Genomic DNA, 57,671 nt, shown 5'->3' with positions numbered 1-57,671 from the left:
TTCACCAACTGGCGATCGAGGGCAACATCAGCGTAAGCCCCTTTGCGATCGACATCTTTTAACGCAAGAAATGCAACTTGACGAGGATTTGAAAGAATCAATTTTTTAAGATTGAGACAAGAGAGACAAGGAAAACAAGATAAGGAGTCGGTGCGTGACGAGTTTGCCGGTTTCGCGCCAAATTTTTCGTGTCTTTAGGTCACGCACCCTACAACTGTTCGTGGCTGACTGTTCGCGGTTCGCGTTCTAAAGGTGCGTGACGCGGGAAATCCCATCGGGCTTTCAATAAAAGACATTTTATGCCCACGTCACACACCCTACGACTATCAAATATCAATTGTCAATTATAATAGTCCGACTTCTTGCAACATTTCTGACATTTTGGAAGGACTGACTAACGTATTTGCACACATAATTCCCGAGGCAGCAACGGCAGGAACGCCAATGCCGGGAAGCGTAGAGTCACCCACCCGATACAGTCCTTTAACTGGCGTGTGAATCGTCGGATAAATCCCTCGAATTGGAGGAATCGCCGGACCGTAAGTCCCTTGATAGCGTCGCAAAAATCGCGCGTGCGTGACGGGAGTTCCTATCATCTCGAATTCGATGCGATCGCGCAAGTCAGGAATAATTTTTTCGACTGCCCGATAAAGCGATCGCGATCGCTCTTGTTTTCGCCGTTCGTAATCGGCATCGAGTTTCCAATCGCGATAGGGTTCGAGGGTGTAAGCGTGGAGTGCGTGATATCCCTCCGGGGCGAGGGTTTTATCCCATACTGTAGGAATCGAAATCATGCAGGTATTCCCCGGAACGGTAATATCGGCCAGTTCGTCCAACACGACGACGTGATGTCCCGTCAACCCGTCTAAACCATCGCTGCGGATACCCAGATTCAGGTGCATGAAACTATCGATGGCGGGAAGCGACAGGTTTTCTTGACGGTAAGTCGGCGGTAAATCGGCCGCATCGAGGAGTTTGAGATACGTATCCCAAACTGTGGCGTTAGAAATGACGACAGGGGCAGAAATCGTTTCACCTCCGCGCAACCGAACGCCCCGCACTTCTCCCGATTCGACTAAAATTTTCTCGACGTGGGTTTTCAGGCGTAACTCGCCCCCCCATTTTTTCAATCCCCTCACCAACGCGTCCACGATCGCCGCACTTCCCCCGAGGGGATAGTCTACCGTCGATCGCGCCCGTTCCCCGAACATGAACGCCACTTCTGGGGCGATAGTACCGTAGGCTTTCAATCCCGATAGCAGGAAACATTCGAGATCGATCGTGCGTTTGACCCAAGGATTGCGAACGCACTCGTCCATCAACTCCCCAACAGTTCGCTGCATTAACCCCATTGCGGGCAGTAATTTAAACAACCGAAAGGGATAATGTCGGACGAGAAAGGGAATTGCTTCCCAATCGAGGCGCAATGCCAGCGGTGGAATGCCTCGCAGCGCTTCGTAGATCGTCGCTAACCGCCGTTCTAAGCGGCTGAATTCTCGGGCGCCATCGGGGGTAATTTCGGCGATCGCCTGTCGGTAGCGATCGATATCGCTACAAACTTCGAGAGTTCCATCAGGAAAATGATAGTGACCGAGGGGATCGTAAGGAATGGTTTCGATCGCTTCATCCAACACCGACAGCACTTGGCGTAGCGGGTTGAGACTGCTGGGATCGGTCAATCCGCAAAAAAACGACGGTCCGGCATCGAAATGAAATCCCTGGCGCGAGAAGCCGTGTGCCGAACCGCCGGGAATCGTATGACTCTCGCACAGCAGTACCGAGAACCCGTATCGTGCCAGCATAGAGGCGGTGACAAGCCCGCCAATGCCGCTACCGATAACAACGACTTCTACATCAGACATGGGTTAGGAAAGAGATGGATGCCACCTTTCCATGTAAACCGAAAAGTGGGTGAAACTCAATGTAGAAATCTAAGGAATTTTCCACATCAGAACCTTAGAAAGAACGTTCGAGGCGATCTCAGTTGCGATCGCCCCCGTACCCCTCAAACGCCTCACGACCAAAAATCCGTCGGATCGTAGCCCAATTCACCTAACATTCGTCGGAATAACGGCATACTCAAACCGATGACGTTGCTGTGACAGCCTTCGAGTTTCTCCACGAATAAACTTCCGCGTCCGTCGATGGCAAAACATCCCGCACAGTTAAGGGGTTCCCCGGTGGCCACGTAGGCTTCAATTTGGCGATCGCTCAATTGGGCAAAGTGAACTCGCGTCGTCTCGCAGTTGACAATTGTTATATTTTGTGCTATGTCAACGATCGCGTGTCCAGTATAGAGTTCGCCTACCTGTCCTCGCATTTCTTTCCAACGTTCGACGGCGGCTTCAGGATTTTCAGGTTTTCCATAAATGCGTTCCTCGAGGAGCAGCACCGAATCGCAAGCGAGGATCAGCACCGACTCGGGATTTCGCACCGTCGTCGTTCGCGGCGGGGTGTTTCCGTGACGAACCTGCGTCGCGATACTTTCAGCCTTAAGTTGCGCTAACGTTTGCACCAACGCCACAGGATTCGTCAGTTGAACTTGCGATTCGTCGAAATGGCTCGGACAAACGATCGGTTCGATTCCCGCGTTGTGTAGCAATTGACGGCGAGCGGGAGAGGCAGAAGCCAGAATCAGAATCGGTTGACTCATGGTGGGGAGAGGGGGAGAGGGGGAGCAAGGGAGAGGGGGAGCAACTGTCAACTCTCAACTGTCCTCACTGTTTCGCGGCTGACTGTTCGCTGCTCGCTGTAAAAAGGGAGAGATCGCATCATCTCGTTATCCGGTCGTCTCGATCGCCCCGAGCGTGCGAGGTTTAGTAAACAAAGAAAGACTTTGCCACGAAACGGAGTTTATCTTGAATTTCCTTCCAGCGTCGATCGGTCGTCGAGACGTTGAGCGTAAAGAGTTTGTTGCGGGAAATCGCAATACTCGCGATGTTGTGTCGTAGGCGATCGGGTAACTGAACGGCGTATTCAAAAATATAGTAAGTTTTTCCGTCCTCGTCTTGTCGCGATTCGGCGTCGATCAGTTCGGCGACGCGATCGGATCCTTCCGGAGCGATCGCACGTTTAGATAGCTCGTATCCGACCTCTGTAGGCGTTCCGAGATCGGCGAGAGTTTGACCTTCCGGAACCGGATTAATAATCACGCTGACGTTCTCGCTGCGTTCGATGAGGTCGTGGAAAATTGCATCTGGCGTCAGGTTCGTTGCGTCCATCTCGATCCATTCGTTCGGATAGAGAAAGCGATAGCCATCGTAACTATCCACATACGAGGTTAACCCGCTCGTAGGAGAAGTCGAGCAACTCGTCAGCGTGACTGTCACTGCAACCAGCAAGATCGCCGCAATTCGTTTGAGCATGACTGTTCGAGAGTGAATGAGGTGCGGAAGTCGGGGCGCACACCGCCCCATTCACCATCCGATGAATTTGCCATCACGTCAAGTCGGAGGGGGAGAGGGGGAGCTGATAAGGCTATGACTTTTACTTAGGAGGTATCGAAAGCCAAAGAAGCCCCAGGATAGGGAGAAGTACGGTGGCGTCCCCAACTCAAGGGAAGTCCTTGAAAGAGGCGGACGACAAAAGAGATACAGCCAAGGCGCCAACAAGAAAGAGTTCTCGGTCTGAGGGTCGCGGCGGCCAGACCGGTCGAGTCAGAGTCAGTCCGAGGGGAAGTCGAAGGCTTTTGGGAGTCTTCCCGACAAGCCCCTTCGGTGATGAGCCAAAGTAAAGCCACAGACATGGCCAGCCAAAGACACTCAGCCCGGTGAGGATGAGTCAAACGGGTGCGTTGCCAATTAAAGCCATCGCTCTTGAGATCGCGATAAGCCGCTTCAGTCCAAGAGCGAAAGCCATAAAAGGCAGCCGAAGCCGATTGAGGTGAGGCGTCACTCAGCAACAGCCAAGGGTCTTTGTAATCCTCGTCCCATCGGGCTAACAGGGTACAATCGAGAGGATTTTGGCGAAAGCAGCGTACCGGTTGACTAAAACTCTCACCAACTCGAACCACTTGCTCGAGAGGTTGCCAGTCGGCGAGAGTTTCCCCCGAGCGCACTTGGTAATAGCCTTGTGAGTTAATACGTAACAAAGGATGCCATCCCAGAGCCACAATTTCCTCATACAGCCAACAAGCATAGAGTCCTCGATCGGCCAAAACCCAAACCCTGACCGACTCGGGAACCACTCCGCTCAAGCGACGGAGCAAGTCTTGCCACAGGGGCTTCCAGGGGTGTTTCTGGGAAGCTTTCACGATTTTCCAGGCCACGGGAATGCCACTGCCGCGATAGAGTACGTTGAGTGACAAGACGATAAATTTTTGACCGATATGGGTCGCATCTAAGGCCAGGAACAGGTCGTCGCTCTCTCCTAATAGCTCTAAGACCCACTTCAGCAGCGGCGCGAAACAACTGGCTACATCTAGCTCAGCATATTTACGACCGTAAGCTTGGCGTTTTTCTTTGTACCACTGTTGTAGTCTTTGACGTACGTTGGTGAATTTTTCCCCGTTGACTTGGGCAATACACTCTGACACTTGAGTCAGACTTGAAGAGCGACTCATCATCATGCCAAAGCTCCAGGTGGCTAGCCCTGATACTTGTGGCAAGGAAAGATTCGGAAAATGACGACTGACTTCTTGCGACCACTGTTTGAGGTAAGCTGAGTTGTATTTCATGGCTTCTCCTAAACGAGTCTACGGCTTTCTCTTTGTCGGCTCTTTCTCTCTCTCTTACAATCATAGCCTTGTCAGGAGAGGGGGAGAGGGGGAGAAGGGGAGAGGGGGAGAAGGGGAGAGGGGGAGAAGGGGAGAGGGGGAGAAGGGGAGAGGGGGAGAAGGGGGAGACAAGGGGAGAGGGGGAGAAGGGGGAGACAAGGGGACAAGGAAGAAACTGTCAACTGTCTCCACTGCTTCGCGGCTCACGGTAAAAGGCTGGTGACTGAAGTGCTGCTGACTGTTCACTGCTCACTGTTCGCTGCAAAAGTGTAGAGTGTAGAGTACTGATTCAGTTCGGAGTGTCTTAACTCTTCACTCTTAACTCTTCCCTCTTCACTGAAAAACGCGCACCGTTTTAGGACGATGAACGCAGCGAACCAACCTTCCGTCAGTGCTTTCGATCGCGCCATGATACAGCGTTGTCTGACCCTTGCGCGTCAGGCGTTGGGGCGGACTGCGCCGAATCCCATGGTGGGGGCGGTCGTCGTCAGCAACGGTCAAATTGTCGGAGAAGGGTTTCATCCCAAAGCCGGAGACCCTCACGCGGAAGTGTTCGCATTGCGCGAAGCGGGCGATCGCGCCAAAGGTGCCACAGTATACGTCAGCTTAGAACCTTGCAACCATCACGGACGAACGCCTCCCTGTTCGGATGCGTTGGTAGATGCTGGAGTGGCGAAAGTCGTCGTGGGAACCGTCGATCCCAACCCGAAAGTCGGCGGGGGCGGCGTCAAGCGTTTGCAGGATGCGGGAATTGAAGTCGTCGTCGGCGTCGAAGAAGAAGACTGTCGCCGTCTCAACGAAGCCTTTTTCCACCGAATTCTCTGTCACCGTCCGTTTGGGATTTTGAAGTACGCCATGACCCTCGATGGGAAAATCGCCAGTACCACCGGACATAGTGCGTGGGTGACGGGAACCGAAGCCAGAAGCGAAGTGCATCATCTTCGCAGTGTCTGCGATGCAGTGATTGTTGGGGGAAATACCGTCCGCTGCGATAACCCGCGTTTGACGAGTCACGATACAGAGTCGCGCAATCCCCTGCGCGTCGTGATGACGAGAACTCTCGATTTACCGACTCAGGCGAGGTTGTGGGACGTATCGGAAGCCCCGACGTTGGTGGTGACGGAGAAAGGCGTCAAGCCAGAGGTTCAACGCCAGTTACGCGATCGCGGTGTGGAAGTCGTCGAAGCGATCGACGTGACGCCGGATAAAGTTTTACAACTGTTGTTCGATCGCGACGCCACGTCGGTATTGTGGGAATGTGGCGGAACCTTAGCGGCTCGTGCGATCGCCGATGGTGCAGTTCAAAAAGTCTTGGCGTTTGTCGCTCCGAAAATCGTTGGTGGAACCGATGCACCCACTCCCGTGGGCAATTTGGGGATCGAAAAGATGAGCGAAGCGTTAACCCTCGAACGTACCCGCTGGTATTCTGTCGGTCGAGATTTTGTCATGGAAGGGTATTTACCCAAACCCTCGTTTTCTTCATAAATCACGAGTTTCGATGGATTGCAAAACACTAATTTACAACCCTCGCCGACAAGAGGTCATTACACCATTTTATCCCACTTTCCGCACCACAAGCATACTACAACAGGATTTTTAACGAAGAAAGTACATTACAGCCTTCGTTGTTGAAAATAAATTTCAATAACTTGTGTAGTATGTATTTTTACTTGCGATCTTGATAAAGCTTTCTGCATAAAGTTTTGACAGATCGGACAAACATACTACGTTTTGAAGTGCGGAATGTGGGTTACAATGATGGAATTGCTATCGATCGAAACCGATGATTTTTAGTAGTTAATGTGACAGATATGGATGAAGTTGTTCGTGTATTTCGCATTGAAAATTTTCCAAAAGATGAGTTAACCTACTTGGGAGAATTGAGTGGTGGAATGGGTGCATCTAACTTTTGCAAAAACATCAGTTTGGGGTGGCAAAATTCCCGATTAGCACTTCCGGTATAAGATCCCCGGCATCTTGGAGATGCCGGGGATCTGGAAATTGAGTGCGCCCAATTCGATGAATTTACATTTTTGAGATGCACCCGGTGGAATTCGCTGTCACCGAGGAGCTTTGAGGTTTAGGCCTGACGGTCAGAAGCTAGTATACACGAGATATTGGAAAGGGATTGAATTAATAAGTTTACCGGTCGATCGCGCTGTATTAGCCACGTTACCGGACGCCACCAAACACTACAGTTCGATGGGAGAAATTTGGAATAATCCTCCTCTTCGTCCAGAATGGAAACTATTTCGAGCGTTAAGTCACGAGCATGATGCTTGGAATCGCTGGCAAAGTGATGTCGCTTGGCTCGATCGCGATCGGTTAGTCTATGGTGTAAACCGCTCGTTATTAGTTATTTGTGCGAATGACGGTCGAATTGCAATGGAGTATCGTTTAGATGCTATCGTTCGTGCGATCGCCCTCGATTTAGAAAATCAACGCATTATTGCCGCTACAACTGACGGCATCAAAGTCGTTGAAATGGAGTGTATCTCAAAACCGTGAATTCATACAAAAAAATAAAACATAAGAGTTGCAGTCTCTAAGTTTGATATTTTTGCGCCCCTGATACCAAATCCTGTTCCCAAACCTGCTAAACTTTTAAGCCGCAAATTCCAGCCAATGATAGTTCGTTAAATCCCGAATCTCTTCTTGCATCTATTCTTGAAGGACACAGCACCCTTAGTGGTGCAGAAAAGTCCTGAAACCCTTGTTAGAAAAGATATCGCCGTATTAAAGGGTTGTCCGTAAAATCCCAGATCGGTAAATAGCTGCCGGAGATCTGGCGCGAATCTTAATACATATTTTATGTATTTTGTCAATCCCCCGATCTTGAAAAGTTTTCTGCTCCACACCGATCGCAGGTGTTTTTCAAACCCTCCGGTCGCACTCACCATGTAATATAGAATCCGAATCTCAACGCTGAGCGGAGTCGAAGCGTTGAGTCCGAGCGGAGTCGAGGACTAAAACACTACTGGTTTTACCCAGTCAGACAAGCCTCTCTCTGTGTCCTCTGTGTCTCTGTGGTGAAGAGACTTCTTAAAACCCAGCTTATCGGAAACAGATTCCCTATAACTTAAATTCGCGAAACTCAACAGACTTAAAATACCAAAAATTAGCAGTTGGTTTGAATCGGATTAAAAAGTCGTACTAAAAACCAACTGCTTCTTAAAGCTACCTGTTTTTCAAAGTTTTTTACACTTAAGGGGCATTTACCGACAATGAAAAATATCACGATCGCCTCCGGTATACTCACCAAACATGAAGCGGGTCATTGCGAAAAACTTCCTTATAAAATTTGCCGTCTCTCGATCCAAAATTTAGACGATGTTGTTAACATTCGAGCGTTCGCGAATCGAAGTATCGGAAATTTATTTCTCGATCGTCGTCCTCCCTCACAAATCGAACAAATTCTCGCACAAAATCTCAGCTTGGGATTATTCTGCCAAGACGAACTCGTGGGAATTCGTCTAACCGCCTATCCCTCTGTTGACACGCCTTATCTACTCGACGCTCTACCGATTCCACCCCAAGAAATTCATCGACACGCGAGATTGACTGGGGTGGTGATTTTGCCTCCCTATCGCGGGCAAAACTTTGGCTCTCACTTAACTCAAATTAGCCTTCAAGAACTCAAGACACTCGGAAAAGAGGTCGTTTGGGCGACCGTATCGCCCTCGAACTATCCCAGTTTACGCCTTTTCCTCAATCTGAATTTTCGGATTTACCGTTTGGTCAAACTTCACGAGAACTGCGATCGCTTCGTCCTGAAAACCGACGCTCAAATGAAACCTCTCGCCCTTTCACCACCGAAATTTATCGAACATTCCGATTTCGTCGCTCAAACCGAACTGCTCGATCGCGGTTGGGTGGGATACGCGATCGAGCGTCACGCTCTCGGCTACCGCATCGCATACAACCGCGAACTCGACGTACCGTCAACGATCCCTCTCCTCACAGAAGAAGGATCGGTGACAGAAACCGTCGAACTCGACTAACTCCGCAGTTCTACATCGAACTTCTTGGCGATCGAATTGCGGACTTTTTGATGGGCGTCGTCCACTTCCTTATCTTTCAAAGTGCGATCGCCGGCCCGATACACTAACCGGAACGCTAGACTCCGCTGTCCGTCCGGTACGTTTTCGCCGCGATACTCGTCGAACAGTTCCACCGATTCGAGGAGTTTACCCCCCGCCTTACCCATCACTTTTTCCAAATCGAACACCGACACCGAAACCGGGGCGAAGAACGCCAAATCGCGATCGCTGGCTGGGAACGTCGAAAACGCTGTGAACTTAGGAACCTGCGTCGAAGGTAACGCTTCGAGTAACAAACTCAGTTCCAACTCGAAAACGTATACCTCATCAGGTAACTCTCGTTCCTGACGCAGTTGCGGGTGAAGCTGTCCGAAGCGTCCCAACTGACGCCCCCGCAACCACAGCGACGCCGTGCGTCCGGGGTGTAACCGTTCGTCGCTGCTGTCGGGGCGATACTGCACCTCGAGGCTGAGGCGATCGAACGCACTCTGCAAAACCCCTTTCGCCTCGAACCAATCCATCGGATCTTCTTTCCCCGAAGTCGTCCAGCGTCCCATCGTGGGGTCGCCGCCGAGAATCCCCGCCACCAGGTCTTTTTCCCGATACTCCTCGCCCTCTTTCCAGAAGACGCGGCCGATTTCAAAGCCGTTGAGGGCACCGTTTCCCTGTTTCAAGTTGTACTCGAAGGCGTCGATTAACGCCGGAAGCAGTTCGGTTCGCAGGGCGGAATATTCCGCAAACAGGGGATTTCCCAGCTTGATTTGACGGTCTTGACTGGGTTTGACGAGGGAGTAGTGGATTAACTCCGTCAATCCCGCCGCCCGGAACGCTTCCCGCAGTTGTCCCGTCAGGGCGAATTCCGGGGACAGTTGCCCTAACGCCCCTTGTTTGGGCAGAGTTTCGCAGAAGTTATCGTAACCGTAGAGACGGGCGATTTCTTCGATGAGGTCGATTTCCCGTTCGATGTCCCGAGAACGGTAGGGCGGAACTTTCACGTTCCAAACGCCTTCGGTGTCCGTTTCCGTCACCTCGAAACTCAAATCTTCGAGAATGCGTTTCATATCGGTTTCGGGGAGGTCGCCGATACTGTCGCCGAGTCGAACGTCTCCGAGAACCTGACGGACGCGATCGCACCTCAGTTGAATCGTACTCGACAACTCCGGTCGCGTATCGGCGATCGCCTGCGTCACCGGGGTTCCCCCCGCCAGTTCGCAAATTAAGGAAATCGCCCGCTGACAGGCCACTTCCAACTCGGCGAAATTGACGCCCCGTTCGTACCGAGACGAAGATTCGCTGCGGAGAGATTGACTGCGGGACGATCGACGGACAACCACAGGATCGAACAACGCCGCTTCGAGGACGAGGTTGGTGGTTCCCTCGTGGACTTCGCTTTCCTCGCCCCCCATGACGCCGCCGAGGGCGATGGGTTTGTCATTGGCGGTAATCACTAACGCCTGTTGGCTGAGTTTGCGTTCCTGTCCGTCGAGGGTGGTGAGGGGTTCGTCAGCTTTGGCGAAACGCACGCCGATGCTGAGGTCGTCACTTCCCGTGAGGCGTTGCAGGCGATCGCGATCGAAAGCGTGTAGCGGTTGACCCCACTCCAACATCACGTAATTGGTGATATCCACCACGTTATTAATCGGACGCACGCCAGCCGCTTCTAAGCGTTGTTTCAACCAAGCCGGAGACGGCGCAATCTTTACCCCTTCGATCGCCGTTCCGATATACGTGGGGCAAGCGTTGCTGTCGGCGACATCCAATTTCAGCGTATCGTTGCGGGGAACCTCGCCCGCTTCGGAGTGAGGTAACTTCAACTGAGCCCCAGTCAAAGCGGCCACTTCTCGGGCAACTCCCACCATACTCAGGGCGTCGGCCCGGTTCGCCGTTGCGGTAAGGTCGAGAACGGTATCGTCGAGTCCCAGAAAAGGACGGGCATCGTTTCCGATTTTCGCGTCGAGTTCGGCGACTTCGCCTTCGCCAAAAACGTGAATTCCTTCCGATTCCTTCGACAGTCCCACTTCTTCGAGAGAGCAAATCATCCCGTTAGAGGGAACGCCCCGCAGTTTGGCGGGTTTGATTTTCAAGTCCACTTGCGGGAGAACCGTTCCGACGGTAGCCACGGGGACGTAGAGATCGGCTTTCGCGTTGGGCGCACCGCAGACGATTTGTTGAGGTTCGTCGGTGCCGATGTTGACTTGGCACACGCGCAGTTTGTCGGCGTTGGGGTGAGGTTCGATGCCGACGATTTTTCCGAGAACCACGCCCTCAGCCCAAGTTCGGCGATCTTCGATGTCTTCGACTTCAAAGCCGGCCATGGTGAGACGGTGGGCCAGGTCTTCGGCGGACAGATCGATGTTTACGAGTTCCCGCAACCAGTTGAGTGAGATACGCACGGTTGATGCCTTGTTCGACGGATGTGTTTAGCCTGACTATTTTACCCTGTGGGTCGGGTTTCGGGAGGGGGGCGATCGCGTGAGGTTCGCCGTTGCAGTGGTATGCGACTCAGTGAGGCAGCGTGGGTTAAAACTAAAGATATGGGTCGCGCAGTCATCCCGCCAGCAAGTGTTTTGCAGTAAGTCAGAACGATTCGAGAGAGATTGAGATAATGGTTAAAACAGTTTGGGCAACGGTTCGAGATGGCAAACTCGAACTTCTAGAATCTATAGAACTCGAAGAAGGAAGCCAGGTGCTTGTTACCGTACTTTCCAGTGACGAGAAAGAGTTTTGGCAACAGGCTAGTCAGAGTTCTTTAAACAAGATTTGGGACAATTCAGAGGACGATGTCTACAACGAACTACTCTAAGTATGAACTCCTCTTAGTTCGGTATCCTTTTTCAGACTTATCGCGTTCAAAAATCAGACCTGCGGTTGTTGTCAGCGAGCCGCACATTTCGCAAGACATTATCGTTGTTCCACTAACAAGCCGGACGAGTTCTCTTCTTCCAGGTGAGTTTGTTCTTACTAGGTGGTCAGAAGCCGGTCTCAATGTTGAAACAGCGGTCAAACGAGGACTATACACGGTCGATCGAAGCTTAGCTATCAAAAAAATCGGACAGTTAGCTAAGGTCGATATCGATCGATTAGAGCAGTCTTTACAAGTTTGGTTGGGTGCATCCCAGTTTTGCAAGTGTTAGGCGTAAAAGTCTCCATTGAGATAAGCACAGCGTTGCTTGAGGACTTGTGGAACGTTCTGACGTTCCCACTGAGCGCCGGAAATCTTGAGACGCCGACCAATCTGCTTGACCGTCGATTCAATGGCTCCAGAGCCGATAGAAATCCCTTCACACTGGTAATAGCTGTAGTTGACGATGCGGTGTCGATGTTTTTGCACGTAAGCCACCAACTTGGTGACGCGCGGGTGTGACCAATCCTCGAACTGAGCCAGCGACCCCTCCACATCACCTCGCCACAAACAAGCTTCAACGGCATCGAGACGCTGCTGTGACCCACCCACTTTCCCTAAATTCTCCGTCAAATGATACCAATCGAGAACTTCTTGCCGCTGAGTGGTATCACCTATGTCGGCAAAGAGATTCCAGATCCCATCGTGTCCATCTCCGAGGCAGATTAGAGGCGTGGCCAAGGGTTGTTGATTGACCCAATTCACCAAGCCCTCGTTATCTTCAAAGAAAGCTCCTACACTCGCCCCATGGAGATTGACGGCTTTGTAATCTCGCCAGATACAGGGGTCTCCGACGGCGGTACGCAGACGGACTTTACCTCCATCGAGGCTCATTTCAGCGACGGTCTCTTCGAGTTGGGGCAGTTCAAACTTTTGACGATGTACCAAGCGTTGCTGGCTACTTGCAGAAACGGTCATGCCCGTTAAGACCTCAAGATCTTGAGCCGCCCGCTCGTAGGAGGAGTTGGCGCTCAGGAGTAAACAGCATTTCTCCAGCTCGGGACTCCATCGACTGTGTGCTTTGACCTCTAGCTTCTGGGCTTGTGGCTCGCTCAGACTCAAGCGACCGAGAAGACTTTTTACCGTCCGTTTTCTTCCGCCTTGGCTGCCGCTGCTGTTTTGGATAAAAAATTTCCCACTTCTGGGCTAACGTGTTCTAATAGCTGATGACGGACGGTTTTTTCGATGCCAGATAGGGTTTGAATCTCTTCTGGGTCACTTCCTTCGTAGAGTAGAGCGGCAATCGCTCGAGCGTGAGCTTGAATTTGGCGACGTTTTTCAGCATCCATGAGCTAGGCTTGACTCCGACTTGGGCAACTCCTTTTAGCTTAACTCCCTTCTCTCAAACCGCTCTAAGTACTCTTACTCATTGCAAAACTGGGATGCACCCGTTTGGTTAGGACTCTAAGAGAGATTTTTAGAAAAGCCAGAGTCCCAGAATCTTCAAGATTCCGGAACTCTGGTCTGGCGAGATTGCGGTAAGTGTAGAAATCTACCCAGCTCGATCGCACCGCATTTTCCCCAGACAATCCCCCTTAGCTGTAGACGCACTCGGAAATCCGAACCGAAGCCGATCGCTCGCTCCTCAACCGTCAATGTCAAAATAAACAAAGAGATAGGAATCGCGGCGAGAAGCCGAAATTGCCCATGAACACGGTCACCCGAACCCTGACGACTTGGTATCGCAACGTCTTGAGAAACCCCAAATATCGCTGGTGGGTCATCCTGGGAACCCTGGTGTACTTATTCAGTCCCCTCGATATTTCCCCCGATGTGATTCCCATCATCGGACAAATCGACGACGTGGCGATCGCGTTCTTGCTCGTGTCGGAAGTCGTGCAGATGGTGACAGAACGGTTGCAATCGTCGCCAGTGTCCGAAGCGGAAACCGAGGTGGCGTCTGTTCCCAACGATGCCGACACCACTGTCGATGTAGACGCCGTATCCGTCGATTAACTCCCGAGACTTGGCGCGATCGCAAAGCACAATACAAGCCAAGGCGCTTGCTGTTTTTCGTCGTTCTCAGTCAAAATTGAACCGCGACGGATTCCTTGGGAGTTGAGATGTCATGTTGAAACAGTCTCCGAAACAGTGGTTGAGCCTCAGTTCTGCTCTCAGCCTGTTGTGGTTTGGAAGCGGAGCGATCGCGATCGCCGCTCCAAACGCCACTCCAGCCAACACTGAGAAAACCCCGCAACTGGCTCAAATCCTCCCTAACGCCAACACCATGCGTCCGACGCTGCGGGTTGGGAGCGAGGGAGCAGCGGCGATCGAACTGCAAGGGGTTCTCAAACTCATGGGATACTATCCTGGCGTCGTCGATGGCGTGTACGACGACGAAACGGCCGCCGCCGTCACCCAATTCCAACAGTCGGTGGGACTGTCTGCCGATGGCGTCGTCGGTCTCGACACCTGGAACCGCCTGTTTCCTCCCATGCAAGTCGGCGGTATCGCCACCCCGGTTTACACCAACACGGGTTCGACCACCTGCGTCTGTCCCACCCCCACAACGGCAGCCGCTCCCATGCCGACGCCAATGCCGTACTCCACAACTGCCGTCAGTACCCCGAACCGAGTTTCATCGACCGTCGCCACGAACGACCTCCCCGTCCTGCGAGAAGGAGCGGAAGGCTCGGCGGTGGTCGAACTGCAAATTCTCCTACAGGATTTGGGATTTTACCGAGGCGATATCGACGGAATTTTCGGGTCGGGAACTGCTGACGCCGTCGAAGCCATGCAAGCCGCTTACGGACTCGATATCGATGGTGTCGTCGGTTCGGCCACCTGGGGAGCCTTACTCGGTTATTAAAAGTCCTCCCTCCCGTTTTCCGCTCGCGTTCGTGTCGAGATTTGCCTGTGGTTTTACGCTTGTCTCCCCAACACCGCCAACACATCGAATTCCACGCCGAACGCTGTTATCCCCGTGAATGCTGCGGGTTAATTTTGGGATATGCTGAGGCTGGAGAGAAGCGGGTCGCCGAAGTCTGGGAAACGGAAAACGCCTGGGACGACGAGACGGCGACGACCTTCGACGAGACGGCAGAATTCAACACCCAGGAACGTCGCTATACCATCGCCGCAGAGGTGATGTTAGAAGCTCAGAAAACCAGTCGCGATCGCGGTTGGCAAATTCTCGGTATCTACCACTCTCACCCCAACCACCCCGCGATTCCCTCAGAAGTCGATCGCAGTTGGGCTTGGCCGCAGTATTCTTATGTCATCGTGTCGGTACGAGAAGGACTGGCGATCGATCTGCGATCGTGGCAACTCGACGAAAACCACCAGTTCCGAGCGGAAACGGTGCGATCGTAGAAATCGATCTCGAGATCGGCCGGGCTTGCCCAAGGTCGAAGGTCTTTCGCTAGGATAATAGTCTGAGGAATCTTCACGAGATCGAAGCCTGCCTACGCAACCTGAAACGCTTACAGGCGTCGGCAGTTTTTCGTTTGTTTCTCTCTTCGTACCGTTCGGTTTTGCGATCGAAACCGATCGGTCTCCACTCATCCTAACTCTGCCCTACCTCGACTGCTATGCTCGATCCCAATCTGGAGCAAATCCAGCTTACCAAAGACGAATACGAACGGTATTCGCGTCACTTGATTCTTCCCGAGGTCAGTCTCGAAGGACAAAAGCGACTCAAAGCGGCAAAAGTGCTGTGTGTGGGAACTGGAGGTCTCGGTTCTCCACTCTTGCTGTATCTAGCCGCCGCCGGAGTCGGAACCCTCGGAATTGTCGATTTCGACGTAGTCGATCGCTCGAACTTACAGCGTCAAGTCATTCACGGGACGTCTTGGGTGGGGAAACCCAAAATTGAATCGGCCAAACACCGCATTCAAGAAATCAATCCCACCTGCGAAGTACATCTGTACGAAACGCGGCTCTCTTCAGAAAACGCGATCGAGATTATCGAACCTTACGATATCGTCGTGGACGGAACCGACAACTTCCCCACGCGATATCTCGTCAACGACGCCTGCGTTCTGCTGGACAAACCCAACGTCTACGGCTCGATTTTCCGCTTTGAAGGTCAGGCGACGGTCTTCAACTACGAAGGCGGTCCGAATTACCGCGATTTGTATCCCGAACCGCCACCGCCGGGAATGGTTCCCTCCTGTGCTGAAGGTGGGGTTTTAGGCATTCTTCCCGGCATCATCGGCGTCATTCAAGCCACCGAAACCGTCAAAATTATCTTGGGACGCGGCCGAACGCTAAGCGGGCGTCTATTACTATATAATTCATTAGACATGACTTTTCGGGAATTGAAGCTGCGGCCCAATCCCGAACGTCCCACGATCGAGAAATTGATCGATTACGAACAGTTCTGTGGTATCCCCCAAGCTAAAGCGGAGGAAGAAAAGCGGAAAATGAGTATGCCAGAAATGACGGTTTCCGAACTCAAAGCGTTAATGGACAGCGGTGCAGACGATTTTATGTTGTTAGACGTCCGCAACCCCAACGAGTACGAAATCGCCAAGATTGACGGCTCGGTATTCGTTCCGCTCTCAGAAATCGAACGCGGCGAAGGTATCGATAAGGTCAAAGACAAGCTGAACGGACGGCGTCTGATCGCTCACTGCAAGCTCGGCGGTCGTTCTGCAAAAGCCTTATCGATTTTGAAAGAAGCGGGGATCGAAGGAACGAACTTGAAAGGTGGTATCGACGCTTGGAGCAAAGAAATCGATCCGTCTGTCCCAACTTACTAGACCGTAAGGTGGTTTGTTGCTTGCGTACCGACCTTTGACGCGAGCGTTTGAGTTTCAAAACCGGCTTCTACCAAAGAGGCCGGTTTCTTCGTAGGTGTTTAGCCTGAACCGCGAGAATCCTACGTTTCTAATCTCCGATTGAAGCGTAGATGAATCGCGGCGGTAAGGTGGCGGGCAAGCCGTTCGATCTGTTATGCTGCCCTTAGTGCAAAGCTAGCTGCCTCTAATGAAAGTCGTCAAGCTGAGAATTTATCCCACGAAAGAGCAGGAAGTCGCCCTGGAAAAAGCCTTTGGCTGCTGCCGTTTCGTGTGGAATCGTTCTCTGCAACTGACAACCGAAGCGTACCGCCAAACGGGGAAAGGCATCTCTGGGATGGAACTCAAGAAAATGCTTCCGCAATGGAAGCGAGAGCTTGAGTGGCTTGGAGAAACCTATTCTCAATGTCTACAAAGTTCGGTACTCAACCTCTCGAGAGCCTTCGTTAACTTCTTTGAAGGACGCGCTCGATATCCAAGATTTAAAAGTAAGCACAAACGGCAATCCCTTCAATACCCACAAAACGTCAAACTCGAAGGCGATAAGTTGCACCTTCCCAAGATTGGAGAAGTGTACTGTCGCGTTCATCGTTGGTTTGAAGGGCAAATCAAAACCGTAACCGTCAGTCGCCATCCTGACGGTCGTTATCATGTTTCAATCCTTATCGACGACGGTTCGGAAAAACCCGAACCCAATGCCGACGGCAAAGCCATTGGCATCGATATGGGATTGAAGCATTTTGCGGTGACTTCTGATGGTGAAAAATACAACAATCCCCGTCACCTCAAAAAGCACGAGCGCAACCTAAAACGTAAACAGCGCAAGCTTTCGAGGAAACAGAAGGGGTCGAATTCCCGTCAAAAAGCCAGACGGTTGGTGGCGCGAGTTCACAATAAAATTGCTAACTCCAGAGCGGATTTTCTCCACAAGCTATCCCGCAAGATAGTTAACGAAAACCAAGTGATTGTGGTAGAGAATCTCGCGGTGAAGAACATGATCGAGAACCACAGCCTTGCCAAAGCGATTAGCGATGTGGGCTGGGGAATGTTTTCGACCCGGCTCAAATACAAGGCAGAGGGGGAAGGGAAGGTTTATCTAGAAGTGGATCGATTCTTCCCCAGTACTCACCTTTGCTCTGAAACGCTGTTGCCGCTCCCCAAGATGGGACTCGACGTGCGATCATTTGAATGCCCCCATTGTGGGCGAGTCCACGACCGGGACATCAATGCGGCAATCAACATCAAGAATGAAGGCTTGCGGATATGGGCCTCGGGAACCGGGGCTTCTGCCAGTGGAGGGAATGTAAGGCCAAAGGGAGGTCGGATTCGTTCGATGCTTCCCGAGGCAATTCCCAGTGAATCTGGAAGCCACTCATCAATCGCCTCGCGATGATGAGTGGTAGTTCACGGAGATTTGGGGGTGAAGGTTGGGGAACTCTCCTCAGATTTCAAGCGATCGCGCACGATCTCTAAAATTTGTCCGAGGCGATTTTTTCCCGTTCCGTCTTTTCCACATCCCCAGTAGGCATCGATAGGAGAATTTTCAACGATCGCCTCGTCGCCAGTCTCGAGTAAAATGTTTCGGATGTCTGCGTGTGTTTTAAATTTTTGAAACACCGCACGTTCCATTATATTCTCTTTAACCTCTTCCCAATCTTTCCGTAACGGATGTTGGCGGCTTCGTCCCAAGCGAGCCGCTTCTTTTGGGGTTTTACTGTCTCGAATGCGATCGCTCCACTGAGGATCGCTCGTCACAAATTTCTGAGCTTGGAAGTAATGTTCGCTGGTTTTCCACCAGTAACCGTCAAGCTCGAATCCGTGGGATGAAAAATTAGAAAAGCAGCCGTAAGGTTGTTTGCGCGTGCTGTAAAAATATATCGTCATACTTCTCTGGCAACTCTTTTGAACAAAAATCCTCAACTTGGGAAAGTTTCCGTCAAAATATTCGAGCCGTTAAAATAGGGTTCGAGCGTGAATTTTATCCATCGCCCTTAACAATAGCAAATTGTAACAAAACTGACAGCGATCGCCACCACTTCTCTGAAATATTTTGCATCACAAATCACACCGATTTTAATTACTCAAATCTCTGACGAAAATCACTTTAGAAGGGGTTGCGAGATTATAGGTTTAATTGAGGGAGATCGTAGAGATAAGTTGGGTGGAGCTAAGCCGAAACCCAAAAGCAGCTCGATCGAGGACTCAAGCTTGCCTCCGAGCGATTTACATTTTTGAAATGAGTGCTAGACGTTTTTTTTGTGTTTTTCTAAAGCCATGCTAACACGATCTTATTGAAAAAATATGGTTCACGATAGGGTGCATCTCAAAAATGTAAATTCATCAAATCGGAGTCTCGGCTCTGAATCGATCTGTTTTTGGGTTTCGCGATCGCTCCACATAACCTACTTCTAACACGATCTTATCAAAGACATATGTTTTACAATAAATTTATAAATCAGAGGAGTAACTTCAATTCAATCCTAAAATGTTTAAGACGTACGACAATATTCTTGAAAACGTATATCCCAATCCTCGATATAGATCGTTCAATTGAATATTTGTATGAGGCACTCTCACAAAGAATAACGTATAAAATAACCCGATCGAATATACACTATATATTTTTTGAACAAACTGCGCTCTAAATAAAAATATAAATGCCCTGGAGTACGGCAAGTAAAGTGGAGACAGCCATCTTAATATCCATCGATTTTGAGAATAACTAAATGTTTCAAGCTGAATTAAGGCAGGACTTACGCAGCAGATAATATACGATATAAAAATAACAAAAAACCATCGACCCCAATCGAGCGCAACTATATAAAGCACGATCGAGCATAAAAAAGGAATAAACGCATATTTAAAGCTAAAACTTGCTAAAATATGCATTGCAGAATCCGAACGAGAAAATCTATCGTCTTCTGGATTTTTAGATTGAATATTTTCGATCGCTTCGATCGATATTTGTGATGAAGCACGCATTAAAATAATTATGTTAGCGCCAAAAACAGTCGTCCAAAGAATAAAGGCAAGTCCTCGATCTCTCATGACATTTTTAGACAAATTTTCCAAAAGCAGTTTTTTAAATGAAATATCAAAAAATCTCAAAATCTCTGGAAGTTTTTCAGTGCAGTTTGCTGCCAAATTTGGATGAATATGACTATAGCTTTGCCAAGACTGGCAAATTGCTAAAGCTGTTGCATAATTTCCTTTAAAAAATAAGCACAAAAAAGCAATGGAAACTGTCGGAAAATAAATCAAAAAAGTCCGCTTCAGGACTTCTTTTTTAGAAAAATAAGCACCAATCCAAGTTGCAGTTATAATTGTATTTAAAGGAATTGAAAGAAATAGAATTGCTTCATGGGATAAAGCTGTTGGAATTGAAAGTAAATTATAAGCAAAAAAGAGATGGTGACAATATCGATCGATCGACGCTTTTAAGTTTGAATTCAACTGAATGCAAGTGGATGTTTTTTGCAAAAAATACAAATTAATTAGCAATCCAAACAAAAATAAAAAATCTTTTCTACCAATTACATTCACATCGTTAAGAGGAAACAAAACCAGGGAGGGCAAAAACAAGACTGCCATCAAAGATTCGCAGTTCATTATTTTTTTGCATTTTTTTATCTTTAAAATATACCATCCAGAAAATACTAAATAAGTCAAATGTGCGAATTTTTGAGCGATCCTGTAAACATCTAAGCCGTAGTGTTCTTGAAGATACAGAAAAATCTCTCCAGTCAATCCTCGTCTGACAAAGCCACCCTTATAGTTAACCATCCATTCCATAAAAACATAGCCTGAAAAATATTTATGTATTCCAAAAGCTCGAACAATCAAAATTGCAAATAAAAACAAGAAACAATAAAATATAATTTTTTTTGCAAATTGACGCGGATTTTGGCAAAAGAAAAAGTTAGACTGAAATCTCCACATTTTTAAAAATCTCTCAATCGAACTGAGCAACAAACGAGCGATCGTAGGATTTATGTTTCGAGAAAATTTCAAATTTATTTTTTAAAAAATTGTTCGATCGTAGCAGTCCTAAATGAGTTGTCAAAAATCAAAATACCAAAAAAATCGATTCCCCGTTTCCCGTTCTCTATTCCCCATTGCCCGTTCCCTATTCCCTTTTTGTTTCAATTTTTTTACACAACTGATTTAGGTTTTTTCTATAGGGAACCTCGATTAATTAAAACTTACTAAAAAAAGGCTCTTCTATCAAGAATAGAGAACAAAATCCCAAAGGTTTCAGCCGTTGAATTTTGAGCTAGAATCAATTTTTCGAGGTTCCCTATATTTTGTCTCTTGGTGAGCGATCGCCCTGTATAAAAGAGACGATTTTAGTGGAGAGCGTACGAGGAACAGAGCGATCGGTAAACCGACAAGCGGGTTTAACAAGTTTGTGTTTTTGGGTTCTTATTTAGATGGTATGACATCAAAATCCGAGAAGTTGTGGAGAAAAACTTCACCCCATTAAACGAGTATTATCAAAAAAATACTAAAACAGCAGCGATCGCGATCGCACAAACAGCATAGATCGAATCACCAACCCCAGAGATCTCAATTACCCCAGCCTTTGACGCGAATCACCCTAAAAGAGTTCCGAGATTACAGGTTGAGTTGAACGAGATCGCAGAAACTCAAACTCAAAAGTGTAAAGATTTAACTGTAGAGTTCCCGTACCTCTAAATGTCATCCTCGTTTTTACCCTCGCGCCCCGCACTATCAGATTTCTTTTTTGAAGTTTGGCAATCTGGAACCCTTACCCAAACCCATCGCTATCAATTAAAAGAATTTTTGCTTTATGAAGACCTCAACGAAGCGGACTATGCCGGGTCTTCGCAAAACAAGGTGATAAGAAAAACTTATTAAGTAAAGCAAGACAGAAAGCGCATTCGCATATTTTCAAAATTTATAAAGCCATAAGCTTGACGCTTTATCAGTTTAAGACGATTATTAATACCCTCCATAACACCATTGGTTGTTCGGCTCAAGAAATAATTACATATTGTGTTAAGATGATTGCGAATTGTCTTGACAGCATCACCATAAATACTCTGTGCTTTACACAGCCATTCTTTAAATTTATTTTTCCGCTCTCTGGGTCTTGAGTTGTTTCATAAATTTCTCTAAAATCCTCTTTAAGCTGATAAGCTTTTCGTAAACGTTTTTGACTGTTTTAAAAACGGCCTCTAATTTTTCCAATTCCTCTTCTTTTAAGTCTTTTTGGTTTTCAGCAATAACCATTTTGCTCCTTTGATTTTGATTTTAAACTTCACCTGCTTTCGGATTTTATTTAGATTGTCATTCACCGCTTTCATAACGTGAAATCTATCGACGACAATTTGGGCATTGGGAAACACTTTTTCGATAAGCTTTGGAAATCCTCCCCACATATCTACACTGACTTCTTCGACTGCCTCTCTGACCTCTAACGGTTGCTGTAGAAGAACTTCAGCGATTTCTTCTTGTTGGTGAGAGTCGATGACTTCTATCAATTCTCCTTTCTCTAAATCGCTCACTACCGTCACAAATTTTTTGTGACCTTTATGTTTTGCTATCTCGTCCAAACCCAACCTTTTTACTTGTCCCCAATTTACTTTTTTTTGCGTTCGTATACCTGTTGATGAATTCCATTTACCTGATGCCAAGACAAGTCTTCTTCTCTTTTAACTTGCTCGACGCTACTAGCGATTACTCGCTCGTAAATATATTCTTCGTACCGCCTAGTAAACCTTCGACCAGTTTCAATAAAGTCTAGTTCTTCTGTAAAGTATTGTTGGCATTTTTTACAGTAAAACTGACGCCGTGGTATTTGCAAATATACGAGTTGACCCGAAATGGGCAAGTCTCGAACTCTAACGGTTCGTGTTTGGTTAAGTTCGCCCGTCTTTTTGCCACAATGAGGACAGGCAACTTCCTCTTCTCTAAAGCCTAGCTGCAAAAATATTGCTTCGCGTTCCCTGACCACGCTTCTCACTCTTACTTTGGGTAAGTTGATTAAGTCTTCTACAAAAAAGTTCATCTTTAGATCCGCCTGCATTTGTTTTCTATTATACTATTATCACCTCAAACTCCGAAGACCCCTATGCCCTCCTCGATCGCCTGCTACACGCAATCAAGAGGGGGTGGGTGTCTTGGACGGGCGATCGAAACGGATCTTAAGTTGTACGATCGAGAGAAACAGAACTGTACTCGTCGCGTCTGACTCACGACGAACGAGACTCGAGAACGCCAAGGGAGGAAGGCTGGCGATGTTTAATGCCACTCAGTTACTCATCGACCATTTCGTACCCAAACTCCAAGAGAACTACCACCGAACCTATGGCGGTATGAAAGCGGACTACGCCGAAATTATCGGCTGGGCGGGTGCGATGGCGCTCGAAAACATTGCCAACAGCGACGCTCTCTATCACAACGTCGAACATACCATCTTCGTAACCCTGGTCGGACAGGAGATCCTACGGGGGCGACACATTCGCGACGGGGGAATTTCCTGCGAAGACTGGCTTCACGTGACGATCGCCTTACTGTGTCACGATATCGGCTACGTGAAAGGTGTCTGTCGAAAAGACGATGCAGTGCGGCGACTCTACTCGACGGGCATCGACGATACGATGGTATACCTGCCTCCCGGTACCACGGACGCTGCCTTGACCCCCTACCACGTCGATCGCGGCAAACTCTTTATCGACGAACGTTTCGGCGGCCACCGCCTCATCGACGCTCACATAATTCGCAGCAGCATCGAACTGACGCGGTTTCCCGTTCCCGCTGGCAAAGATCACAAAGACACCATTAATTTACCGGGGTTAATTCGCGCGGCGGATTTGATCGGACAACTAAGCGATCCCCGTTACCTACAAAAAATCAGCGCCCTCTTCTACGAATTCGAGGAAACGGGAACCAACAAAGCCCTCGGCTACAAAACACCGGGAGACTTGCGAAACGGATATCCTAAGTTCTACTGGAACGGGGTGTATCCCTTTATCAAAAATGCCCTGAAATACCTCGAAGTGACCCAAGAAGGCAAGCAAATCGTCGCGAACCTTTTCAGTAACGTTTTTCGCGTCGAACACGCTACGATTTGATTTTCGTCCCCTAAAGACCCCACCGATCGCCGAATTTCAACCCCAAATCCTCAGAATCGCGATCGCCGATCTTGTCACCGCCCTCGCCCTCCTGTCACACTAGACATGGTAGAGAAAGTAGGCGAGGCAGTTGCGGACTGACGATCGCGGTGGCGACCCTCAAAGATCGCCCTGACAGAACGTCCGTTCGAGGAAAGTCCGGGCTCCCCAAAGATCGAACCTGCTGGGTAACGCCCAGTGCGTGCGAGCGTGAGGACAGTGCCACAGAAACATACCGCCTTTTACAGCAGGCAGTCATCACTGTTCACTGTTCACTGATGACTGCTCACTGTAAAAGGTAAGGGTGCAAAGGTGCGGTAAGAGCGCACCAGCAGCATCGAGAGGTGCTGGCTCGGTAAACCCCAGGTGGGTGCAAGGTCGAAGAGACGACGGTTGGTCTTTTACCGGTCTCGCTTTTGGAGAACCGCTCGAGGCGTCTGGTAACAGGCGTCCCAGATAGATAACTGCCCTCGATGCCCTTGGTGGCGTCGAGAACAGAACCCGGCTTATGACTGCTTTCTCTACCTCTAATTCTCGACCTTTGAAGCGATCGCCCGTTGGGATCGGTTTGAATTTTCGAGTGTTCGGCTTCCGTCCCGTCACCTTTCCAAGTCTGTTCGCCAATTTCAATGTCCTCAATTTATCCCCGTCGCTTACAAGCGTTACGTCAGCTAGTTCTTAAGTTCGGCATCGACGATCGCCCCACGTTAAACTGGGACTGTTTGGATATCGCTCTGACCCATCCCACCGCATCCGCCGAACGGAACTACGAACAGTTAGAATTTATCGGCGACGCGGCGATTCGCTTGGCGGCGGCGGAATTCCTCTGGGAAACCTATCCCGAGGTGAAAGTGGGAGATTACGCAGCCGTGCGATCGGTGTTGGTCAGCGATCGCGTTCTGGCCGATATTGCCGAAACCTACGGACTCGATCGCTATTTGGTGATGGCAGGAAGTGCCGCCGCCGACAAATCGGGTTACCGATCGCGCTTGGCCGATGCCTTAGAAGCCGTCTCAGCCGCGTTGTATCTGAGTACGCACACGACAGAACTGATTCGCCCCTGGCTCGACTCCCACTTTAAACCCTTGGCCGAAAAGGTGTTGCGCGATCCGGCACGACACAACTACAAAGCCGCGCTGCAAGAATGGACTCAGGGACATCACCGGTTGCTTCCGGAGTACCGGGTCGAAGAGGTGCAACGAGAACATAACAGCGACGATCGGTTTTGCGCTCGAGTGTGGTTGAAAGACCAATGCTTGGGACGGGGAACTGGGCGATCGATCAAAGCGGCCGAACAAGCCGCCGCACGAGAAGCGTTTTTCGCGCTGTCTCGGGGGAACGTGGAAGTCAGCGGCACGGCTGAGACCTCTTAAAGCTCAATATTCCTCTACTTATCGAGAGTTTTCATGGTTGGTATCGTGGTTATCGGCGCGGGACGCTGGGGCAATCATCTGATTCGCAACGTCCTCGAACATCCCGACGCGGAATTGGTGGCGGTGGTCGATCGCGACCCAGAACGCCTCGCAGCCGTGGCGGACAAATATCAGTTAGACGGACGCGTGATTTTGACGACGGGATGGGCCAGTGTCAAGCCTCTCCCACAAGTCCAGGCGGCGATCGTGGCGACTCCCGCTACCGATCACTACGAGACGATTTCGCAAATTCTCGATCGCGGCTGTCACGTCCTGGCCGAAAAACCCCTCACCCTCGACCCCCAAGAGGCGATCGCTCTCTGTCACCTGGCCGAATCGAAAAATCTGATCCTCTCCGTCGATCATACCTATCTCTTCAATCCCGCCGTCGAACGGGGAGCAGAAGTCGTCAACAGCGGCGCGTTGGGACAACTGCGCTACGGATACGCCGCGCGAACCCATTTAGGACCGGTGCGTCGAGACGTGGATGTTTTATGGGACTTGGTGATTCACGACATCGCCATTTTCAACCGTTGGTTGGGAGAGTCGCCGACCCAAGTAAGCGCCACCGGCGAGGTTTGGTTGCAACCGACCGCAGAAGCTGCCCCTAGAGATTTGTTTCCCGAAGGATTGGCCGATGTCGCTTGGGCGACGTTGACCTATCCCAGCGGGTTTCGCGCCCAAATTCACCTCTGCTGGTGCAACCCCGACAAACAGCGACGGTTGGCGGTGACCGGAAGCCAAGGAACTTTGGTATTTGACGAACTCAGCCCATCACCGCTGACCCTGTATCGCGGATATCTCGATCGCACGGAAGCCGGGGATTGGAACCCGTCGGCCGTCGAACCCGAAGCGATCGCAACTCCCGCAGCCGAACCGTTGCGTCGCGTGTTTGAAGGCTTTCTCAAAAGCGTGCGATCGCAACAACCCTGCGATCGCTCCTCCGGTTGGGTCGGTGTCGAACTGGTGAAAGTGTTGCGAGGACTGACTGAATCGAGCAGTCAGGGAGGTGTTCCCGTGTCGATCGAGTAGGGCGATCGACTCAGACTTTGCGGGATTTACGGAGAACTCGGTGTAAAATTCAAAACAATTCCCCCCGCAGACGCGTTCAGCCCTAAAAAAACCATGAAATTTCGTCTTTCTCTGACCGCGATCGCCCTCTCAGCGGTTCTGTCCCCCCACAGTGCGATCGCGCAATCGGTTCCCGAGAGTGCCGCCGTTTGCACCGACGGCTATCGCCTCAACTTGCGCCAAACCCCTAACGGTCAGATCCTCACCGTTCTCAACGATGGAGATGTCGTCGAACGAGTCGCCCCTCCGGCCGGCCCGTGGCAACCCGTGGCCGCCAACGGCTATCGCGGCTACGTCTGGGGCGATTATCTCTGCGATCGCTCCGCCCCGACCCCGCGTCCTCCCGTCGTCGGGTTTCAACCGGCCATGTGTGCCAACGTCGATAACGCCCGTAACATCCGACATACCGGCGGCTTAAACGTCTATCGCAACTCCAACCCCAACAGCGAAATTATCGGCCGTCTCAACAACGGTTCGGCCGTCTTACTCAGCGGAAACGCGATCGTGGATGCCTCTGGAACCATCTGGCAACCCATCGACGCCCCGTTTGGCGGCTTTATTCGTGCCGGAGAAAACGAGCGGGTGACGAATCTTATCGAGTGTACGCGCTACTATCCTTAAAGTAGACGCAACCCTCAAAATTAACGGTGTCAGAACAGCATCGACAGCACTTTCGAGCGCAATTTCCAGCACTCGCTAACAAAACCTATTTCAACTACGGCGGCGAAGGGCCGCTTTCGCAAACTGCCCGCGACGCCATTTTGCAGAGTTACGATCGCCTGCAACAGATGGGGCCGTTTTCTATGAAAGCCAACGTCTGGGTTCAGGAATGCGCCCAGACCTTGCGAGGGGCGATCGCGACCGAGTTAGGGGTCGCCCCGGAAACGGTGGCCGTCACCGAAGATGTCACCGCCGGGTGCAACGTCGCCCTCTGGGGCATCGACTGGAAGCCGGGAGACGCCCTGTTAATGACGGACTGCGAACATCCCGGCGTTATCGCAACGGTGCGAGAACTCCAACACCGCTTTAACATCGAGGTGTCGGTCTGTCCGATTCTGGACACCCTCAACGAAGGCGACCCGGTCGAAGTCATTTCCCGGTATTTGACGCCGAAAACCCGGTTAGTCGTCTTGAGTCACATTTTATGGAACACCGGCCAGGTGTTACCCCTAGCAGACATCGTGACGGCTTGTCGCGGCGTTTCCACCGAAAGCGGACAGCCGATTCGCGTGTTAGCCGACGCCGCCCAGTCGGTGGGGGTGCTTCCGTTGAAGTTGGCAGAGTCGGGGGTCGATTTTTACGCCTTTACGGGGCATAAGTGGCTGTGCGGTCCAGAGGGTGTCGGCGGCTTGTACGTGAGTCCCGAGGCGATGGAATCGTTGCGGCCGACGTTTATCGGCTGGCGAGGCGTCGAGGTGGACGGGACGGGACAACCCACGGGATGGAAGCCAGACGCGCGACGCTATGAAATCGCAACTTCGGCGTATCCGTTGTACGCGGGATTGACGGCGGCGATCGAGCTGCACCGTCAATGGGGAACTGCGGAAGAGCGGTATCGCCAAATTTGTCGGTCTAGTGCGCGATTGTGGGAAAAACTCAGGGAAATTTCCGGCGTCACCTGTTTGCGGACGAGTCCGCCAGAATCGGGGTTAGTCTCGTTTACCCTGGACTCTGGTACTCATAAAAATTTGGTGGTGTTTTTGGAAGGTCGCAGCATCATGACGCGCACGATTCTCGATCCGAGTTGCGTTCGCGCCTGCGTTCACTATTTGACGTCGGAGGAGGAGAGCGATCGCCTCGTCGAAAGCGTGCGGGAATTTACCGCGCAATCCGGCAATTCGTAATTTCGGGCATCTCAAACAGCGGTTTCTCCAAACCCTGCTAGAACCTCTCTGTGTCCTCTGTGTCTCTGTGGTGAAGCCTTTCTGAAACCCAACTTATCAAAAAAGGATAAAGTCCGATCGGGTTGGCTCTCAAAACAAATTAGCATCCAACGATTTTCGGGGACTTTTTTTAACAAAAAACACCTCGGCTGGAAACTCAACCGAGGTGTTTTGAATTCATCAGAATTCTTAACCCAAAATCGTTTTTGCCTTAACCGAACGTCCTACAGAATTGCAGCGTACTGTTCTTTTTCAGGAACGTCCGTGTATTCAGCGACGATTTGACGGAATTCTTCGCCGTCGATGGTTTCTTTTTCCACCAACAAATCGACGAGGCGATCGATAACGGCTCGGTTGTCGCGCATAATCCGACACGCATCGTCATAACACTGTTCGACAATGGTGCGAACCTGAGCGTCGATGCGAGCGGCGATATCTTCAGAGTATTCCGATCGCGTCATCAGATCGCGACCCAGGAACACTTCACCCGATTGGCTTTCGAGAGACATCGGACCGAGATCGGACATTCCGAAGCGCGTCACCATCTGACGAGCCATGTTCGTAACTTGTTGCAGGTCGTTCCCCGCACCCGTGGTCACTTCCGCATCGCCGAAAATGACTTCTTCGGCAGCGCGTCCGCCCAAAGCCCCCGTAATGCGAGCGCGAATCTGAGAGCGAGAAATCAGGGTTTGGTCTTCCGAAGGAACGAACCAGGTCAGACCTCGAGCTTGACCGCGCGGCACCAGCGTCACTTTCTGAACCGGGTCGTGGTCTTTCAGCAGAGTCCCAACGATGGCGTGACCGACTTCGTGATAGCCGATCAGACGTTTGCTTTTGCTATCGACGAGGGGCGTTCCTTCCATCCCGGCCACGACGCGATCGACCGCATCGTCGATTTCCGCCATCGTGATGGCGTCTTTGCGGCGGCGAGCGGTGAGAATGGCGGCTTCGTTGAGCAGGTTCGCTAAGTCAGCTCCCGTAAATCCAGGGGTGCGACGGGCGATCGCATCGAGGGAGACTTCCGAGGCGAGTTTCTTGTTGCGAGCGTGAACTTCTAAGATCGACAGGCGACCTTTGATGTCGGGAGCGTCGACTGAAACTTGGCGATCGAAGCGTCCCGGTCGTAACAGCGCCGAATCGAGAACGTCGGGGCGGTTAGTCGCGGCGATGATGATGATTCCGGTGTTGCCCTCGAACCCATCCATTTCCGTCAGGAGTTGGTTGAGGGTTTGTTCTCGTTCGTCATTTCCGCCCCCGATTCCGGCACCGCGCTGGCGACCAACGGCGTCGATTTCGTCGATGAAGATGATGCAGGGAGCGTTTTCTTTGGCTTTTTTGAACAGGTCGCGCACGCGAGACGCGCCCACGCCGACGAACATTTCCACGAATTCCGAACCGGAGATGCTGAAGAAGGGAACGCCTGCTTCCCCGGCGATCGCTTTGGCTAACAAGGTTTTACCGGTTCCCGGCTGTCCGATCAGCAACACGCCTTTCGGAATGCGCGCGCCGACCGCGGTAAACCGCTCGGGTTTCTTCAGGAACGTGACGACTTCTTGGAGTTCTTCTTTAGCTTCGTCGACACCCGCTACGTCGTCGAACAGAACGCCCGTTTTCGCTTCCATTTGGAACCGCGCCCGAGACTTCCCAAAGTTCATCGCCTGACCGGGGCCGCCGGGGGCGTTACTCGAGCGACGGAACAGGAAGAACAGCCCCGCAATCAACAGAACGGGGAATACCAGGTTGCCCAACAATCCCCAAATCGCACCGTCGTTTCGGGGCGGGTGGTTGTCGAGGCTGACGTTGGCTTCCCGCAGTCGGGCGATCAGTTGGGGATCGTTAGCGGGTAAATCTACTCGCAGCCGTTGGACGCGGTTGTCGAGATCGCGATCGACGGCTTCGACGATGGCCGTCCGTCCGCCTTCGTAGAGATCGACACCGGTTACGCGACCGGCTTCGAGATAGTCGAGGAAGCGACCGTAACTCATGCGAGTTGCAGCAGCGTTATTTCCAGCTGTGACGGCGGAGGAAGAAAACGCACCTTGCCACAGGAAAAATCCAATGACGAGGATCGGCAACGCCCAGAGTAAAGCGACTCTCCAAGAAAATTTCATATTGCAGCTATCTCCGGTTTCGGCAATGAACGATTATTTTTAAGCAGCTTTGCTAACTCATAATCTTAATCAAATGTAACATATCTTTCTGGTAGGCGTCGAAGTCAGCCTGCGACCCTGTCCTGCGAGTGTTTCGGGCAAGGGGGCGACGAACCCACAAACGTTAACGCGATCGCCTCTCCCCAAAAAAGTAAGAGGTCAGACACCGTAGGGGCTGACCTCTGTGAGATAGAACTAGAAAAACTCTAGACTTCGACAGGAACCTTAGAATCAGAAGCCGTAAGGCGCTCGTAAGCTTCGCGCATCTTCAGACCGACTAGGAGTTGGAATAAACCCGTTCCATCGTTAGCACCGGGATATTCTTTGTGCTGTAGCAACAGGTGAGCCAGTTCGCCGTAGTACTTAGTGGACGTTTTGCTCAGATGTCCTTCGACGTAAATCATTTCTTCGAGGTTGTCGAAGCGACCGTCGACTTCGAGGACTGAAACGTCGTGACCGTAATAGTTATCCGGCCCGTAGAACAGTTTCAAACCGGGATAAGAGCAGGTCAGTTTGCGGCCGCAAGGCGTCCAGTGAATCGTAGAGCCTTCGTCGAACAAGTAAACCGGCTCGAATCCTTCGATGTCGTTGCGCTGAATCAACTGTACACGTAGGATCTTGCGTTCTTTGTCGTCTTTAATCAGGTTCGTCGGCAGAATTTGGATGACGACGTCTGCGTGTTGTTTTTGAGGGTCGATGTATTTCTCGAAGTCGGGGCGGCGGGATTCGATCGAGGCCAAAACGTCTTCGTAGGTGTGACCCCGTTCTGCCATATCGCGCTGGATCTTCCAGGCAATTTTCACTTCGTCGCTGATGTCGAGGTAGACGCTGAAGTCGAGCAGGTTCCGAACGCGTTCGTCGTAAATCGGGTGCAGACCTTCAATGACGATGATGTTGTTCGGATCGACTCGCTCTGGGGGATCGAGTTCTCCAGTTTCGTGGTTGTAAATCGGTTTATCGACCGATTTGCCTTCTTTTAAGGCTTTGACTTGCTCGTACATCAAGTCGAAGTTGTTGGCTCTCGGATCGAGAGCGGTCACGCCGGCCGCTTTGCGTCCTTTGCGGTCTAAGCTGTGGTAGTCATCCAAGCAGATGACGGTCATCATTTCTTCACCGAACAAATCGGCAAGTCGGCGTAAAAAGGTGGATTTCCCACAACCGGAGTCCCCGGCAACACCAATAAGAACCACGCGATCTGGCTTCGTGCTCATAAGTTTCCTCTATCGACACGTATGATTGTGTAACATCTCCCCACGCCAAGTCTAAAACGATGGCGTTGAGTTTCTCCTAGAATCGCTCCTAGGATGTCCTGCTTCGGGAGGATGGCAGGCCGCTTTCTCCCTCACAGGTTCCGACGATGTATCTCACCGCCGTTAACCGGATCTCAATTTTTTAGTTCGTTTCCCACAGGTCGCACTGTACGCCAGGCTCAGCCTGTACGTTCGTGTCGATCGGGGAAGGGCGACTCCAGCCTTGGCGATCGAGGCGTTTCCCCATTGCCATGACTACCTTACCAGAGAGGACTACCGCTGCGAACGTCGGTAAGGAGATTACCTGACTTGTTTTGGCGAGTTTCCCACGTTCGAGTACCGACCTCAGACGTGGGGAGGCTTGCTAAGCCAGCTCGCAGCTCGTCCTTCGGAAAGCTGGATGCTACTGCGGATGAGATCTTTCCCCGAACCGATCGCCGTGACAGAGGTAGTTGAACTCGAAAAAGCTAGGGCTAAAGCGGTGGCGCTCGCCACAGACATTTCTCGAAACTAGCCTCAACCCAACGCGATCGCCAAACAGGTAGAAGGTCTGCTGCTTGTTTGGGAAGACTAAGGGTGTGTTTTTAAGTATTTAGTACCAGTTGTGCGATAGATTTTACCAAAAGGGGATCGCCCCTACAAGTCTTAGACCGCGAGTCGTACTTCTAGCGATCCCCAGTTCGGGCGATCGAGCAACAAATCTTTGAAGGAGTTGACTCGAGGTTGTGGTAGGGTCGTTGTTTGAGAGGGATCGAAAACGGTTCGCCCTCAACGCTCGCACAAATGGCATCAGTGGGTTGCCGATAGGCGCCTTTTCCCTTGCAGATTTATCCCTATGTCTGACCTTCCTTTCACCCTAGATCAGTTACGTATCCTCAAAGCTATTGCATCTGAGGGGAGTTTCAAACGGGCCGCCGATAGCCTGTATGTCTCTCAACCGGCTGTCAGCCTACAAGTTCAAAATCTCGAACGGCAGTTAAACGTACCGCTGTTCGATCGGGGAGGAAGACGGGCGCAACTGACCGAAGCCGGACATCTGTTGCTCAGTTACGGGGAGAAAATTCTGACGCTATGTCAGGAAACCTGTCGCGCGATCGAAGATCTGCAAAATCTCCAAGGCGGAACGTTAATTGTCGGGGCGTCTCAAACGACGGGAACTTATTTGTTGCCCCGGACGATCGGTGCGTTCCGACAACGCTATCCCGATGTGGCGGTTCAGCTTCACGTGCATTCGACGCGACGCACCTCTTGGAGTGTCGCCAACGGGCAGGTCGATCTGGCCATCGTCGGGGGAGAAGTGCCGACGGACTTACAGGATTCGTTGGAAATCGTGCCGTACGCTGAAGACGAACTGGCGTTGATTTTACCGGCGTTTCACGCGTTGGCTCAGCAGGAGTCGATCGAGAAAGAAGATCTCTACAAGTTGGATTTTATCGCCCTCGATTCTCAATCGACGATTCGCAAGGTCATCGACCAGGTTTTGTCGCGTTGTGGTATCGATACGCGCCGCTTGAAGCTAGAGATGGAACTCAACTCCATCGAGGCGATTAAAAGTGCTGTGCAGTCTGGTTTGGGAGCGGCGTTCGTTTCGGTTTCGGCCATTGAAAAAGAGTTACAAATGGGCGTGTTACACCGCACGACTATCGAGGATGTAGTGGTCAAACGTACTCTCAACGTGATTTACAATCCCAACCGCTATCGCTCGAAAGCGGCCGAAGCCTTTATTACGGAAATTTTACCCCTATTTTCGAGTCAAGAACTCGATCGCAAGCTCGTCGAACCTGCGGTGGCTGAAGAAAGTCTCGAACCGCCCAAAGTGGTCGAGTCGGTCGAAGAAAGTTCGTCTTGAGTTACGACGGTTTGGGAAATCAGAGAACCTCGAACTCGGTGCGATCTGTCGATGCTCCCTCGCTGTCGGTCAAAGAGCCTCCCATCGCCGCCGATATCGCGTTCTGACTCACTGTTGCGTACACCTGTTTCAAGTAATCCCGAACCTGCTCGCTCGTGGCAGCTTGCTTGGCTAAGGAGGTTCCGCCGTTTCCGTTTGAAGAGGGAATCAATCCCAGAATATCTAACACTGTTTCGTTTTGCATCGGCGGACTCACGACCACTAACGAGGAATCTAGCGGCGTTTCGTATTTCCAAAACGTCTCGATTTTAATGGGTTTCTCTTCCGCTTTCTGAGATACTTCTACGGGTGCAGAATCGGCGTTATCTCCAGCGCGACGTTCCCGCAAGGCTTCGATAATTTGTTCCTTGGTACGTCCCCGCAATTGAAACAGTAAAAACGGATCTTCAGCAAAGCGATCGCCGAGTAAATGATAGACGGCAATAATATGTTTGCAAGGATTGGCTTTGTCGGGACAAGAACAGCGCGATCGAATTTCTTGTAAACTGAACGGGAACAGCCGCAACCCGTTCGCGGCAAAGACATCTTCGATATTCGTCGGCATTTCTCCGGCTAACAGTTTGGCGGAAAAAATTACCTGTTCTGACAAAGTATTGATAACAAATTCCCAATCTTCGTTGGAAAAGTTATCCAGCCACAGCGAAATATGATAGGGTTCGTCTTCGGTTCCCTGTACGTCGGAGAGAACTTTTTGGTCTTTGAAGTCGATGCTGAGGACGTTACCTTTTCGGGCGTAGTTTCGTCCTCGTTCTAAACGTTTTTTGAAGCGATATTTATCGAGCAAATCGAGCCATTGTTGTACCCACCATTCACGTTCGGAGTTCACTTCAGAAAGATTGTAAATCATTGAATTTAATAGAAAAAACAACATTTGCTGTAGGGGCGAAAACCGCTCGTTCCTACAATTTTCGGTATTGAACGACTCAACAGAAATCGCGAAAACGCCACAACAACAAAGTTTTTAAACCTCATCTTCTTCCACGATCGCACTGCGATCGAGTAACAGTAAATTCCGCAAGCGATCGGTGTCGAGTTCCGTCAGCCAGGATTCTCCAGACCCCACAACTTGTTCCGCTAAAGCTTGTTTACTTTCAATGATGTCGTGGATTTTCTCTTCCAACGTTCCCGTACTAACGAACTTGTGAACTTGAACGTTTTGAGTTTGTCCGATGCGGAAAACTCGGTCGGTGGCTTGATTCTCAACCGCCGGATTCCACCAGCGATCGAAATGGAAAACATGGTTCGCCCGTGTTAAATTCAATCCCGTTCCTCCCGCTTTTAACGAAAGAATAAAAACCGGCGGACCTTGGGGATCGTGTTGGAATCGATCGACCATTGCTTCCCGTTGCACTTTCCGCGTCGCCCCGTACAAATACAGCACTTCGCGCCCCAAGCGTTTTTCCAAATGGGCTTTTAACACTTTTCCCCATTCGGCGAATTGCGTGAAAATCAACGCACGATCGCCCTCCGCGATCGATTCCTCGAGAAGTTCCTCCAACCGCTGCACCTTTCCCGAACCCCCCGTCATGCGATCGAGAATTGTGGCTTTGTTCTTGCGGTTCTTCAACCCCAACAACTCGGGGTGGTTGCAAACTTGCTTCAGTTGCGTCAGCAATCCCAACACCAAGCCGCGACGTTGCAACCCTTCGGAAGACTCGATTTTCGCCATCGACTCCTCCACCAATTCTTGATACCGTCGCGCCTGTTGCGCCGTCAGCGAACAGAACACCGTGGTTTCCTGCTTTTCCGGTAAATCCTGAATGATGTCCTTGTCGGTTTTCAAACGGCGCAAAATAAACGGTTGAACCAGCGATCGCAACGTTTGCAGCGAGTCCGTATCCCCATACCGTTCGATGGGAATCGCAAACCGCCGCTTGAAAAACGTCGGCGTTCCCAAATACCCCGGATTCAGGAAATCCAAAATCGACCACAACTCCGACAAACGGTTTTCTACCGGCGTCCCCGTCAGCGCAACCCGAAACTGAGTTTCCAACTGACGCACCGCCTTCGACTGCTTCGCGTCGGGGTTTTTCACGTTTTGCGCCTCGTCGAGAACCACCACCCGCCAGTCGATTTTCTGTAAATCCTTCAAATCCCGATGCACCAAAGCGTAACTGGTGATGACGAGATGTTTCTGTTTCACCGTTTTCAGGAAACTTTGACCCTTGGGGCGTTTGTCGCCGTGGTGGACGAACACCGACAGGGAGGGGCCGAATTTCTTCACCTCCCGTTCCCAGTTCCCCAACACCGAGGTCGGACATATTAATAATGTAGGCGCGTCGAGATCGTCGCGTTCCTGCAAATGCTGCAAAAAGGCGATGGTTTGAATGGTTTTACCCAACCCCATATCGTCAGCCAAACAAGCCCCCAAGCCCCAGCGTTCCAAGAACGCCAGCCAACCCACGCCTCGGGCTTGATAGGGGCGCAATTCCCCTTTGAACTTCTGCGGGGCGTCGAGGGGTTCCAGGCGACGTTTCCCGGTGATGGTATCCATCAAGGCTTGGAGATGGCCGCTGGCTTCAAAGCGGACGACGGGGAGTTTCCCGAGGGTTTGGGTGTCGCCTCCCGTTCCGATGCGAAGGGCGTCTTCGAGAGACAGGGATAAATCGTCTTGGCGTTCGTCGAAAAACTCGTTAGCAGCTTTCACGTCCGCCATGCGGAGTTCCACCCATTCGCCATCGATTTCGACGAGGGGACTTCCCAACGTGAGGAGGCGATCGAATTCCGCTTTAGACAGGGTTTTCCCACCGAGACTCAGTTGCCATTGGAAATCCAGCAACCCTTTCAATCCCAATTTTGCCCGTTTCTTGGGCGGTTCGGCGCGAACCACTAACCCCAATCGTCCCGATAAACCTTCGACGTTTTCCAAATTCGGCGGTAACACCACCCCTAAACCGTTTTCTTGCAATCGCCAGCGGGTACTTTTGAGGAATTCGTAAGCCTGAATCGGATCGAGATCGCATCCTTTAGGGCGAGGGGTTTGTAAGGCGGCTTCGAGGGTGGGATAGAGACGCGAGGCGAGTCCCAACCCGCTTAACAGGGTTTCTTGGGGGCGATCGATTTCCCGTCCGCGTACGGCGAGGCGATCGACGGCATGATTCCATATCGTATCGGCCGAGACGAGAAATTCCGGGTCGTCCGCCGCTTGCAGGTAAAAATCAAACCGCCAATCTTTACCGTTTTCCACCGGGGGGTGCAGTTGAAACGCCGTCCGAAACTGGTTTTCCCCGGACAACGCCGAACTCACCGGGGCTATCCAGGTATTCAAGGCTGTCGCTAGAGGTTCGGCTTGTTTGAGTCCCAAATTCACGCGGGGCGAAGGGCGACTCAAAGATTCCAGCCAGTCTTTCACGGGAGAATTGAGAGGCGGTAGCGGTACGTTGCCTGTATGTTGCCGAACTTGGGTGTCGGTGAAGGTTTCGAGGAAACGGCGCAGTAGGGTTTGGGGACTCGGCGAAACTCCCGTTTCCGCGTCGGGATAGGCGCGACAGCTTCCCGGCATTTGTTTGGCGAAACGGTGGAAGCGATCGGTATCGGTGGCACTGTCGAGGAGGGGTTGCCAGAGGCTTTCGAGGGAACCGTCGGGGCGAACCGCCAAGCCGGGGAGGAATTTACCTCGGGCTAGTAAATCCAGCGTCCACCGCGCCACGTGAGACCAAAATTGTAAATCTGCCCCGACAAAAGACTCGGACTCCGTGAGTTGTCCCAAGGGTAAGCTGTGGAGGAGTTCGACAGCTTGGGCGGGGTCGAGGTGAAATCCTTCGACGCGCCAGGGATGTAAGGTGAGTTCGCCGTCGGGGGTGGCGGCGGAATGTTGAGGAACGCGATCGCCCTCTTTACGGGTTTGGCTGGGAAGCAACAGGATTTGAGACGCGGGCTGAAACGTCTCTGTTACCGCCAGTTGGTGAGTTTTACTCAGGCGATCGAGCAAGTCTTGCAGTTCCCGGCCGTTGAGGGCGAAGGGGTTGTCTGCGATGTCCTCGTCCGAGGACACGGAAGTCTCTAACCGACGCCAAGTTTCGCCCCAGAGAAAGAAACAAGATTCGCGATCGCGCCAACTGCCGTGTAAGATTGCCATGCTCGATATTCAGGGTGAAACGAAACTTAGCTCTCGAGTTCGGCGAGTCCGAGACGATACCATCTGCGGCACGATTCCGAGCGGTGTCTGCGGTGGTCTCGCGTCACATCTCTCGCTTGAAGGGGGGCGATCGATGTCGAGAGTTTTGAAAAATTGGATGTTGAAAAAGCCGTTGTTAAAAAGACTCAGTGCGATCGCGCTTTCGCTCGAAATCCTTGAAACGTATCAAAAGCATCGAGAGCGATCGAACCGTCGGCCGCATACTGTTCCCATCATACAACATTCGATCGAAAAAATCTGACACACAGCATCTCAAAGCAAGCTCAACAGGCGTTGCTTGCCTGACATCGCCAAAAATCGCGTGTAAGATGTTAGCGACAACGACAGATATCCTGAAAACTGTTCGAGACTGCGATTTGTAAGAGTACAACTCAATTTCTCCTCAAACTTTCTGTCTCTAGATGAGGAGATGGGGAGACGAAGAGATGGGGAGACGAGGGGCGGTGTGCTTCTTTCAGGGAAGAATCAAGCGTGTAGCGTGAAGAGTTAATCGGAATTCCCACGCTACACCCTTCCCTTTGCACTCTACACCGATCGACATGCACCCTACGCACTGTCAACTATCAACTGTCTTCACTGCTTCGCGGCTCGCTGCTCACTGTTCACTGAAAAAGGGTTGTCGCCATGAAAGCGATTACGGTCGTCAGTACGACATCTCAAGCCGGAAAATCAGTACTCACGACCGCGATTTGTCGCATTCTCGCTCGTCGAGGCATTCGTGTCGCGCCCTTTAAAGGTGTCACCCTTAGTTCGCAGTCTTATTTGACCGAAATCGGTGGTGAAATGGGGTACGCCCAAGCCCTGCAAGCCTGGGCGGCCGGAATTTCTCCCGCCGTGGAAATGAATCCGATTTTACTCAAACCCAAGGGCGACAACTCCTTCAAACCCTTCGTAAAAGGAAAAGGAGGCGGCACGATCTCTGTTAATGACTTTTGCAGTTGGGCGGAAAACGACGGTTGGGCTGTGGTGCGCGACTGTCTCGATCAACTGACGGCAGAGTTCGATGCCCTCGTCTGTGAAGGAGGCGGGAGCGTGGCCGACGTTCACCTCAAACGGTGCGACCTGTCGAACTTTCGCGTTGCCCGTTACCTCAACTCGCCCACGCTGTTGGTGGTCGATATCGAGCGGGGGGGCGCTCTGGCTCAAGTGTTGGGAACGTTAGACCTCCTCGAATCCTTCGATCGGGCGTTGGTACGCGGTATTGTCATCAATAAATGGCAAGGATCGCGGGTATTGCTTCAGCCGGGTCTCGATTGGTTAGAGCAGCGGACGGGACTTCCGGTGTTGGGCGTGATTCCCTCGAGCGAGGTGGCGCGATCGAACCGCGAGACGTTGAACCCCCTCGAACGCCACAGTCATCGGGGACACAACGACGTTACGTTGAAGGTGGTGCGGTTGCCCCGCATGACGAATTTTTCGGATTTCGACCCCCTCGAAGCCGAGCCGAGCGTACAAGTCAAATACGTTTCGCCCAAGCAGTCTATCGGCTATCCTGACGCGGTCGTTTTACCGGGAACGCGATCGACGATCGCCGATTTGCTGGTCTTGCAAGAAACGGGAATGGCTGAAGAACTTAAGGATTACGTCTCGGCCGGTGGCACGATTTTAGGGATGGCTGGCGGGTTTCAGATGCTCGGTCAGACTATCGCCGACCCGGAAGGAATTGAGGGAGTCGAAGGGCGATACAAGGGTTTGGGTTTAGTGCCGATGAAAACGGTGATTACTACCAACAAAATCGCCCGCCAGCGATCGGTGACGTCAGCGTATCCTCAACGGGGACTTCACGTCGTCGGTTACGAAATTCATCGCGGTCGCACTCAGATGTCGGATGGAGAGGAGTTTCAGCCGCTGTTCGACGATGAAAGTTTGGGAGTCGTCGATAAGTATCAGTCGATTTGGGGAACTTACCTCCACGGTTTGTTCGATAGCGGCCCCTGGCGGCGAGCTTGGTTAAATCGCCTGCGTCAGCAACGGGGTCTTAAGGCATTGCCGACGGGCATTCCCAACTATCGCGAGCAACGGGAAACGCTCCTCGAGGATTTGGCGGAGTTAGTTCACGAAAACCTCGATCTCACGCAGATTTTGCAGTAATGAGGGAACGGGGGAACAGGGAACAGGGAACGGGGAACGGGAGAACAGGGAACGGGGAAGTAGTAGAGACAGTTGACAGTTTCTCCCCCTCTCCCCCTCTTCTCCTCTCCCCCTCTTCTCCTCTCCCCCTCTTCTCCTCTCCCCCTCTCCCCCTCTTCTCCTCTCCCCCTCTCCCCCTCACGCCAACCACAGAAGCGACGACAGAATCGCCAGACTTGCCAAGAGAGCGACCCAGACGAAGCGGTTGTCTTGGGTGTTGATTTGGCTGGGGTCAATGGGTTGGGGAGCGGGAAGGGGACGGGGTTTGCGTTTGAGGGGGCGACTCGAACCTTTGCGATCGCTCGCGACGCTTTCTTCGAGATTGCTTAAATCGGGAATGTTGACGTTCCACTCCGGACGCATCGCCAAACGGGGCGCTTCGAGAATTGCCAACAGACGGCGGCTTTGTTGGCGGGTGGTGAGGTGGGGATGTCGCGATAGCTTGCGACATAGACTGACCGCCGATTTGAGATCGCCGACGGCTTGATGGGCCGTGACGAGCCAAATTTGGATTTCGCCGCCGAGGGGCGTGCCGCGATCGACTAAGGCACAGGCGTTTTCGAGCAAGGAGACGGCCTCGCGATACTGGCCTCGCTCGAAAATCTCTTTGGCGGTTTCGTAACGGATGCGGGCGAGTTCGGTGCGATCGGGGGTACTCACAACAACACGGTAATAGAACTGGAGTCGAAATCGCGCGATCGTCGATTCGAGCGGGATCTGTCCTCAATTTTATCGGTCTTGTGGGAGCGGGGGGAGTCGTCGCGATCGCGCCAACGAGTAACGAATTGTGAGAAACGCGATCGCAGTTGTCAAGACCTTCGACAAGAAACGTTACAAAAATCTAGAGGTGAGGCGATCGTTTGAGAAGCGGAATTTTTTTCGATTTTATGGGGAAAACGATCGGGTCTAGCTGCTATTGTGCTAAAGGGGTTGTCCCAGTTGTCGCATTAGTTCCCAAGTCAGGCGAATTCCAAACGAGCATATGACCAGATTGCGTTATTGGATGGCTGTGAGTATTATCGCGGCGCTCTCTCTTCACGCGTCGAGAGCGATCGCGTCGATGAAAACTCCGGCTAAACCCGCTCAGATAAAGAGCGAAGAGATCGCCGAGGACTCCTCCGTCACGGCGCAAGTGCCACCTGAAAAAAAGCGACCGCGACAAACGCTTGATGGAACAGGCGCTCCTTCTGGGAACGCCCCCTCGAGCGAGCGTTCCGAACCCGAACCCTCTGCGACCCCAGCACCGAAACCTGAAGACAGCATGGGGATACCCAACCCCCCCGACAGCGACATTACGGACGTAGAACTTCCCGAAATTCCCTCGATTCCTCAACCGTCGGGGGTCACGACGATTCCAGAAGGAGAACCACCGCCGCCGTATCTCGATCCCCATCCTAACCTTCTACGCTTTCCCACAGAAGATGAGGAAGTCGAGCTGTTGGGAATTCAACCGATTACTCTCGACCAGGCGATCGAGTTGGCCGTTCGCAACAATCTCGACTTACAAGAATCTCGTTTGGCTCTCGAAGCCAGTCGCGCTAACCTGCGGGAAGTCAAAGGAACGCTGTTTCCGCAGTTAGATTTATCGAGTAACGTGACCTGGAACGACTCGGCCAGTTCGCGCATTAGCATCGAACGTCAGGAGGAGATTCAAGGGGTACTTTCACCACTACAGACCGATTCGACGTCGGTGACGTGGGACAACCAACTCCAACTCAGTTACGACGTGTACACCTTCGGACGTCGAGCCGGACAAATCGGCGCTGCTCGCGGCCAGGTACGGGTCAACGAATTGGAGCTAGAGCGTCAACTCGAAGATATCCGTTTGGACGTCAGCGAAGCCTATTACAACGTTCAACAGTCGGATATGGACGTAAGGATCGCGCGATCGGCTGTGGAAAACTCCCAGCAAAGTTTGGAAGACGCCCAAGCCCTTGAAGAAGCAGGCGTTGGAACTCAGTTCGACGTGCTGCGAGCTGAGGTACAGCTAGCCAACGACCAGCAACAACTGACTCAAGCCCTGAGCGACCAACAGGTAGCGCGACGGACTTTGGCGCAGGTTCTCAATGTCCCGCAGTCGGTGAACGTGGCGGCCGCCGACCCAGTAGACTTAGAAGGGATTTGGGAAATGACCTTAGAAGAAAGTATCGTTAGAGCTTTGCACAACCGGGCCGAACTCGAGCAGCAACTCGTCCAGCGGGAAATTAGCGACGATCGCCGACGGGTGGCGTTGGCGCAAACGCTGCCCCAGTTCTCGATCTTTGGCAGTATGCAACTGCTCGACGTGTCTGAGGACGATGTGGGCGGACTGACCGATGGCTACGCCGTCGGCGCTCAGATGCAATGGCGCTTGTTTAACGGAGGGGCGAGTTATGCAGCGGCCCGTCAGGAGGAACTCAATCGCGAAACGGCGGAAGTTCGATTTTCAAACTTGCGTAACCAGATTCGCCTGCAAGTCGAACGAGCTTACTACGAGTTGGAGGCGCGGTTGCAAAACGTGCAGACCTCAAACACGGCGTTGACGCTGGCTGAGGAAAGTTTGGATCTGGCACGGTTGCGTTTTCGAGCGGGTGTGGGAACCCAGACGGACGTGATTCAGGCTCAAGACGATTTGACACAGGCGCAGGGAAACCTCATCGATGCGATTATCGGGTACAACCGGGCGTTGGCTCAGATTCGACGGGCGGTCAGTAACTATCCGTTCTCGGACGAAATCGACGCACTGCTCCCGTCTGAGTAACAGTCTGGAAATCCACCCAAGTTAGGCTCGAACCGCTCGATCGCTGTATCGTTCGTCGATGCGACGGGCGGTTGTTCTTTACATTTTTTTACGTTTTATCGTAAAGATTGTTAACATAAATCTCAAAGAACCCTAGCAATTTCAAGCAGCAACGGAGAAGCAATATGGCTGATATTAAGTTTGTCAACGAAGATCTCGAAGTCGTCGCGGCAGACGGGGCAAACTTAAGAACTAAAGCCCTGGAGAACAAAGTCGATATTTACAAAACCTGGGGCAAGCTGACGAACTGTGGCGGTTACGGTCAGTGTGGAACCTGCATCGTCGAAGTCGTCGAGGGGATGGAAAATCTCTCGCCACCAACAGAAGCTGAAAAGCGGAAATTGCGTAAAAAACCGGACACCTATCGTCTGGCTTGTCAAGTCATCGTCAACGGCCCCGTGAGTGTAAAAACCAAGCCGTGATATTCTAAAGAAGCTAAAATTTCGAGCTTCGCGAGAGGGCTTTTCTATGCAAGTTAACGATCTCGGTTTTGTGGCCAGCTTATTGTTCGTGCTAGTGCCAACCGTCTTTCTGTTAATTCTGTATATTCAGACCCAAAGTCGCGAAGGAAGAGACACTTAAATTCGTGGCACTTCCCGAGCGGTTGGCTGAAAAACCCGGCTTCGTTGTGAGGCCGGGTTTTTCAGTGGTTTTAGGGAACTGGCGATCGCGAGTTATTCACCGATCGTCCGCGCTAAGAGAACCGGACAGTTGGCGTAAACGCGAACGTAATCTGATAGGGACTGACCCAAGAGGCGATCGAGGTCGGGTAAGCCTTTGGCGATCGTCGGTCGGCGATCGGGCGATCCCAAAACCAGCAAGTCGACGTTTTCATCTTCGACGAGACGGCAGATTTCCGCTCCGGCTTTCCCTGCGGCCGTCAGACAGCGAGCGTTGATGCCCAAGTTACGGGCTTTCTGAATCGCCTCAGCTAAGATCGCATCTTGTTCTGGAGGGATGCTCGTGTCGGGGGGGTTGACGTGAGCGAGTACGAGTTGCACGTCTTTGAGGTCTTTAGCCCAGGATAACGCCAATTCTAACGACTGTTTGGAGGCGTCGGAGGGGTCGAGGGCGACCATCATTCGTTTGAGGCGTTTGACGTACACGTCATCCTTCACCAGCAGCATCGGGCGATCGGCAAGTTGGAACACGTACTGACTCACCGAGTTTTCCAGAATCGACACCAGGCGACCGAGTCCGCGCGATCCCATGATAATCAAATCGGCGTTGGCTTCTTTTGCCGTATCGCAAACAATGGTTTTCGGATCGCCCTGTTTGAGAAGGGGCGTCACTTTGCTCGGATCGACCTTCAGGGATTTAACGGCTTCGGCGAGAATTTTGCCGCCTTCTTCCAGTTTTTCCGAAACTGCATCGGCCGTGATTTGAGGTGGGACGACGTGCAAGACCGTAATCGACGCTCGTTGGATTTCGGGAATCTCCATCAACTGGTTGAGCATCTCTTCGCACAGGCCCCGTCCGGCGACGGCAACAAGAATGTTTTCAATCATCGGTTTACTATGGTCGTGACGACATTTGGCGAGGTCTTGCCGTGAAATTCGGTTGCCTCAAAAATTTCTATCGAACTATAAAATTAAGCATAAGCCCCATGCATAACGCAAAATTTGTAGAAATGTAGCGTTTTGAAACGTTTTGTGATGAGCGATCCCCGAGATAAATCGAGTACGGCAATTCAAAATCAGGTGCTGACCGGCGAAGAGGTTTGGTTTGAGTACCCCGTGCGAGCCTATCCCCACCATACGGACTACGGCGGCGTTGTCTGGCACGGAACCTATATCACTTGGATGGAAGAAGCCCGCGTCGAGTGTTTTAAATCCATCGGTCTCGATTACGCCGATTTGGTGGCGTTGGGCTGCGAGTTGTTAGTGGTCGAGCTATCGACGCGCTACCACCGAGCTATGCCGATGGGCGCGACTGGCATCGTGAAAACCCGCATGAACACTGGAAACGGCGTTCGCCTGAACTGGGACTATCAAATCGTGTCGGACGATCGCACAGAGATCTATCTATCAGCGCAAGTCACGCTCGTTGCGGTCGATCGCGAAAAAGGTAAAATTATGCGCCGCCTCCCGCCGATCGTCTCCGAGGCGATCGATCGCTTGGAGATGATGAGGTGATTTCAGTCGCCAGCCTTTTACAGTGAGCAGGGAACAGGGAACAGGGAACAGGGAACAGGGAACAGGGAACAGGGAACAGGGAACAGGGAACAGTCAGCAGTTTCTCCCTCTCTCCCTCTCTCCCTCTCTCCCTCTCTCCCCCTCTCCCTCTCTCCCCCTCTCCCTCTCCCCAGCTTCACGCCAACCGATCTAGCGTCGGGCGCAACGCCTGAAACGCACGGCCTCGGTGGCTGCACTCGTGTTTCTGCTGGGGAGACATTTCGGCGAAACTCATCCCCAGTTCGGGAACGTAGAAAATGGGGTCGTAGCCGAAACCGTCGTTTCCCCGAGGTTCGGTGAGAATTTCGCCGGGACAAATGCCTTCGACTTCTGCGGCGATGCTACCGTCAGGACGAGCGATCGCAATGGCACAGACGAACTGGGCGTCTCGGTTGTCGGTGTCACCTAACTCTCGTAAAACGCGATCGATGCGATCGCGATCGCTCTTTCCATATCGCGCCGAATAAATCCCCGGTGCGCCGTCGAGGGCGTTGACGCTCAACCCAGAATCGTCGGCGATCGCCCATTTTCCGATAGCTTTGGCTACGCTGCTGGCTTTCAAGCGGGCGTTTTCGGCAAAGGTCGTCCCAGTTTCTTCAACGTCGATTTCCGGCGGTTTGAGTTGGAGTTCCCAGTCGGTATCCGTCAGATACGCTTGCATCTCCTTCAACTTCCCTGGGTTCCCCGTCGCCACCACTAACACGGTCATGCGTTCGTCTCCAACGTGGATTTGCTACGGGGATAGCGTTCCATTAAGGCGCGAACCTGTTCTGCGTGGTAGGAACTGCGCGTTAACGGGGAGGAGACGACTTGTAAAAATCCGATCGCGTCACCGTATTCCCGCCAAGCGTCAAACTGTTCCGGGGTGGCGAAATATTTCACGCCGAGATGTTTTTGACTCGGTTGCAGATATTGTCCCAACGTGAGGATGTCGCAATCGACTTCGCGTAAATCCCGCATCACTTGACGGATTTCCTCGTCGGTTTCGTCTAAACCCACCATCAACCCGGATTTGGTGTACACCCAGGGGGCGATTTGACGGCTACGACGTAGGAGTTCGAGAGAGCGATCGTAATTCCCCTGGGGACGGGTGCGGCGATACAGTCGCGGGACGGTTTCGGTGTTGTGGTTGAGAACCTCTGGCTGTGCTTCGAGGATCGTCGCCAGAGCGTCCCAGTTTCCACACAAGTCGGGAATTAAGACTTCGATGGTGGTTCCCGGCGACACGCGACGCACTGCTTGGATGCAAGCGACAAATTGAGACGCGCCCCCGTCGGGGAGGTCGTCGCGGTTGACAGAAGTGATGACCACGTGGTTAAGCCGCAGTTTTTGCACCGCCTCGGCCAGATGTTCGGGTTCTTGGGGGTCGAGGGCTTTCGGTTGTTTCTCGAAGTCGATATCGCAATAGGGGCAGGCGCGGGTACAAGCGGGCCCCATGATCAGAAAGGTGGCCGTTCCATTGTTGAAGCACTCGCCGATGTTGGGACAGGAGGCTTCTTCGCAGACGGTGTTGAGGCTCAGGTCTCGCAGGATTTCTTTCACGTTGCCGACGCGCTGCCACTGGGGGGCTTTGACGCGTAGCCAGTCGGGTTTGACGTTCACTCGCTCGCTATTTACAAACTGCCCGATTATTTTAACCCATCGGCTTTTGGAGAGGTTTTCGGAACGTCCGGCAGCGATCGCCGCGATCGTACCCTGTGATTTAAGTCACAACTGATTAATTTTCTTAATATGCTTGACAATTTTCGCCAATACGGTAACAATAGATACAGAAAGTAAATCGTTCATCCCTCAAGCAACCAAGTAAAAATACTCACCGCTAAGGGACGGAAGTAGGGACAACTCCCGAAGGAACGCGCCTCACTCAACTCGTTTCGATAGCTGTAGGAGGCGAATCATGCAACTCACTTATCGCGGAATTCCTTATAACTACACTGCTCCTGAAGTAGAAACCCCTCCTGTGAAAACAGTTGGAAAATATCGCGGTTTAGACTGGCGGTTCCACACGGATAACAAAACGGTGGTTCAACAGCCGACGGTGGAACTGAAATATCGCGGTGTGGCGTATCGCACGACTCAGGAAAACCAACAACGTCCCGTCAGCGATCGCTCTCGCTACATGATGATGCATCGTACCGAACACAAAGACACGGTACGCAAGTCAATGTTGCGTCGCTCTCTCGAAGGACTGGCTGAATTCGCCCTGTAGGGTTTTCAGTCTCGATGCAATCCTCGCAACATTTCCCAGCGACAATCCATAACTCGCTTCAAAAGCCGCTCTAGAGTCTGTCTAGAGTGGCTCTTTTGATAGGGAGCGTATGGCGAGATACTATGCTCTGTTCCCCGTTCCCCGATTCCCCATTCCCGATTCCCCGTTCCCGATTCCCCGTTCCCCGTTCCCGATTCCCCATTCTTTGCATAAGTTCATAGAAAATAAGTACTACTATCATGGCAGTAAACTTTGGTTTCAAGGGGTTGTCATCGATCGCAGGACTCATTAAAGTAATAATCAAAGCTAAAACAAGAGCTTTCAGGCAGACAAAAACAGCCTATATCACACGATTTCTAACGAGGTAAAAACGCTGTTAACTCTAACGCCTGTCCCCTACGTGAAAACCACAACACCCACACGAAAAATCGATACTTCCTCCATTTAGAGAATGGGAGCTATGCAACTAGGCGATGTCTGGTTCACCTCTATGGAGTCTAAAAGATTGGGGAAGTTAATCGTTACATCGGTTGTGGGTGTTGTCGTATTTGAAGGCGATCGAGCAAAGCAAGAATTTCAGAAATTCACTAACGTTTCAAGAGTCGTTCTCACCTTCTAAGATTTACGTAAAGTTTAGTGTCGAACCCTTGCCATAAAATTTTAGAAGGATTACTCTAACAATAGAAGCTTAAAGAAAAGCTTCTAGGCAGACATTAAACAGCCTAATCCACAGTAGTTAAAACGAGGTAAAAACGCTGTTAAATCAACAGTCTGTCCCATCACAAAATACAGCAACGCCCAATCTAGAAACTGATACTTCTTCAACTTAGAGAATGGGAGCTATGAGACTAAGCGGTTGCTTAGTTCATCTCCAGAAAATCTCAAAAACCAGAAGAGGTCACTCGTTCGGAAGATCTGGGCGTTGTTATGGTTTAGGGCGATATCTCTCTCAAGGGTATCTTTAGCGTCAGTTTTAAACCCCAAGAACCTCCAACATAGTAAAACTTTCACGAACGTAAAGTTTAGTATCAAGTCGTTGTCAAAAAAAAAGACGCGCGTTATTCTAAAACTAGAAGCTTAAAGGAGCTTCAATCCAGGCAGACTTACTTAACAGCCTAGTCCAAACAAGTTCAAGAGGTAAAAACGCTGTCAATTCTAACGTCTGTCCCATCACGAAAAACAGCAACGTTCGATCGCGTCACGACAATTTCCACCACCTAGTTCTTAGGGAGCTTTGCCAAAGTAGACTTTGCAAAAAAGTTACTCAAGGCATCTCCAGATAGACTCAAGCAATAAGGGGAAATTCAAGCGTTAGACCACTCCGAACGTTGTTGTTTTTTGGCGTATTTTTGCCAGGCGATCGCCTTATAAAAGTTGAGTTTGAAATCGAAGAGTCTGACGAGCAATTCAGGTGAATTTCCGAGAGTGTAAACTTTGGTTACAAGCCCTTGTCGTCTTCTCAAAAACAAACTACATTAAAGCTAGAAGCTACTAGATAGCTTCTAGGCAGATACACAACAGCGCAGTCCACACAAGTAAAGAGGTAAAAAACGCTGTCGAACATAACATCTGTCCCATCACGAAAAACAGCGGCATCTTATCGAGACGTTGATATTTCCTCCACTTAGAGAATGGGAGCCATGCAGCTAAGCAGTCGCTTAATTCACCTCCAAGGAACCTCGAAGAAATATGGGGAAGTCGCTCAACAAGCCGATCTTGGTGTCGCTGTTTTTCCATTGTTATTGTTTTTTCTGGAGTTTCGGCGATCGCGCTTCAAAGGTCGCTAGAACTCAGACAGAATTCAAACTGAATTCGCGAAATGCAAAAAACCTCTCTGTGTCCTCTGTGTCTCTGTGGTGAAGAACATTACGCTTACCACAATTGCGACAGGCGATCGCGCACGTCGAAAAAGGTTTCAAAGGGTTCGTAAGCTTTCCCCCGTTCCTCGAGATACTCGCACAGACGAGTTCTAGCGAAGACTAACGGCGCAGCCATCGCCATATTCAAATCCGTCACCGAATCCCCGATCGCCACCCAATCGTCAACGCCGTACTGTTTGACGACTTCGACTTTCGCCACCAATTCCGTCTCCCCTTCAACCTCCGAGTGGGGTTGGAAATACGCTCCCGTGGTATCGACTTCAACGGCGTGAATTCCCCGAACGCGAGGTTGTAAGTCTCCGAGAACCGCCTCTACCATTCCTTTCAATCCCCCAGAAATCACCACGAAGGGAACCTGTTGTTCCTCGAGGAAATCCAGCAGTTCCACCAACCCCGGACGAATGGCTTTCGACTTGGCGAATTCCAACACCTCCGGGTAGCGAGAGGAGGGAATCGATTCGAGCATTTGTCGGACGCCGTCGCGCAAGGTGAGTTTCAACTCGTAAATTTGAGGAAGCAAGCGATCGGCGACGTCTGGGGTAAATTCCCTCAACATGGCGACAAAGGTTTCTTCGGCGGTGATGGTTCCGTCGAAATCGCAAAAGACGATACGTTGTGGGGTGTCAGTCATAATTCTCCTATTCGTTGTTCGACGCGCTCTGTAGTATATCGCTGTGGCGGGAACTGGGGAATTCTCGGACGGTTTTCCAACCCCACCCCGAGAACCGAGTTTGATAAACTTGAAAAGTGCCAACGATCGCGATCGCTCCCCGATCTCCACCCCGTTTCAACTTCTGATTGCACCTATGACCGACGACCTTCGAGCCGAACTTCAAGCCGCCGTAGACCAACGCCGCAACTTCGCGATTATTTCCCACCCCGACGCCGGGAAAACCACGTTAACCGAAAAAGTCCTGCTGTATGGCGGTGCGATTCACGAAGCCGGAGCCGTCAAATCCCGTCGATCGCAACGTCACGCCACTTCCGACTGGATGGCGATGGAACAACAGCGGGGAATTTCCATTACCTCGACGGTTCTGCAATTCGAGTATGGCGGACACCAGATTAACCTACTCGATACCCCCGGACACCAAGACTTCGGCGAAGATACCTATCGAACTCTCACCGCTGCTGACAACGCGGTGATGCTGGAAGACGCGGCGAAAGGACTCGAACCGCAAACGCGCAAGTTGTTTGAAGTCTGTCGGATGCGATCGCTCCCGATTTTTACCTTTATGAATAAAATGGATCGTCCCAGTCGCGATCCGCTGGAACTCCTCGACGAAATCGAGCAAGAGTTAGGACTAGCCACCTATCCCGTGACTTGGCCGATTGGAAGTGGCGATCGCTTCAAAGGGGTGTACGATCGCCGCCAAAAGAAAATCCACCTGTTCGAGCGTACCGCACACGGCAGCAAAGCCGCCAAAGATACCATTCTCGAACTGGGAGATCCTCGCCTCGAAGACTTACTCGACAGCGAACTCTATTATCAACTCAAAGACGAACTGGAAATTCTCGACGAACTGGGAACCGACTTCGATCTCGATCGCATCCACGCCGGACAACTCACTCCCGTCTTCTTCGGAAGCGCCATGACCAACTTCGGCGTCCAACTTTTCCTCGATGCGTTCCTCGAATATTCCCTCAAACCGAGTCCTCGCCACAGTACCCTCGACGACATCGACCCGACTTATCCCGAATTTACTGGGTTCGTGTTCAAACTCCAAGCGAACATGGACCCCAAACACCGCGATCGCATCGCCTTCGTTCGCGTCTGTAGCGGGAAGTTCGAGAAAGATATGACCGTCAAACACGCGCGAACCGGAAAAACGGTGCGGTTGTCCCGGCCGCAAAAACTCTTCGCGCAAGGACGAGAATCTCTAGACGTAGCCTATCCCGGCGATGCGATCGGCTTGAACAACCCCGGCGTATTTGCGATCGGAGACACCATTTACAACGGAAAGAAACTCGAATACGAAGGAATTCCCTGTTTCTCCCCGGAACTGTTCGCCTACCTGCGGAACGTCAACCCCTCGAAATTCAAACAGTTTCGCAAAGGGGTATCGGAACTGCGGGAAGAAGGCGCAGTACAGATTATGTATTCCGTAGACGAATCCAAACGCGATCCGATTTTAGCGGCGGTGGGTCAACTTCAGTTTGAAGTGGTACAGTTCCGCCTCGAAACCGAGTACGGCGTCGAAACCCGTCTCGAACCGCTTCCCTTTAGCGTGGCGCGATGGGTGACTGGCGGTTGGGACGCCTTAGAAAAAGCCGGACGCTTGTTTAACACGGTAACCGTCAAAGACAGTTGGGAGCGTCCGGTTTTACTATTCCGCAACGATTGGAACGTGGCGCAAGTCCAAGGCGACCATCCCGATTTGGCGTTGAGTCACATCGCACCCGTGGTTTCGGGGAAAGAGCCGGTTGAGGTTTGAGGTGATGGGATGATGGGATGATGAGGTCGGTGCGTGACGCGGTAAGACAATATTGGCCTGACTTCGACCCCATTTTCTAGTTGGCGGTGTACATTGGCGGTGCGTGACCGATCGATCGGTCTCACGATCGACACCCGATTTTTCAAGTCACGCACCCTACACCTGTTTTCACTGGTGACTGGTGACTGGTGACTGGTGACTGTAAAAGTCACCACGGACTCCCCACCATCGTAAATCCGGCCCAATAATAAGGATGAGAGAGCGTGAAATTCGATCGCTCCCGTAATTCCTCCGGTAGCGTCAAGGATTCGGCGACCCCGCGAATGCGAACACTTCCGCTTTCAACGCGAACGTCCCCGTTTAATAAGGCCAGTTGCGCTTGACGCAACGCCTCGGATTTCGTGCGCGTTTCCCGTAACTGTCGGTAAAACTGACTCATCAACCCCAACGTTCCCTCGTCGCTGACGTACCACAAACTCGCCAACGCCGACTTCACCCCAGCCGAGACTGCAAATCCGGCGAATCCTAACTCTGCTTCTTCGCTTCCGACTGCGGTTCGACAGGCGGAGAGAACCACCAACTCCACCGCCGGTTCGTTCCATCCCAACCGTCGCAGTTGGTTGAGGTGAAGGCGTTCGTCCCACAGTTGAATGTAAGAGTCCTCAAATGTGAGAAATTCGCCATGAGTCGCCAGGTGAACGATCTCGTAGCCGTGGCGTCGCCGCTGTTGGACTAAATTCTCTCGCGTAAACTGTTCGTTGAGGAACGCCGAACCACTCCACCATTCTTCGGTAATCGTTGTCAGTTCCAAGGGAACCGCTGGAAGCGGATCGAGGCTTTCGCCGAACTCGCTGACTCCCATAGCCAAGACGCTGGTATTTTGTAACGTGCGGTAACGCGTGTCCACCAATCCCAAACTGGGAATCAGACTCAAGCCAAACTGTTCGACGAGGAACTGTTCGCCGTCGTGTAAGGCGGCGATGGGAAGGCTGCGGAGTCCCGTCGGCATGGAAAACAGCAGCGTATCGATCTCGGCCGCTTTCAGTTCTGGTAAAATGGGGGCGATCGCCCACTGGTAAAGTTTTTGAGCGGGTTCTAAATACTCAGTCGTGCGGCGATAGCGAGGGTTGGTCAGTTGTCCGCGAAACTGGGTCGCCACCTCGAGAACCTCCGATCGCGACACCGCCACCGATCGTCGAATTGGTCGATCGCCAGCGGTAAACACGACCAATTCCAGTTGGGTCGGAAGTAGGGTCACGTACACCACCGCCGACTGGGTTCCGGTTTGACGCGACACTTCCGTTAAGGCTTCCCGCGCACTTTGGATAGAAATCGACGAATTCGCCAGGTTTCCGAGATAGGTACTGAATTCTTGAAGGCGGTCTTGTTCTAAACTGGCGACAGCTTCCACCTCGTCGGTGTAGGCGATTTCCGCGCCTTCAGTAAAGTCGACATCGAACTCTTCATCTTCAATTTCACCACGATCGCGATCGCCGTCGTCTTCCTCTCCTCCCTCATCAAATCCTGCATCCTCGTCTCCGCGATCGCCAAACTCATCGGATTCTCCAGGTCCTTCTCGGCGATCGTCATCAAAACCCTCTACTTCACCATCGGGTTCGTCAAATCCTTCAAACTCTCCTTGCGATTCGCGATCGGGTGCGTCGGGTTTTTCTCCCACGTCGTCAACCCGAACGTCCGCTTCGATATCTCGAGAAATATTGTCCTCGATCGTCTGACGCTGGCCGCCAACGATATTGAAAAACTGGCCGCCGCTTCCGGTACGAACCTGTAAGTCGTTGATGCTGACACGAATCGGCGCGTTTGGGTTTCCGATTCCACCCCGTCCCGTCGTCAAGAAGACTCCAACGTTCGCTGTAACCTGAGCGTTGGGATCGGAAGACCGGACGATATTTCCACCGTTGGCGTCTATTTCGACCGTACCGTTGGTAGTAATCCGTCCGAGGCGAATTTCTCCGATTTCTCCCGCGTTTTCAAGGCGAAGAAATACGTTTCCACCCCTGGCGACGATTTCGGTTCCGGGTGCTTGAGCGATACTCGCCGGCCCGGGTTGACGCAAACCGGACGCCGCACCCGGATCGTTGGCGATCGCGACGACATCGCCGTTTCCCATGCTGGTGTTGAGATTCGCGTTAATGTTGATACTCCGTCCGGCGTAGATTTCGATTCCGTTGGGATTGGCGATCGGGGTCGAAATGGTAATGTCGTTTGTCGCATCGAGAACGATAATTCCGTTGGTGTTCGCCAAGTCGGTTGGCGTCATCGTAATGTCGAGATCGAGCGGGTTGTTATCGATACCATCGACGAAATCGTTAAAATTCGGATCGGGTGTGGGAGTGTTGGGATCGTTGGGATCTAAAAGAGGGTCGTTGGGATCTCGAAACGCCGGATCGTTGGGATCTAAAAGAGGGTCGTTAGGATCTCGAAAATCGGGGTCGTTGGGATCTAAGAAGGGATCGTTAGGATCTCGAAAATCGGGGTCGTTGGGATCTAAGAAGGGATCGTTAGGATCTAAGAAGGGATCGTTAGGATCTCGAAAATCGGGGTCGTTGGGATCTAAGAAGGGATCGTTAGGATCTCGAAAATCGGGGTCGTTGGGATCTTGAAAATTAGGATCGTTAGGATCTCGAAACGCCGGATCGTTGGGATCTCGAAAATCGGGGTCGTTGGGATCTTGAAAATTAGGATCGTTGGGATCTCGAAACGCCGGATCGTTGGGATCTAAGAAGGGATCGTTAGGATCTCGAAAATCGGGGTCGTTGGGATCTCGAAAATTAGGATCGTTAGGATCTTGAAAATCGGGGTCGGGTGGCGGATCGTTAGGATCTCGAAACGCCGGATCGTTGGGATCTTGAAAATTAGGATCGTTAGGATCTTGAAAATCGGGGTCGGGTGGCGGATCGTTAGGATCTTGAAAATCGGGATCGGGTGGCGGATCGTTAGGATCTTGAAAATTGGGATCGTTAGGATCTTGAAAATCGGGGTCGGGTGGCGGATCGTTAGGATCTTGAAAATTAGGATCGTTGGGGTCGTTATTACGAGAAACGCGATCGATCGTGATGCTGTCTGGATCGAACAAAACTGTTCCAGGATTCGACCCACCCACATCGACTCGACCGCGAAACGCCAGGCGATCGCGACCTGAAATTTCGACAAATCCCCCATTTTGCAAACCTCGGGCCGTCGCCGTTCCCGAAAACAGTGTCGTATCGTCCGACCATACGACGATCTCTCCACCATCGTTCCCCAACCCGTCAGCGAAGAAAGAACTGAGAGGATCGACAAACGCAAACTGCGCCGTCGGTAAAGATCCTTCACCGCGCAAGTTTCCCCCGAAGAAGATGCGGCCGCCGTTTTCAGTTCCCGACGCATCTAACCTCGCTTCCATCGCCGCCACGCGATCGCCAAACACGCCGATTTCGCCAGATCCTCTGTTGTCCGAAACATCGATCGCTCCCGAGACGATCGCCGTTCCCGGTTCCGGGTTCACGCGCACCGCAGACCCCGCTAAACTCACCGTTCCGTCGGGATTGACCGTCAAGCGACTGGCGCGATCGACACCGCCTCCGGTCAGCAGTTCCGGTAAACTCAACGGGTCGAATCCCACCGTCGGAATCGAAGTCGGTGCGATTTCCAAACTCAGCAGGTTTCCCGGTACGCTCAACCGTAACAGCTCTCGTCCCGAAACCGCCGTCACCATTACCGTTCCACCTGGGGACGACAGCGAGCCAGTGTTCGCCGTCGCACCACCGAGCAACCCTAAATTGCGACCTGGAAGGACTGCCAGAACTCCTTCATTGACAATTGCTCCAGGTTGTGATAATAAAAACGAAAATGTAGCTGGATCGCCCATTAAACTCGAGATATTTGAAGTTTGAAACGCCTCGAACCATCCGTTTTCAAAACCAATTCCCGTGGCAGTCGTGGCGATAAAATCTGCGGGGACGTTCAGCCGAGCTTCTTGTCCGAAAAGGATTCCAGCCGGATTCATAAAATATAAATTCGAGTCTCCGCCGACGACTTGAATCAGACCGTTAATATAAGAGGCTTCTCCGCCAGTGACGCGACTTAAAATATTTTGAATTTCGGGATTAGACAGAAAATTCGCCGTGCGATCGCTCTCGAGATTAAACTGCTCGAAACTATGAAATAGATTAGAACGATCTTCAGAGAGCGAACCGCCTTCGATATCGAGGCGATCGCCGTGAGGAGTCACCGTCGTTCCGATTCCGTCGTTGGCGGGAACGATCGACTGAGAGAATACCGGAAGAGAGGGAGCGATCGCGCCGAGAACGGCGATCGAGGTAATACAGACGAGTCGGCTAAACACGATCGAGACGCCTCAAAGAGACGATGCGAGGATAATCCTTTTATCGGGAGAACGAGAGGGAAATCCAGACAAATAGAGCCAGGGGCGATCGAACAAATACGGTAACATTATAAAGAAACGTTAAAAATCGATCGCAAGAGTTAAAAAATGGCTGTCAAAGTAGGCGATATGGCTCCTGACTTTACTTTACCGTCTCAAAGCGGAGAGTCGGTGAGCTTAAGTGATTTCCGAGGCAAAAAAGCCGTCGTCTTATACTTTTATCCCAAAGACGACACCCCTGGCTGCACCGCCGAATCCTGTGCGTTCCGCGATCGCTACGAAACCTTTACTAACGCAGGTGCAGAAGTCATTGGAATTAGCGGCGACTCCGTGTCGTCTCACCGACAGTTTGCCAGCAAGCATAGCTTACCCTTCACACTACTGAGCGATAGCGGCGATCGCGTTCGCAAATTATACGGCGTTCCCGCGACGTTATGGGTACTTCCGGGGCGCGTCACCTACGTTATCGACAAAGACGGCGTCGTCCGCCATATTTTCAACTCGCAACTCGATTTTCAGGGTCACGTCAACGAGTCTATGGAAATTTTGAAGAGCTTCTAATTCAGGGAAGAGATAGGGAGAGGGGGAGATAGGGAGAGAAACTATTAACCGTTCCCCGTTCCCTGTTCCCTGTTCCCTGTTTTCACTGGTGACTGTCTTCACTGGTGACTGAAACACTGTTCACTTTAACACCCGTGTTACGCACCCTTGTATGTTGGCGGTGTACATTGGCGGTGCGTGACAGAGCGATCGGTCTCACGATCGACACCCGATTTTTCAAGTCACGCACCCTACAGTTCTTGCCTTTTACCTAAATTCTCGGGACTCTGGCTAAGGCCGTTTCCAACACCTCCGCACCGGCGCCGGGTAAGTGCGCGTGTTCGCTAATGTAGCGTTTCCAGGCTTTCGTTCCCGGTTGTCCGGCGAAAAGCTGCAACATATGGCGAGTAATCGTGTGTAGCTTGTATCCGTGCGCCACCCAGCGATCGCAATAGCCGAGCATTTGTTCGACCACTTGACGGCGCGTCGGAAGTGGTGTAGTTTCACCGTAAATGTCGCGATCGACGGTTGCAAAGAGAAACGGCGTATCGTAGGCAGCGCGTCCCACCATCACTGCATCGACGTGTCGATATTGTTCGCAGATGCGATCGAGGGTTTTAAACCCGCCGTTAATCTCGACAAACAACTGGGGAAAATCCTGTTTTAGACGGTAAACGTCCTCGTAGCGCAGAGGCGGAACCGTGCGGTTTTCCTTCGGCGAAAGTCCCTGTAACCAGGCTTTGCGTGCGTGAACCGTAAATCGCTCGCATCCAGCGTCAGAGACGATTCTGACAAAATTCGCTAAATCCTCGTAGCGATCGCGATCGTCGATTCCGATGCGATGTTTGATCGTCACCGGAATATCCACCGCACGCCGCATCGACTCGATCGCCTGAGCGACGCGATCGGGTTCGGCCATCAAACACGCGCCAAAATTCCCGTTCTGCACGCGATCGCTCGGACAACCGACGTTCAAATTAATCTCATCGTACCCCATATCTTCGGCGATACGGGCGCATTCTGCCAACTCTGCCGGATCGTCTCCGCCGAGTTGCAACGCCAGAGGTTTTTCTTGCGGGGAAAACCCGAGTAGCTTCGCACGTTTTCCATGTAGGATCGCCCCGGTCGTCAACATTTCCGTATAAAGCAACGTGCGACGCGTAATCTGTCGCATGAAGTAGCGGAAATGCCGATCGGTACGATCCATCATCGGGGCGATGCTGAGGGGATTACCCCGGTCAGTCGCGATCGCAGCTAACGGACGTTCGGCAAAAGTCGCAGTACTGGTCGTAGTCATATGTACTTAATGGCGGTCTTACCATCGCAGCTCCCTCGTTGTATCGTATCTTAGAAAAGCGCTGAATGTGAAAGCAGGTGTTATCTTCGTGACAGTACCGAACGGCTCGACTTCCCCCCAACCCTCCTTTTTAGCGCGGTCTCCGCTTTTCCCCCTCTACGGAGAATCCAGCGCGAAAACCACGGCATTTTCAGGTTGGGAAATGCCACTGCAATTTCAAGGAATTCGACGAGAACACGAAGCGGTCAGAACGGGGATCGGCGTTTTCGATATTTCCCACATGGGAAAATTCCTTTTACAAGGAGACGATATTCTCGAAAACTTACAAGGTCTAGTTCCCTCGGATTTACACCGCTTAGAACCGGGACAAGCTCAGTACACGGTATTTCTCAATCCTAGCGGCGGAATTATCGACGACCTCATCGTTTATTCTCAAGGGAAAAATCGCGTTTTTCTCATCGTCAACGCTGCCACCCGCGAACGAGATAAATCGTGG

Annotated in this window: 53 protein-coding genes, 1 other RNA gene and 1 riboswitch (2 of these 55 running past the window's edge); of the genes, 29 read left to right on the top strand and 25 right to left on the bottom strand. The window is 51.6% G+C overall.

All coding sequences use genetic code 11. The features are described from left to right. The 5 genes from GEI7105_RS0121705 to GEI7105_RS31810 all read right to left on the bottom strand — a co-directional run. On the bottom strand, positions 1-98 hold the 5' portion of the coding sequence (locus GEI7105_RS0121705; protein WP_144054010.1) for a 16S rRNA (cytosine(967)-C(5))-methyltransferase. The gene continues 1,264 nt to the left of window position 1, outside the view; 98 of the gene's 1,362 nt are visible here — the first part of the coding sequence; its start codon is at positions 96-98; the stop codon falls past the left edge of the window. A 246-nt stretch (positions 99-344) separates the two neighbouring features. Then, positions 345-1,862 carry a phytoene desaturase family protein gene (locus tag GEI7105_RS0121700; protein ID WP_026097849.1) on the bottom strand — a complete coding sequence of 506 codons (1,518 nt, stop codon included), beginning with the start codon at positions 1,860-1,862 and terminating at the stop codon, positions 345-347. 152 nt (positions 1,863-2,014) lie between these two features. Beyond that, positions 2,015-2,653: a Maf family protein gene (locus GEI7105_RS0121695; RefSeq protein WP_017662513.1), complete on the bottom strand. Its 639-nt coding sequence runs from the start codon at positions 2,651-2,653 to the stop codon at positions 2,015-2,017. 163 nt (positions 2,654-2,816) lie between these two features. Further along, positions 2,817-3,365, bottom strand: coding sequence for a photosystem II reaction center PsbP (gene psbP, locus GEI7105_RS0121690; RefSeq protein WP_017662512.1), 549 nt, complete (start codon positions 3,363-3,365; stop codon positions 2,817-2,819). A 125-nt stretch (positions 3,366-3,490) separates the two neighbouring features. Then, a complete protein-coding gene (locus tag GEI7105_RS31810) occupies positions 3,491-4,675 on the bottom strand; it encodes a transposase (protein WP_071591958.1) in 1,185 nt (394 codons plus the stop codon). On the opposite strand from GEI7105_RS31810, the gene GEI7105_RS39530 reads away from it, so the two are divergent. The 4 genes from GEI7105_RS39530 to GEI7105_RS0121660 all read left to right on the top strand — a co-directional run bounded on the left by GEI7105_RS39530 (position 4,674) and on the right by GEI7105_RS0121660 (position 8,715). Continuing rightward, on the top strand, positions 4,674-4,937 hold the full coding sequence (locus tag GEI7105_RS39530; RefSeq protein WP_071592100.1) for a hypothetical protein: 264 nt from the start codon (positions 4,674-4,676) through the stop codon (positions 4,935-4,937). The genes GEI7105_RS31810 and GEI7105_RS39530 overlap by 2 nt on opposite strands. Positions 4,938-5,077: 140 nt before the next feature. After that, a complete protein-coding gene (gene ribD / locus GEI7105_RS0121675; protein ID WP_017662510.1) occupies positions 5,078-6,199 on the top strand; it encodes a bifunctional diaminohydroxyphosphoribosylaminopyrimidine deaminase/5-amino-6-(5-phosphoribosylamino)uracil reductase RibD in 1,122 nt (373 codons plus the stop codon). 588 nt (positions 6,200-6,787) lie between these two features. Further along, on the top strand, positions 6,788-7,222 hold the full coding sequence (locus tag GEI7105_RS31800) for a hypothetical protein (RefSeq protein ID WP_144053979.1): 435 nt from the start codon (positions 6,788-6,790) through the stop codon (positions 7,220-7,222). Positions 7,223-7,938: 716 nt separating this feature from the next. Then, complete coding sequence (locus GEI7105_RS0121660; RefSeq protein ID WP_017662507.1) at positions 7,939-8,715, top strand: GNAT family N-acetyltransferase; 777 nt, start codon at positions 7,939-7,941, stop codon at positions 8,713-8,715. Here GEI7105_RS0121660 and pheT read toward each other — a convergent pair. Further along, a complete protein-coding gene (gene pheT, locus GEI7105_RS0121655; RefSeq protein ID WP_026097848.1) occupies positions 8,712-11,147 on the bottom strand; it encodes a phenylalanine--tRNA ligase subunit beta in 2,436 nt (811 codons plus the stop codon). The genes GEI7105_RS0121660 and pheT overlap by 4 nt on opposite strands. A gap of 212 nt (positions 11,148-11,359) precedes the next feature. On the opposite strand from pheT, the gene GEI7105_RS0121650 reads away from it, so the two are divergent. Both GEI7105_RS0121650 and GEI7105_RS35295 read left to right on the top strand, forming a co-directional pair. Next, positions 11,360-11,557, top strand: coding sequence for a hypothetical protein (locus GEI7105_RS0121650; protein ID WP_017662505.1), 198 nt, complete (start codon positions 11,360-11,362; stop codon positions 11,555-11,557). Then, the gene (locus GEI7105_RS35295) at positions 11,535-11,888 is read left to right on the top strand and encodes a type II toxin-antitoxin system PemK/MazF family toxin (protein WP_071592098.1); all 354 of its coding nucleotides are present in this window, start codon (positions 11,535-11,537) and stop codon (positions 11,886-11,888) included. Before GEI7105_RS0121650 ends, GEI7105_RS35295 begins: the two co-directional genes overlap by 23 nt. Here GEI7105_RS35295 and GEI7105_RS0121645 read toward each other — a convergent pair. Continuing rightward, positions 11,885-12,945 (bottom strand): ISKra4 family transposase gene (locus GEI7105_RS0121645; protein ID WP_144053634.1). Its coding sequence is split into 2 segments (ribosomal slippage): positions 11,885-12,789 and positions 12,789-12,945, totalling 1,062 coding nucleotides; the frame shifts between segments, so codons are not numbered across the junction. The genes GEI7105_RS35295 and GEI7105_RS0121645 overlap by 4 nt on opposite strands. 358 nt (positions 12,946-13,303) lie before the next feature. On the opposite strand from GEI7105_RS0121645, the gene GEI7105_RS0121635 reads away from it, so the two are divergent. The 5 genes from GEI7105_RS0121635 (at position 13,304) to GEI7105_RS0121615 (ending at position 17,788) form a co-directional block, all read left to right on the top strand. Beyond that, complete coding sequence (locus tag GEI7105_RS0121635; RefSeq protein ID WP_017662504.1) at positions 13,304-13,612, top strand: YkvA family protein; 309 nt, start codon at positions 13,304-13,306, stop codon at positions 13,610-13,612. A 112-nt stretch (positions 13,613-13,724) separates the two neighbouring features. Next, complete coding sequence (locus GEI7105_RS0121630; RefSeq protein WP_017662503.1) at positions 13,725-14,465, top strand: peptidoglycan-binding domain-containing protein; 741 nt, start codon at positions 13,725-13,727, stop codon at positions 14,463-14,465. Positions 14,466-14,512: 47 nt separating this feature from the next. Beyond that, the gene (locus GEI7105_RS0121625) at positions 14,513-14,968 is read left to right on the top strand and encodes a Mov34/MPN/PAD-1 family protein (protein WP_017662502.1); all 456 of its coding nucleotides are present in this window, start codon (positions 14,513-14,515) and stop codon (positions 14,966-14,968) included. A 218-nt stretch (positions 14,969-15,186) separates the two neighbouring features. Beyond that, positions 15,187-16,359: a molybdopterin-synthase adenylyltransferase MoeB gene (gene moeB, locus GEI7105_RS0121620; RefSeq protein WP_017662501.1), complete on the top strand. Its 1,173-nt coding sequence runs from the start codon at positions 15,187-15,189 to the stop codon at positions 16,357-16,359. 226 nt (positions 16,360-16,585) lie between these two features. Beyond that, positions 16,586-17,788 (top strand): RNA-guided endonuclease InsQ/TnpB family protein, encoded by a 1,203-nt coding sequence (locus tag GEI7105_RS0121615; protein WP_017662500.1) that lies wholly within the window; start codon positions 16,586-16,588, stop codon positions 17,786-17,788. A gap of 11 nt (positions 17,789-17,799) precedes the next feature. Here the strand turns inward: GEI7105_RS0121615 and ybiA are convergent, their stop codons facing one another. The 6 genes from ybiA to GEI7105_RS39285 all read right to left on the bottom strand — a co-directional run bounded on the left by ybiA (position 17,800) and on the right by GEI7105_RS39285 (position 22,426). Then, complete coding sequence (gene ybiA / locus GEI7105_RS0121610) at positions 17,800-18,279, bottom strand: riboflavin biosynthesis intermediates N-glycosidase (protein WP_017662499.1); 480 nt, start codon at positions 18,277-18,279, stop codon at positions 17,800-17,802. A 585-nt stretch (positions 18,280-18,864) separates the two neighbouring features. Further along, entirely contained in the window at positions 18,865-20,364 is a 1,500-nt protein-coding gene (locus GEI7105_RS31795; protein ID WP_218959085.1) for a hypothetical protein, read from the bottom strand. Between the two features lie 905 nt (positions 20,365-21,269). Then, positions 21,270-21,455, bottom strand: a complete 186-nt coding sequence (locus GEI7105_RS39300; protein ID WP_245555486.1) for a transposase — start codon at positions 21,453-21,455, stop codon at positions 21,270-21,272. A gap of 31 nt (positions 21,456-21,486) precedes the next feature. Further along, positions 21,487-21,648: a hypothetical protein gene (locus GEI7105_RS39295; RefSeq protein ID WP_017662496.1), complete on the bottom strand. Its 162-nt coding sequence runs from the start codon at positions 21,646-21,648 to the stop codon at positions 21,487-21,489. Then, positions 21,618-22,052, bottom strand: a complete 435-nt coding sequence (locus GEI7105_RS39290) for a transposase (RefSeq protein WP_245555474.1) — start codon at positions 22,050-22,052, stop codon at positions 21,618-21,620. The genes GEI7105_RS39295 and GEI7105_RS39290 overlap by 31 nt, the downstream gene beginning before the upstream one ends. After that, the gene (locus GEI7105_RS39285; RefSeq protein WP_245555347.1) at positions 21,998-22,426 is read right to left on the bottom strand and encodes a transposase family protein; all 429 of its coding nucleotides are present in this window, start codon (positions 22,424-22,426) and stop codon (positions 21,998-22,000) included. The genes GEI7105_RS39290 and GEI7105_RS39285 overlap by 55 nt, the downstream gene beginning before the upstream one ends. Before the next feature lie 229 nt (positions 22,427-22,655). Between GEI7105_RS39285 and GEI7105_RS0121585 the strand changes: the two genes are divergently transcribed. The 6 genes from GEI7105_RS0121585 to GEI7105_RS0121565 all read left to right on the top strand — a co-directional run bounded on the left by GEI7105_RS0121585 (position 22,656) and on the right by GEI7105_RS0121565 (position 27,858). Continuing rightward, a complete protein-coding gene (locus GEI7105_RS0121585) occupies positions 22,656-23,492 on the top strand; it encodes an Npun_R2479 family HD domain-containing metalloprotein (protein ID WP_017662495.1) in 837 nt (278 codons plus the stop codon). Between the two features lie 114 nt (positions 23,493-23,606). Next, positions 23,607-24,054: RNase P RNA component class A (gene rnpB / locus GEI7105_RS33905), an RNA gene on the top strand. A 106-nt stretch (positions 24,055-24,160) separates the two neighbouring features. Beyond that, positions 24,161-24,904 (top strand): ribonuclease III, encoded by a 744-nt coding sequence (gene rnc, locus GEI7105_RS0121580; RefSeq protein WP_017662494.1) that lies wholly within the window; start codon positions 24,161-24,163, stop codon positions 24,902-24,904. Between the two features lie 33 nt (positions 24,905-24,937). Beyond that, positions 24,938-25,975: a Gfo/Idh/MocA family protein gene (locus GEI7105_RS0121575; RefSeq protein WP_017662493.1), complete on the top strand. Its 1,038-nt coding sequence runs from the start codon at positions 24,938-24,940 to the stop codon at positions 25,973-25,975. A gap of 93 nt (positions 25,976-26,068) precedes the next feature. Next, complete coding sequence (locus tag GEI7105_RS0121570; protein ID WP_017662492.1) at positions 26,069-26,635, top strand: SH3 domain-containing protein; 567 nt, start codon at positions 26,069-26,071, stop codon at positions 26,633-26,635. A gap of 26 nt (positions 26,636-26,661) precedes the next feature. Continuing rightward, positions 26,662-27,858 (top strand): aminotransferase class V-fold PLP-dependent enzyme, encoded by a 1,197-nt coding sequence (locus GEI7105_RS0121565; RefSeq protein WP_017662491.1) that lies wholly within the window; start codon positions 26,662-26,664, stop codon positions 27,856-27,858. A 263-nt stretch (positions 27,859-28,121) separates the two neighbouring features. Here the strand turns inward: GEI7105_RS0121565 and ftsH2 are convergent, their stop codons facing one another. The 3 genes from ftsH2 to GEI7105_RS38710 all read right to left on the bottom strand — a co-directional run bounded on the left by ftsH2 (position 28,122) and on the right by GEI7105_RS38710 (position 31,798). Continuing rightward, positions 28,122-30,008, bottom strand: coding sequence for an ATP-dependent zinc metalloprotease FtsH2 (ftsH2, locus tag GEI7105_RS0121560; protein ID WP_017662490.1), 1,887 nt, complete (start codon positions 30,006-30,008; stop codon positions 28,122-28,124). Between the two features lie 245 nt (positions 30,009-30,253). Beyond that, entirely contained in the window at positions 30,254-31,258 is a 1,005-nt protein-coding gene (locus GEI7105_RS0121555) for a phosphoribulokinase (protein WP_017662489.1), read from the bottom strand. A 384-nt stretch (positions 31,259-31,642) separates the two neighbouring features. After that, on the bottom strand, positions 31,643-31,798 hold the full coding sequence (locus tag GEI7105_RS38710) for a hypothetical protein (protein WP_017662487.1): 156 nt from the start codon (positions 31,796-31,798) through the stop codon (positions 31,643-31,645). Positions 31,799-32,132: 334 nt separating this feature from the next. Between GEI7105_RS38710 and GEI7105_RS0121540 the strand changes: the two genes are divergently transcribed. After that, the gene (locus GEI7105_RS0121540; RefSeq protein ID WP_017662486.1) at positions 32,133-33,146 is read left to right on the top strand and encodes a LysR family transcriptional regulator; all 1,014 of its coding nucleotides are present in this window, start codon (positions 32,133-32,135) and stop codon (positions 33,144-33,146) included. Positions 33,147-33,165: 19 nt separating this feature from the next. On the opposite strand, the gene GEI7105_RS0121535 is transcribed toward GEI7105_RS0121540, so the two are convergent. Further along, the gene (locus tag GEI7105_RS0121535; protein ID WP_051044228.1) at positions 33,166-34,053 is read right to left on the bottom strand and encodes an SWIM zinc finger family protein; all 888 of its coding nucleotides are present in this window, start codon (positions 34,051-34,053) and stop codon (positions 33,166-33,168) included. Positions 34,054-34,167: 114 nt separating this feature from the next. Next, on the bottom strand, positions 34,168-37,284 hold the full coding sequence (locus tag GEI7105_RS0121530; protein ID WP_017662484.1) for a sll1366 family intein-prone helicase: 3,117 nt from the start codon (positions 37,282-37,284) through the stop codon (positions 34,168-34,170). Between GEI7105_RS0121530 and GEI7105_RS0121525 the strand changes: the two genes are divergently transcribed. Both GEI7105_RS0121525 and cobQ read left to right on the top strand, forming a co-directional pair. Next, entirely contained in the window at positions 37,283-37,585 is a 303-nt protein-coding gene (locus tag GEI7105_RS0121525; protein ID WP_017662483.1) for a hypothetical protein, read from the top strand. The genes GEI7105_RS0121530 and GEI7105_RS0121525 overlap by 2 nt on opposite strands. Positions 37,586-37,968: 383 nt before the next feature. Next, positions 37,969-39,435 (top strand): cobyric acid synthase CobQ, encoded by a 1,467-nt coding sequence (gene cobQ / locus GEI7105_RS0121520; protein ID WP_017662482.1) that lies wholly within the window; start codon positions 37,969-37,971, stop codon positions 39,433-39,435. Between the two features lie 177 nt (positions 39,436-39,612). Here the strand turns inward: cobQ and GEI7105_RS0121515 are convergent, their stop codons facing one another. After that, entirely contained in the window at positions 39,613-40,134 is a 522-nt protein-coding gene (locus GEI7105_RS0121515) for a hypothetical protein (protein WP_017662481.1), read from the bottom strand. 322 nt (positions 40,135-40,456) lie between these two features. Here GEI7105_RS0121515 and GEI7105_RS0121505 point away from each other — a divergent pair, with 322 nt between their 5' ends. The 3 genes from GEI7105_RS0121505 to psbM all read left to right on the top strand — a co-directional run bounded on the left by GEI7105_RS0121505 (position 40,457) and on the right by psbM (position 42,835). Beyond that, complete coding sequence (locus tag GEI7105_RS0121505) at positions 40,457-42,214, top strand: TolC family protein (RefSeq protein WP_035493661.1); 1,758 nt, start codon at positions 40,457-40,459, stop codon at positions 42,212-42,214. A 164-nt stretch (positions 42,215-42,378) separates the two neighbouring features. Next, on the top strand, positions 42,379-42,675 hold the full coding sequence (locus tag GEI7105_RS0121500) for a 2Fe-2S iron-sulfur cluster-binding protein (RefSeq protein ID WP_017662478.1): 297 nt from the start codon (positions 42,379-42,381) through the stop codon (positions 42,673-42,675). 46 nt (positions 42,676-42,721) lie between these two features. Next, complete coding sequence (gene psbM, locus GEI7105_RS0121495; RefSeq protein WP_017662477.1) at positions 42,722-42,835, top strand: photosystem II reaction center protein PsbM; 114 nt, start codon at positions 42,722-42,724, stop codon at positions 42,833-42,835. Positions 42,836-42,927: 92 nt separating this feature from the next. On the opposite strand, the gene GEI7105_RS0121490 is transcribed toward psbM, so the two are convergent. Continuing rightward, positions 42,928-43,761 (bottom strand): universal stress protein, encoded by an 834-nt coding sequence (locus tag GEI7105_RS0121490; protein WP_017662476.1) that lies wholly within the window; start codon positions 43,759-43,761, stop codon positions 42,928-42,930. Between the two features lie 147 nt (positions 43,762-43,908). On the opposite strand from GEI7105_RS0121490, the gene GEI7105_RS0121485 reads away from it, so the two are divergent. Next, complete coding sequence (locus GEI7105_RS0121485; protein ID WP_017662475.1) at positions 43,909-44,388, top strand: acyl-CoA thioesterase; 480 nt, start codon at positions 43,909-43,911, stop codon at positions 44,386-44,388. A gap of 175 nt (positions 44,389-44,563) precedes the next feature. Here GEI7105_RS0121485 and rdgB read toward each other — a convergent pair whose 3' ends face one another. Both rdgB and lipA read right to left on the bottom strand, forming a co-directional pair. Further along, complete coding sequence (gene rdgB / locus GEI7105_RS0121480) at positions 44,564-45,136, bottom strand: RdgB/HAM1 family non-canonical purine NTP pyrophosphatase (protein WP_017662474.1); 573 nt, start codon at positions 45,134-45,136, stop codon at positions 44,564-44,566. After that, positions 45,133-46,029 carry a lipoyl synthase gene (gene lipA, locus GEI7105_RS0121475; protein WP_017662473.1) on the bottom strand — a complete coding sequence of 299 codons (897 nt, stop codon included), beginning with the start codon at positions 46,027-46,029 and terminating at the stop codon, positions 45,133-45,135. The genes rdgB and lipA overlap by 4 nt, the downstream gene beginning before the upstream one ends. A gap of 177 nt (positions 46,030-46,206) precedes the next feature. Then, a riboswitch (Glutamine riboswitch) is annotated at positions 46,207-46,287 on the top strand. A 37-nt stretch (positions 46,288-46,324) separates the two neighbouring features. On the opposite strand from lipA, the gene GEI7105_RS31780 reads away from it, so the two are divergent. Both GEI7105_RS31780 and GEI7105_RS38705 read left to right on the top strand, forming a co-directional pair. Beyond that, positions 46,325-46,636: a DUF4278 domain-containing protein gene (locus GEI7105_RS31780; protein WP_017662472.1), complete on the top strand. Its 312-nt coding sequence runs from the start codon at positions 46,325-46,327 to the stop codon at positions 46,634-46,636. Positions 46,637-48,276: 1,640 nt separating this feature from the next. Continuing rightward, complete coding sequence (locus tag GEI7105_RS38705; protein WP_017662468.1) at positions 48,277-48,423, top strand: hypothetical protein; 147 nt, start codon at positions 48,277-48,279, stop codon at positions 48,421-48,423. 85 nt (positions 48,424-48,508) lie between these two features. Here GEI7105_RS38705 and GEI7105_RS0121445 read toward each other — a convergent pair whose 3' ends face one another. After that, entirely contained in the window at positions 48,509-49,147 is a 639-nt protein-coding gene (locus GEI7105_RS0121445; protein WP_017662467.1) for an HAD-IB family phosphatase, read from the bottom strand. Positions 49,148-49,322: 175 nt separating this feature from the next. Between GEI7105_RS0121445 and prfC the strand changes: the two genes are divergently transcribed. Further along, entirely contained in the window at positions 49,323-50,951 is a 1,629-nt protein-coding gene (gene prfC, locus GEI7105_RS0121440; RefSeq protein WP_026097847.1) for a peptide chain release factor 3, read from the top strand. Positions 50,952-51,159: 208 nt separating this feature from the next. Here the strand turns inward: prfC and GEI7105_RS40585 are convergent, their stop codons facing one another. Continuing rightward, positions 51,160-55,299, bottom strand: coding sequence for a CHAT domain-containing protein (locus GEI7105_RS40585; protein ID WP_020480342.1), 4,140 nt, complete (start codon positions 55,297-55,299; stop codon positions 51,160-51,162). 147 nt (positions 55,300-55,446) lie between these two features. On the opposite strand from GEI7105_RS40585, the gene GEI7105_RS0121425 reads away from it, so the two are divergent. Then, positions 55,447-55,899 (top strand): peroxiredoxin, encoded by a 453-nt coding sequence (locus GEI7105_RS0121425; RefSeq protein WP_017662464.1) that lies wholly within the window; start codon positions 55,447-55,449, stop codon positions 55,897-55,899. A gap of 250 nt (positions 55,900-56,149) precedes the next feature. Here GEI7105_RS0121425 and dusA read toward each other — a convergent pair whose 3' ends face one another. After that, on the bottom strand, positions 56,150-57,175 hold the full coding sequence (gene dusA, locus GEI7105_RS0121420; RefSeq protein ID WP_017662463.1) for a tRNA dihydrouridine(20/20a) synthase DusA: 1,026 nt from the start codon (positions 57,173-57,175) through the stop codon (positions 56,150-56,152). Positions 57,176-57,242: 67 nt separating this feature from the next. On the opposite strand from dusA, the gene gcvT reads away from it, so the two are divergent. Then, positions 57,243-57,671 carry the start of a glycine cleavage system aminomethyltransferase GcvT gene (gcvT, locus tag GEI7105_RS0121415; protein ID WP_017662462.1) on the top strand. 711 nt of this gene lie beyond the right edge of the window, so the window shows 429 of its 1,140 coding nt (coding positions 1-429); it begins with the start codon at positions 57,243-57,245; its stop codon lies off the right edge, out of view.

Origin of the sequence: Baaleninema simplex PCC 7105 (assembly GCF_000332355.1) — a bacterium.
GTDB lineage: Bacteria > Cyanobacteriota > Cyanobacteriia > Cyanobacteriales > Geitlerinemataceae > Baaleninema > Baaleninema simplex.
Note: the sequence above shows the minus strand (reverse complement) of the source record. Positions and strands in the feature narration are given on the sequence as shown.

Excerpts from the sequence above, each read along its gene's own strand:
- GEI7105_RS0121555 (WP_017662489.1), bottom strand. The coding sequence starts at position 31,258 with ATGAGCACGAAGCCAGATCGCGTGGTTCTTATTGGTGTTGCCGGGGAC.
- GEI7105_RS39530 (WP_071592100.1), top strand. The coding sequence starts at position 4,674 with ATGGCTTCTCCTAAACGAGTCTACGGCTTTCTCTTTGTCGGCTCTTTC.
- GEI7105_RS0121585 (WP_017662495.1), top strand. The coding sequence starts at position 22,656 with ATGTTTAATGCCACTCAGTTACTCATCGACCATTTCGTACCCAAACTC.
- GEI7105_RS0121700 (WP_026097849.1), bottom strand. The coding sequence starts at position 1,862 with ATGTCTGATGTAGAAGTCGTTGTTATCGGTAGCGGCATTGGCGGGCTT.
- GEI7105_RS31780 (WP_017662472.1), top strand. The coding sequence starts at position 46,325 with ATGCAACTCACTTATCGCGGAATTCCTTATAACTACACTGCTCCTGAA.
- GEI7105_RS0121650 (WP_017662505.1), top strand. The coding sequence starts at position 11,360 with ATGGTTAAAACAGTTTGGGCAACGGTTCGAGATGGCAAACTCGAACTT.
- GEI7105_RS0121630 (WP_017662503.1), top strand. The coding sequence starts at position 13,725 with ATGTTGAAACAGTCTCCGAAACAGTGGTTGAGCCTCAGTTCTGCTCTC.
- ftsH2 (WP_017662490.1), bottom strand. The coding sequence starts at position 30,008 with ATGAAATTTTCTTGGAGAGTCGCTTTACTCTGGGCGTTGCCGATCCTC.
- GEI7105_RS39295 (WP_017662496.1), bottom strand. The coding sequence starts at position 21,648 with ATGGTTATTGCTGAAAACCAAAAAGACTTAAAAGAAGAGGAATTGGAA.
- cobQ (WP_017662482.1), top strand. The coding sequence starts at position 37,969 with ATGAAAGCGATTACGGTCGTCAGTACGACATCTCAAGCCGGAAAATCA.
- GEI7105_RS0121505 (WP_035493661.1), top strand. The coding sequence starts at position 40,457 with ATGACCAGATTGCGTTATTGGATGGCTGTGAGTATTATCGCGGCGCTC.
- GEI7105_RS0121570 (WP_017662492.1), top strand. The coding sequence starts at position 26,069 with ATGAAATTTCGTCTTTCTCTGACCGCGATCGCCCTCTCAGCGGTTCTG.
- psbM (WP_017662477.1), top strand. The coding sequence starts at position 42,722 with ATGCAAGTTAACGATCTCGGTTTTGTGGCCAGCTTATTGTTCGTGCTA.
- GEI7105_RS0121525 (WP_017662483.1), top strand. The coding sequence starts at position 37,283 with ATGCTCGATATTCAGGGTGAAACGAAACTTAGCTCTCGAGTTCGGCGA.
- GEI7105_RS0121660 (WP_017662507.1), top strand. The coding sequence starts at position 7,939 with ATGAAAAATATCACGATCGCCTCCGGTATACTCACCAAACATGAAGCG.
- GEI7105_RS0121635 (WP_017662504.1), top strand. The coding sequence starts at position 13,304 with ATGAACACGGTCACCCGAACCCTGACGACTTGGTATCGCAACGTCTTG.
- moeB (WP_017662501.1), top strand. The coding sequence starts at position 15,187 with ATGCTCGATCCCAATCTGGAGCAAATCCAGCTTACCAAAGACGAATAC.
- GEI7105_RS31810 (WP_071591958.1), bottom strand. The coding sequence starts at position 4,675 with ATGAAATACAACTCAGCTTACCTCAAACAGTGGTCGCAAGAAGTCAGT.
- GEI7105_RS0121535 (WP_051044228.1), bottom strand. The coding sequence starts at position 34,053 with ATGATTTACAATCTTTCTGAAGTGAACTCCGAACGTGAATGGTGGGTA.
- GEI7105_RS39285 (WP_245555347.1), bottom strand. The coding sequence starts at position 22,426 with ATGAACTTTTTTGTAGAAGACTTAATCAACTTACCCAAAGTAAGAGTG.
- GEI7105_RS0121575 (WP_017662493.1), top strand. The coding sequence starts at position 24,938 with ATGGTTGGTATCGTGGTTATCGGCGCGGGACGCTGGGGCAATCATCTG.
- ybiA (WP_017662499.1), bottom strand. The coding sequence starts at position 18,279 with ATGACGATATATTTTTACAGCACGCGCAAACAACCTTACGGCTGCTTT.
- GEI7105_RS38705 (WP_017662468.1), top strand. The coding sequence starts at position 48,277 with ATGCAGCTAAGCAGTCGCTTAATTCACCTCCAAGGAACCTCGAAGAAA.
- GEI7105_RS0121500 (WP_017662478.1), top strand. The coding sequence starts at position 42,379 with ATGGCTGATATTAAGTTTGTCAACGAAGATCTCGAAGTCGTCGCGGCA.
- GEI7105_RS0121530 (WP_017662484.1), bottom strand. The coding sequence starts at position 37,284 with ATGGCAATCTTACACGGCAGTTGGCGCGATCGCGAATCTTGTTTCTTT.
- rdgB (WP_017662474.1), bottom strand. The coding sequence starts at position 45,136 with ATGACCGTGTTAGTGGTGGCGACGGGGAACCCAGGGAAGTTGAAGGAG.
- psbP (WP_017662512.1), bottom strand. The coding sequence starts at position 3,365 with ATGCTCAAACGAATTGCGGCGATCTTGCTGGTTGCAGTGACAGTCACG.
- rnc (WP_017662494.1), top strand. The coding sequence starts at position 24,161 with ATGTCCTCAATTTATCCCCGTCGCTTACAAGCGTTACGTCAGCTAGTT.
- GEI7105_RS0121490 (WP_017662476.1), bottom strand. The coding sequence starts at position 43,761 with ATGATTGAAAACATTCTTGTTGCCGTCGCCGGACGGGGCCTGTGCGAA.
- prfC (WP_026097847.1), top strand. The coding sequence starts at position 49,323 with ATGACCGACGACCTTCGAGCCGAACTTCAAGCCGCCGTAGACCAACGC.
- dusA (WP_017662463.1), bottom strand. The coding sequence starts at position 57,175 with ATGACTACGACCAGTACTGCGACTTTTGCCGAACGTCCGTTAGCTGCG.
- GEI7105_RS38710 (WP_017662487.1), bottom strand. The coding sequence starts at position 31,798 with ATGTCTGTGGCGAGCGCCACCGCTTTAGCCCTAGCTTTTTCGAGTTCA.
- ribD (WP_017662510.1), top strand. The coding sequence starts at position 5,078 with ATGAACGCAGCGAACCAACCTTCCGTCAGTGCTTTCGATCGCGCCATG.
- GEI7105_RS35295 (WP_071592098.1), top strand. The coding sequence starts at position 11,535 with ATGTCTACAACGAACTACTCTAAGTATGAACTCCTCTTAGTTCGGTAT.
- GEI7105_RS0121695 (WP_017662513.1), bottom strand. The coding sequence starts at position 2,653 with ATGAGTCAACCGATTCTGATTCTGGCTTCTGCCTCTCCCGCTCGCCGT.
- GEI7105_RS0121485 (WP_017662475.1), top strand. The coding sequence starts at position 43,909 with ATGAGCGATCCCCGAGATAAATCGAGTACGGCAATTCAAAATCAGGTG.
- GEI7105_RS0121425 (WP_017662464.1), top strand. The coding sequence starts at position 55,447 with ATGGCTGTCAAAGTAGGCGATATGGCTCCTGACTTTACTTTACCGTCT.
- GEI7105_RS0121540 (WP_017662486.1), top strand. The coding sequence starts at position 32,133 with ATGTCTGACCTTCCTTTCACCCTAGATCAGTTACGTATCCTCAAAGCT.
- GEI7105_RS0121445 (WP_017662467.1), bottom strand. The coding sequence starts at position 49,147 with ATGACTGACACCCCACAACGTATCGTCTTTTGCGATTTCGACGGAACC.
- GEI7105_RS0121615 (WP_017662500.1), top strand. The coding sequence starts at position 16,586 with ATGAAAGTCGTCAAGCTGAGAATTTATCCCACGAAAGAGCAGGAAGTC.